Source organism: Paenibacillus sp. MZ04-78.2 (assembly GCF_024213375.1).
Classification (GTDB): domain Bacteria; phylum Bacillota; class Bacilli; order Paenibacillales; family NBRC-103111; genus Paenibacillus_G.
This window is the reverse complement of the sequence record NZ_JANAVJ010000025.1, coordinates 1-57,671: the sequence shown is the minus strand read 5'-3', so window position 1 is coordinate 57,671 and position 57,671 is coordinate 1. Positions and strand designations below refer to the sequence as shown.

General features: G+C 56.0%; 44 protein-coding genes, 1 rRNA gene and 3 pseudogenes (1 of these 48 running past the window's edge). 35 read left to right on the top strand and 13 right to left on the bottom strand.

Going from position 1 to position 57,671, the window contains the following annotated elements; translation table 11 throughout:
* The 6 genes from argJ to argH form a co-directional block, all read left to right on the top strand.
* On the top strand, positions 1 to 1,183 hold the 3' portion of the coding sequence (argJ, locus tag NLX71_RS17255) for a bifunctional glutamate N-acetyltransferase/amino-acid acetyltransferase ArgJ (protein WP_254365044.1). It extends 50 nt beyond the left edge of the window; only the last 1,183 of its 1,233 coding nucleotides appear in the window; its start codon lies off the left edge, out of view; it ends in the stop codon at positions 1,181 to 1,183.
* Positions 1,184 to 1,268: 85 nt separating this feature from the next.
* Positions 1,269 to 2,060 carry an acetylglutamate kinase gene (argB, locus tag NLX71_RS17250; protein WP_010496831.1) on the top strand — a complete coding sequence of 264 codons (792 nt, stop codon included), beginning with the start codon at positions 1,269 to 1,271 and terminating at the stop codon, positions 2,058 to 2,060.
* Between the two features lie 43 nt (positions 2,061 to 2,103).
* The gene (locus tag NLX71_RS17245; RefSeq protein WP_254365043.1) at positions 2,104 to 3,294 is read left to right on the top strand and encodes an acetylornithine transaminase; all 1,191 of its coding nucleotides are present in this window, start codon (positions 2,104 to 2,106) and stop codon (positions 3,292 to 3,294) included.
* A gap of 37 nt (positions 3,295 to 3,331) precedes the next feature.
* The gene (gene argF, locus NLX71_RS17240) at positions 3,332 to 4,288 is read left to right on the top strand and encodes an ornithine carbamoyltransferase (protein WP_090674326.1); all 957 of its coding nucleotides are present in this window, start codon (positions 3,332 to 3,334) and stop codon (positions 4,286 to 4,288) included.
* 39 nt (positions 4,289 to 4,327) lie between these two features.
* On the top strand, positions 4,328 to 5,566 hold the full coding sequence (locus NLX71_RS17235; protein ID WP_254365042.1) for an argininosuccinate synthase: 1,239 nt from the start codon (positions 4,328 to 4,330) through the stop codon (positions 5,564 to 5,566).
* A 142-nt stretch (positions 5,567 to 5,708) separates the two neighbouring features.
* Positions 5,709 to 7,124 carry an argininosuccinate lyase gene (gene argH / locus NLX71_RS17230; RefSeq protein ID WP_254365041.1) on the top strand — a complete coding sequence of 472 codons (1,416 nt, stop codon included), beginning with the start codon at positions 5,709 to 5,711 and terminating at the stop codon, positions 7,122 to 7,124.
* A gap of 91 nt (positions 7,125 to 7,215) precedes the next feature.
* On the opposite strand, the gene NLX71_RS17225 is transcribed toward argH, so the two are convergent.
* Positions 7,216 to 8,712, bottom strand: a complete 1,497-nt coding sequence (locus NLX71_RS17225) for a VanW family protein (RefSeq protein ID WP_254365040.1) — start codon at positions 8,710 to 8,712, stop codon at positions 7,216 to 7,218.
* 321 nt (positions 8,713 to 9,033) lie between these two features.
* On the opposite strand from NLX71_RS17225, the gene ftsE reads away from it, so the two are divergent.
* The 5 genes from ftsE (at position 9,034) to NLX71_RS17200 (ending at position 14,952) form a co-directional block, all read left to right on the top strand.
* Positions 9,034 to 9,720 carry a cell division ATP-binding protein FtsE gene (gene ftsE, locus NLX71_RS17220; protein ID WP_254365039.1) on the top strand — a complete coding sequence of 229 codons (687 nt, stop codon included), beginning with the start codon at positions 9,034 to 9,036 and terminating at the stop codon, positions 9,718 to 9,720.
* The gene (gene ftsX / locus NLX71_RS17215) at positions 9,710 to 10,624 is read left to right on the top strand and encodes a permease-like cell division protein FtsX (RefSeq protein ID WP_254365038.1); all 915 of its coding nucleotides are present in this window, start codon (positions 9,710 to 9,712) and stop codon (positions 10,622 to 10,624) included. Before ftsE ends, ftsX begins: the two co-directional genes overlap by 11 nt.
* 41 nt (positions 10,625 to 10,665) lie before the next feature.
* The gene (locus NLX71_RS17210; protein ID WP_254365037.1) at positions 10,666 to 11,892 is read left to right on the top strand and encodes a murein hydrolase activator EnvC family protein; all 1,227 of its coding nucleotides are present in this window, start codon (positions 10,666 to 10,668) and stop codon (positions 11,890 to 11,892) included.
* Between the two features lie 92 nt (positions 11,893 to 11,984).
* On the top strand, positions 11,985 to 13,436 hold the full coding sequence (locus tag NLX71_RS17205) for a S41 family peptidase (RefSeq protein ID WP_254365036.1): 1,452 nt from the start codon (positions 11,985 to 11,987) through the stop codon (positions 13,434 to 13,436).
* Positions 13,437 to 13,659: 223 nt separating this feature from the next.
* Positions 13,660 to 14,952, top strand: coding sequence for a PDZ domain-containing protein (locus NLX71_RS17200; protein ID WP_254365035.1), 1,293 nt, complete (start codon positions 13,660 to 13,662; stop codon positions 14,950 to 14,952).
* A 96-nt stretch (positions 14,953 to 15,048) separates the two neighbouring features.
* On the opposite strand, the gene NLX71_RS17195 is transcribed toward NLX71_RS17200, so the two are convergent.
* Together NLX71_RS17195 and NLX71_RS17190 are read right to left on the bottom strand one after the other, a co-directional pair.
* Complete coding sequence (locus tag NLX71_RS17195; protein WP_254365034.1) at positions 15,049 to 15,843, bottom strand: flagellar motor protein MotB; 795 nt, start codon at positions 15,841 to 15,843, stop codon at positions 15,049 to 15,051.
* Positions 15,827 to 16,618, bottom strand: coding sequence for a flagellar motor protein (locus NLX71_RS17190; RefSeq protein WP_254365033.1), 792 nt, complete (start codon positions 16,616 to 16,618; stop codon positions 15,827 to 15,829). The genes NLX71_RS17195 and NLX71_RS17190 overlap by 17 nt, the downstream gene beginning before the upstream one ends.
* Before the next feature lie 284 nt (positions 16,619 to 16,902).
* On the opposite strand from NLX71_RS17190, the gene uvrB reads away from it, so the two are divergent.
* The 3 genes from uvrB (at position 16,903) to NLX71_RS17175 (ending at position 22,484) form a co-directional block, all read left to right on the top strand.
* Positions 16,903 to 18,900: an excinuclease ABC subunit UvrB gene (uvrB, locus tag NLX71_RS17185; protein ID WP_254365052.1), complete on the top strand. Its 1,998-nt coding sequence runs from the start codon at positions 16,903 to 16,905 to the stop codon at positions 18,898 to 18,900.
* A gap of 20 nt (positions 18,901 to 18,920) precedes the next feature.
* A complete protein-coding gene (gene uvrA, locus NLX71_RS17180) occupies positions 18,921 to 21,803 on the top strand; it encodes an excinuclease ABC subunit UvrA (protein WP_254365032.1) in 2,883 nt (960 codons plus the stop codon).
* 465 nt (positions 21,804 to 22,268) lie between these two features.
* Complete coding sequence (locus NLX71_RS17175) at positions 22,269 to 22,484, top strand: hypothetical protein (protein ID WP_254365031.1); 216 nt, start codon at positions 22,269 to 22,271, stop codon at positions 22,482 to 22,484.
* A gap of 165 nt (positions 22,485 to 22,649) precedes the next feature.
* Here the strand turns inward: NLX71_RS17175 and NLX71_RS17170 are convergent, their stop codons facing one another.
* The 3 genes from NLX71_RS17170 to NLX71_RS17160 all read right to left on the bottom strand — a co-directional run bounded on the left by NLX71_RS17170 (position 22,650) and on the right by NLX71_RS17160 (position 24,309).
* Complete coding sequence (locus tag NLX71_RS17170) at positions 22,650 to 23,618, bottom strand: sugar phosphate isomerase/epimerase family protein (protein ID WP_254365030.1); 969 nt, start codon at positions 23,616 to 23,618, stop codon at positions 22,650 to 22,652.
* Between the two features lie 143 nt (positions 23,619 to 23,761).
* Positions 23,762 to 24,070 (bottom strand): hypothetical protein, encoded by a 309-nt coding sequence (locus NLX71_RS17165; RefSeq protein ID WP_254365029.1) that lies wholly within the window; start codon positions 24,068 to 24,070, stop codon positions 23,762 to 23,764.
* Positions 24,071 to 24,087: 17 nt separating this feature from the next.
* On the bottom strand, positions 24,088 to 24,309 hold the full coding sequence (locus NLX71_RS17160) for a hypothetical protein (RefSeq protein ID WP_254365028.1): 222 nt from the start codon (positions 24,307 to 24,309) through the stop codon (positions 24,088 to 24,090).
* A 222-nt stretch (positions 24,310 to 24,531) separates the two neighbouring features.
* Here NLX71_RS17160 and NLX71_RS17155 point away from each other — a divergent pair, with 222 nt between their 5' ends.
* Positions 24,532 to 24,822 carry a hypothetical protein gene (locus tag NLX71_RS17155; RefSeq protein ID WP_254365027.1) on the top strand — a complete coding sequence of 97 codons (291 nt, stop codon included), beginning with the start codon at positions 24,532 to 24,534 and terminating at the stop codon, positions 24,820 to 24,822.
* A gap of 66 nt (positions 24,823 to 24,888) precedes the next feature.
* On the opposite strand, the gene NLX71_RS17150 is transcribed toward NLX71_RS17155, so the two are convergent.
* The 5 genes from NLX71_RS17150 to NLX71_RS17130 form a co-directional block, all read right to left on the bottom strand.
* Entirely contained in the window at positions 24,889 to 26,040 is a 1,152-nt protein-coding gene (locus NLX71_RS17150) for an MBOAT family O-acyltransferase (protein WP_254365026.1), read from the bottom strand.
* Positions 26,041 to 26,215: 175 nt separating this feature from the next.
* Positions 26,216 to 27,184, bottom strand: coding sequence for an SGNH/GDSL hydrolase family protein (locus tag NLX71_RS17145; protein WP_254365025.1), 969 nt, complete (start codon positions 27,182 to 27,184; stop codon positions 26,216 to 26,218).
* A gap of 70 nt (positions 27,185 to 27,254) precedes the next feature.
* Entirely contained in the window at positions 27,255 to 28,451 is a 1,197-nt protein-coding gene (locus NLX71_RS17140) for a class-II aminoacyl-tRNA synthetase family protein (protein WP_254365024.1), read from the bottom strand.
* Positions 28,452 to 28,455: 4 nt separating this feature from the next.
* Positions 28,456 to 28,707 carry an acyl carrier protein gene (locus NLX71_RS17135; protein WP_025847831.1) on the bottom strand — a complete coding sequence of 84 codons (252 nt, stop codon included), beginning with the start codon at positions 28,705 to 28,707 and terminating at the stop codon, positions 28,456 to 28,458.
* Positions 28,708 to 28,844: 137 nt separating this feature from the next.
* On the bottom strand, positions 28,845 to 32,096 hold the full coding sequence (locus NLX71_RS17130) for an FG-GAP repeat domain-containing protein (protein ID WP_254365023.1): 3,252 nt from the start codon (positions 32,094 to 32,096) through the stop codon (positions 28,845 to 28,847).
* A 266-nt stretch (positions 32,097 to 32,362) separates the two neighbouring features.
* Here NLX71_RS17130 and NLX71_RS17125 point away from each other — a divergent pair, with 266 nt between their 5' ends.
* Genes NLX71_RS17125 through NLX71_RS26860 form a run of 3 tightly spaced genes read left to right on the top strand, consistent with a single transcriptional unit; the run spans position 32,363 to position 34,042 of the window.
* Positions 32,363 to 32,575 carry a hypothetical protein gene (locus NLX71_RS17125; RefSeq protein WP_254365022.1) on the top strand — a complete coding sequence of 71 codons (213 nt, stop codon included), beginning with the start codon at positions 32,363 to 32,365 and terminating at the stop codon, positions 32,573 to 32,575.
* Between the two features lie 31 nt (positions 32,576 to 32,606).
* On the top strand, positions 32,607 to 33,221 hold the full coding sequence (locus NLX71_RS26865; RefSeq protein ID WP_309248963.1) for a GntR family transcriptional regulator: 615 nt from the start codon (positions 32,607 to 32,609) through the stop codon (positions 33,219 to 33,221).
* Positions 33,176 to 34,042 (top strand): aminotransferase-like domain-containing protein, encoded by an 867-nt coding sequence (locus NLX71_RS26860; RefSeq protein ID WP_309248962.1) that lies wholly within the window; start codon positions 33,176 to 33,178, stop codon positions 34,040 to 34,042. The genes NLX71_RS26865 and NLX71_RS26860 overlap by 46 nt, the downstream gene beginning before the upstream one ends.
* 32 nt (positions 34,043 to 34,074) lie before the next feature.
* On the opposite strand, the gene NLX71_RS17115 is transcribed toward NLX71_RS26860, so the two are convergent.
* Complete coding sequence (locus NLX71_RS17115) at positions 34,075 to 35,586, bottom strand: GGDEF domain-containing protein (RefSeq protein ID WP_254365021.1); 1,512 nt, start codon at positions 35,584 to 35,586, stop codon at positions 34,075 to 34,077.
* 197 nt (positions 35,587 to 35,783) lie between these two features.
* On the opposite strand from NLX71_RS17115, the gene NLX71_RS17110 reads away from it, so the two are divergent.
* The 7 genes from NLX71_RS17110 to NLX71_RS17080 all read left to right on the top strand — a co-directional run bounded on the left by NLX71_RS17110 (position 35,784) and on the right by NLX71_RS17080 (position 44,239).
* Positions 35,784 to 38,288 carry a U32 family peptidase gene (locus NLX71_RS17110; RefSeq protein WP_254365020.1) on the top strand — a complete coding sequence of 835 codons (2,505 nt, stop codon included), beginning with the start codon at positions 35,784 to 35,786 and terminating at the stop codon, positions 38,286 to 38,288.
* 290 nt (positions 38,289 to 38,578) lie between these two features.
* On the top strand, positions 38,579 to 39,643 hold the full coding sequence (locus tag NLX71_RS17105) for an ABC transporter ATP-binding protein (protein WP_254365019.1): 1,065 nt from the start codon (positions 38,579 to 38,581) through the stop codon (positions 39,641 to 39,643).
* The gene (locus NLX71_RS17100; RefSeq protein ID WP_254365018.1) at positions 39,636 to 40,349 is read left to right on the top strand and encodes an ABC transporter permease subunit; all 714 of its coding nucleotides are present in this window, start codon (positions 39,636 to 39,638) and stop codon (positions 40,347 to 40,349) included. The genes NLX71_RS17105 and NLX71_RS17100 overlap by 8 nt, the downstream gene beginning before the upstream one ends.
* 60 nt (positions 40,350 to 40,409) lie before the next feature.
* Positions 40,410 to 41,801 (top strand): GldG family protein, encoded by a 1,392-nt coding sequence (locus tag NLX71_RS17095; protein ID WP_254365017.1) that lies wholly within the window; start codon positions 40,410 to 40,412, stop codon positions 41,799 to 41,801.
* Positions 41,798 to 42,787, top strand: a complete 990-nt coding sequence (locus NLX71_RS17090) for a DUF4340 domain-containing protein (RefSeq protein ID WP_254365016.1) — start codon at positions 41,798 to 41,800, stop codon at positions 42,785 to 42,787. The genes NLX71_RS17095 and NLX71_RS17090 overlap by 4 nt, the downstream gene beginning before the upstream one ends.
* 139 nt (positions 42,788 to 42,926) lie before the next feature.
* Positions 42,927 to 43,151 carry a hypothetical protein gene (locus tag NLX71_RS17085; protein WP_254365015.1) on the top strand — a complete coding sequence of 75 codons (225 nt, stop codon included), beginning with the start codon at positions 42,927 to 42,929 and terminating at the stop codon, positions 43,149 to 43,151.
* A gap of 26 nt (positions 43,152 to 43,177) precedes the next feature.
* Positions 43,178 to 44,239: a spore coat protein gene (locus tag NLX71_RS17080; protein ID WP_254365014.1), complete on the top strand. Its 1,062-nt coding sequence runs from the start codon at positions 43,178 to 43,180 to the stop codon at positions 44,237 to 44,239.
* Between the two features lie 93 nt (positions 44,240 to 44,332).
* Here the strand turns inward: NLX71_RS17080 and NLX71_RS17075 are convergent, their stop codons facing one another.
* The gene (locus tag NLX71_RS17075; protein ID WP_254365013.1) at positions 44,333 to 44,707 is read right to left on the bottom strand and encodes a VOC family protein; all 375 of its coding nucleotides are present in this window, start codon (positions 44,705 to 44,707) and stop codon (positions 44,333 to 44,335) included.
* Between the two features lie 180 nt (positions 44,708 to 44,887).
* On the opposite strand from NLX71_RS17075, the gene NLX71_RS17070 reads away from it, so the two are divergent.
* The 10 genes and pseudogenes from NLX71_RS17070 to NLX71_RS17025 form a co-directional block, all read left to right on the top strand.
* The gene (locus NLX71_RS17070) at positions 44,888 to 45,592 is read left to right on the top strand and encodes a response regulator transcription factor (RefSeq protein WP_254365012.1); all 705 of its coding nucleotides are present in this window, start codon (positions 44,888 to 44,890) and stop codon (positions 45,590 to 45,592) included.
* Complete coding sequence (locus NLX71_RS17065; RefSeq protein ID WP_254365011.1) at positions 45,589 to 46,704, top strand: sensor histidine kinase; 1,116 nt, start codon at positions 45,589 to 45,591, stop codon at positions 46,702 to 46,704. The genes NLX71_RS17070 and NLX71_RS17065 overlap by 4 nt, the downstream gene beginning before the upstream one ends.
* Positions 46,679 to 48,607, top strand: a complete 1,929-nt coding sequence (locus NLX71_RS17060) for an ABC transporter permease (protein ID WP_254365010.1) — start codon at positions 46,679 to 46,681, stop codon at positions 48,605 to 48,607. The genes NLX71_RS17065 and NLX71_RS17060 overlap by 26 nt, the downstream gene beginning before the upstream one ends.
* Positions 48,608 to 48,735: 128 nt before the next feature.
* Positions 48,736 to 49,320 (top strand): hypothetical protein, encoded by a 585-nt coding sequence (locus NLX71_RS17055; RefSeq protein WP_254365009.1) that lies wholly within the window; start codon positions 48,736 to 48,738, stop codon positions 49,318 to 49,320.
* A 305-nt stretch (positions 49,321 to 49,625) separates the two neighbouring features.
* Positions 49,626 to 50,309 (top strand): heptaprenylglyceryl phosphate synthase, encoded by a 684-nt coding sequence (pcrB, locus tag NLX71_RS17050; RefSeq protein ID WP_254365051.1) that lies wholly within the window; start codon positions 49,626 to 49,628, stop codon positions 50,307 to 50,309.
* Positions 50,310 to 50,325: 16 nt separating this feature from the next.
* A complete protein-coding gene (gene pcrA / locus NLX71_RS17045; protein ID WP_254365008.1) occupies positions 50,326 to 52,632 on the top strand; it encodes a DNA helicase PcrA in 2,307 nt (768 codons plus the stop codon).
* A 48-nt stretch (positions 52,633 to 52,680) separates the two neighbouring features.
* Positions 52,681 to 53,841 (top strand): annotated as a pseudogene (ligA, locus tag NLX71_RS17040) (NAD-dependent DNA ligase LigA); the annotation flags it as partial.
* 629 nt (positions 53,842 to 54,470) lie between these two features.
* Positions 54,471 to 56,267: pseudogene (locus NLX71_RS17035) on the top strand (reverse transcriptase domain-containing protein).
* A gap of 104 nt (positions 56,268 to 56,371) precedes the next feature.
* Positions 56,372 to 57,229 (top strand): annotated as a pseudogene (locus NLX71_RS17030) (helix-hairpin-helix domain-containing protein); the annotation flags it as partial.
* 370 nt (positions 57,230 to 57,599) lie between these two features.
* A 16S ribosomal RNA gene (locus NLX71_RS17025) occupies positions 57,600 to 57,671 on the top strand; the annotation flags it as partial.

Below are 57,671 nucleotides of genomic sequence, written 5' to 3'. Positions count from 1 at the left end.
GACGACGCCCAAAGGGTTTCGTGCGGGTGGGCTGCACTGCGGCTTGAAAAAAACGGAGCGCCACGATCTCGGCGCCATTGTGTGCGAGGTGCCCGCAGAAGCGGCAGGCGTCTATACGCTGAACCAGTTTCAGGCGGCTCCCCTGAAGGTGACGCAAGAGAGCATTGCGCAGGGCGGCAAGCTACAGGCGATGCTGGTGAACAGCGGCAACGCCAATGCCTGCACGGGTCAACAGGGCGAAGACGATGCGCGCGCGATGCGTGCGGCGGGCGCCAAAGCGTTCGGCGTAGCCGAGCATCTGGTCGGCGTGACGTCCACGGGCGTGATCGGCGAGCTGCTGCCGATGCCGAAGGTGCTGGGAGGCATCGAGAAGCTTCCGGCGGCGGTAAGCACGGACGGCGGGGACGACTTCTGCCAGGCGATTTTAACGACCGATCTGGTCAAAAAAGAAATTTGCGTTCGCGTGACGGTTGGCGGACGTACCGTGCACATTGCCGGGGCGGCGAAGGGGTCGGGCATGATCCATCCGAACATGGCGACGATGCTCGGGTTTATGACGACCGACGCAAACATCGAAAGCGCCGAGCTGCAAGAGCTGCTGAACGACGTCACCGATTCGACGTTCAACATGATTACCGTCGACGGCGACACGAGCACGAACGATATGGTTGTCGTCATGGCAAGCGGACTGGCAGAGAACGAGCGCTTGACCCCGGAGCATGCGGACTGGGCGGCGTTCAAGGCCGCGTTCAATCATGTGGGCGAGTACTTGGCCAAGGCGATTGCACGGGACGGCGAAGGGGCGACAAAGCTGATCGAGGTCACGGTGGTGAATGCAGATTCGCGTGAAGCGGCACGGGCGATTGCGAAGACGGTCATCGGCTCGAGCCTGGTGAAATCCGCTTGCTTCGGCGCCGATGCCAACTGGGGACGCATCATTGCGGCGGTCGGCCGCGCAGGGCATCCGGTGAAAACGGAAGCTGTCGACATCCGCCTCGGCGACATCGTCGTGCTGGAGCAATCGCGTCCGGTGAAGTTCGACGAGGAGCGGGCTGCGGAATACCTGAAGGGCGATTTCGTGCTCATCCATATCGACCTGCATATGGGCGAAGCGACGGCGACGGCTTGGGGCTGCGATTTGACCTATGATTACGTGCGAATCAACGCGGCGTACCGGACGTAGCCTGTAGCACGGCAAATAAGGCGAAAACAAACCACCCGCAACCCCGTGTTGCAGACCGGTGAAACGATAAAGGGGAACGGTTCGGATGAGCAATTGTTTTGTGATGAAATGCGGCGGCAGTACACTCGCGGCGCTGCCGAAGCTTTTTTTCGACGATTTGAAGCGGCTGCAAGCGGAAGGCATCATTCCCGTCATCGTGCACGGCGGCGGTCCGGCGATCTCGGACACGCTCGGCAAGCTGGGCATTGAGTCCGAATTCGTGAACGGCCTTCGCAAAACGAACGAAGCCGTACTTGATGTGGTCGAAATGGTACTGGCTGGACAAATTAACAAAGAAATCGTCCGCAAAATCCAGCTTTCCGGGGCGAAAGCGCTCGGCTTGTCCGGCGTTGACGGACATCTGATCGAGGCGGCACCGGTGGCGAACGCGCACGAGATCGGGCTTGTCGGCGACGTGACGCAGGTGAATGCGGAGCTTGTGCAGGGCATCGTGGCGATGGGCTACATCCCCGTCATCGCGCCGGTCGGCATCGGAGCCGACGGCGGTCAACGCTACAACATCAACGCCGATACGGCGGCTGGCGCTGTGGCATCGCACCTGGGCGTGGAGCGGATGATCGTTGTGACGGACGTACCCGGCATTATGAAGACCGTGGACGGCGAGAAGCGGGTTCTGCCCTCGGTCACCGTTCGTGAGATCGACGAAATGATCGCCAGCGGCGAAATTTACGGCGGCATGATTCCGAAAGTACGCGCAGCGGTACAGTGTATTCAAGGCAAGGTGCGCGAAGTCGTCATCGTTAACGGCGCAGAGCCGGAAGTGCTCAGCCGGGCGCTGAAGGACGGCGGAATCGGCACCCGCATTGTGAAGGAATAAATTGTATTCATTTTAAATGATCCGAGACAAAGGAGTGAACGACATGGGAGAGGCTCAAAGCGCATTGTTTCCGAACTACGCACGGTATCCTTTTACGTTTGTGAAGGGGGACGGCAGCCGTCTGTGGGATGAGCATGGCAAGGAGTATCTGGATTTGATGTGCGGGCTGGCGGTGACGAACCTCGGGCATGCGCCGAAGCAGGTGACTCAGCGGCTGAAGGAGCAGGTTGATACGCTCTGGCATACGAGCAACCTGTTCCACATTCCGAACCAGGAGAAGCTCGCTCAGCTTCTCGTGGACAACAGCTGCGCCGATGCGGTGTTTTTCTGCAACAGCGGAGCGGAGGCGAACGAAGCGGCGATCAAGCTGGCGCGGCGCTATTTCAACAAGGTGCTCGGCCAGCCGCAGCGCTACGAGATCATTACTTTCGATATGTCGTTCCACGGCCGTACGCTGGCTACGCTGACGGCAACGGGACAGGATAAAGTGAAAGAGGGCTTCGCGCCGCTGCCGGAAGGCTTCGTCTACGCGCCGTACAACGCCACGGACGCTTTGGAGAAGCTGATCGGCGATCAGACGTGCGCGATTATGCTTGAGCTGGTGCAGGGCGAAGGCGGCGTCAATCCGGCGGACCCTGCGTTTGTGAAGCGGGTAGCGGAGCTGTGCAAGCAGCACGGGCTGCTGCTCATTCTGGACGAGATTCAGACCGGTATGGGACGGACGGGCAAGTTGTTTGCCTATGAGCATTACGGCATTGAGCCGGATTTGTTCACGCTGGCCAAAGGGCTGGGCAGCGGCATGCCGATCGGCGCGCTGCTCGGCAAAGCGAAGCTGCGCGAAGCGTTCGCAGCCGGAAGCCACGGCACCACGTTCGGCGGGAACTACTTGTCTACCGCGGCGGGAATTGCAACTGTAGAGACGATGCTGGCGGAGAAGCTGCCGGAGCGCGCGGCGGAGCTGGGCGGTTACATTATGAGCGAGCTGCAAACGAAGCTGGCGGACAATCCGCTGGTAGGGCAGATCCGCGGGCTCGGGCTGCTGATCGGCATCGGTTTGACCGTGCCAGCGGCGGAGCTGATCGCGGAAATTCACGGGCAGGGCGTGCTCGTCGTAGCGGCAGGACCGAACGTGATCCGTTTGGCGCCGAGCTTGTTGATCTCGAAGGAAGATTTGGATCGCGGGCTGGAGACGATCTGCAGCGTACTGGCGAAGAAAGCCGCAGCTGCTGTCTAGGCTGACAAAGAAACGCATACCGAAAGGGGAGACATCCATGGCGGGAACGGCACAACAAGATTTGGCGGTTCAGCTCAGAGGGCGCGATTTTATCGGCTTGGTCGACTATGCGCCGGAAGAGATTCAATATTTGATCGAGCTCGCGGTCGAGCTCAAGAGAAAGCAGAAAGCAGGCGAAGCGTACCAGCCGCTCAAAGGTAAAACGCTTGGCATGATTTTCGAAAAATCGTCCACGCGGACGCGGGTATCGTTTGAGGTAGGGATGTATCAGCTTGGGGGGCATGCGCTGTTCCTCAGCAAGAACGATCTGCAAATCGGGCGCGGCGAATCGATTCACGATACGGCGCAGACGCTGTCGCGTTATTTGGACGGCATCATGATCCGCACCTTCGCGCACCGCACGGTCATCGAGCTGGCGCGGGCGGCAACGGTGCCGGTGATTAACGGGCTGACGGATTTGTCCCATCCGTGCCAGGCGCTGGCGGATTACCAGACGATTTATGAGAAAAAAGGCCGTCTGCAAGGGCTCAAAGTGGCCTATATCGGCGACGGAAATAATATGGTACACTCCTTATTGATGGGCGCGGCCAAGCTTGGCGTCAATTTCGCCGTTGCGACGCCGGAAGGCTACGAGCCGGACAGCGAAGTGCTGCGTCAGTGCAATGAAAGTGCTGCCAAAATGGGAGCAACCATTTACGTGGGAGCCGACCCGAAAGAAGCGGTGGCGGATGCGGATGTCATTTATACGGACGTATGGGCCAGCATGGGCTTCGAGGCGGAGCAGAAAGAACGGGAGATCGCGTTCAAAAACTACCAGGTCAACGACGAGCTCGTGAAATATGCAAAAAAAGATTTCTTGTTCATGCACTGTTTGCCGGCGCACCGCGGGGAAGAAGTGTCCGAAGGGGTCATCGACGGACCGAACTCCGTCATCTTCGATCAGGCTGAAAACCGGCTGCATGCGCAAAAGGCAGTCATGGCAGCGATCTTGTAATATTCGGAAAGCTTACAATTAAAGGAGAGCGGGAACTACATGGCAAAGCAAAAAATCGTATTGGCCTACTCCGGCGGCCTCGATACGTCAATCATTCTGAAATGGCTGAAAGATACGTACGATGCCGAGATCATCGCTTTTACCGCGGATATCGGACAAAAGGAAGAGCTGGACGGCTTGGAGGAGAAAGCGCTGAGCACCGGCGCCTCCAAAGTTTACATCGACGACCTGCGTGAAGAATTCGCCCGCGATTTCATTTATCCGATGTTCCAGTCGGGCGCGCTCTATGAAGGACAATACTTGCTCGGCACCAGCATCGCGCGGCCGCTGATCGCGAAGCGCATGGTCGAAATCGCGCGCGCGGAAGGCGCTACGGCGATCGCTCACGGCGCAACGGGCAAGGGCAATGACCAAATTCGCTTCGAGCTGACGGCTGCGGCGCTGACGCCGGAGATCGAGGTCATCGCGCCTTGGCGTCTGGAGCAGTTCCGCGAGCAGTTCCCGGGCCGGGCCGAGATGATTGCTTACGCCGAGAAGCACGGCATTCCGGTCACCGCTTCGGCGGCCAAGCCGTACTCGATGGACCGCAATCTGCTGCACATCAGCTATGAGAGCGGCGTACTCGAAGATCCGTGGTTCGACGCGAGCGCACCGGAAAACAAAGACATGTATCTGCTGAGCGTGGACCCGGAGGATGCCCCGGACCAGGCGGAATATGTCGAGCTGGAGTTCGAGCAGGGGAACTGCGTGGCCGTGAACGGCGAGCGTATGATTCCGTTGCAGGCGATGGAGAAGCTGAACGAGTTGGGCGGCAAGCACGGGATCGGCCGCGTCGACATGGTGGAGAACCGCTTCGTCGGCATGAAGAGCCGCGGCGTGTACGAAACCCCGGGCGGCGCCATTCTGTTCTCCGCTCACCGCAAGATGGAATCGCTCACGATGGACCGCGAAGTCATGCATCTGCGCGACTCGCTCATCTCGCGTTACAGCTCGCTTGTGTACAACGGCTTCTGGTTCGCTCCGGAGCGGCTTGCGCTGCAGGCGCTCGTATCCGAGAGCCAGAAGAACGTGAGCGGCACGGTGCGCCTCAAGCTGTACAAAGGCAATGTGATCGCCGCTGGCGTCAAGAGCCCGGTCAGCTTATATAACCCGCACATTGCGACGATGGAAGCCGATCCGACGCAAGCGTACAACCAAGGCGATGCGACAGGCTTCATCCGTTTGAACGCGCTGCGTTTGCGCGTCGCTTCCGGCGTCGAGCAGAACGCGGCGAAATAAATGGCGGCAGGCGAGAAGCTGGCCATCATCAGCCTGTACTACTACGAGCCTTAGGGTTTTCCGTCAGCGGGAAGCCCTAAGGCTGTGTATACCGGGCAGCACTCATTCGGAGCATAGGATATCGAAAAAGGGGGACGCTGATATGTCCAAGCTGTGGGGCGGACGGTTTACGAAAAAGACGGACCAACTGGTCGAAGAATATACGGCGTCGATCCTGTTCGACAAGGAGCTGGCCGAGGAGGACATTCAGGGCAGTTTGGCGCATGTGACCATGCTGGGCAAATGCGGCATCCTTCCGGCAGACGACGTGGAGAAAATTAAGGACGGTTTGCTGAAGGTGCAGAATGTGATTCGCCGGGGCGAAATGGAATTTTCCATTAGCGACGAAGACATTCATATGAACATCGAGAAGGCGCTGATCGACGAGGTGGGCCCGGTCGGAGGCAAGCTGCACACCGGCCGCAGCCGCAACGATCAGGTGGCTACGGATATGCATTTATGGCTTCGCAAACGGGTCGTGGAATTTGTCGGTCTGCTGAATAAGGTGCAGGAAGCGCTGATCGGACAAGCGAAAGCCAACCTCGATACGATCGTGCCGGGCTACACGCATTTACAGCGGGCGCAGCCGATATTGTTCGCCCATCATTTGATGGCGTACGTGTCGATGTTCCAGCGCGACATTGAGCGTCTGCAGGACAGCTACAAGCGCGTGAACGTACTGCCGCTGGGCGCCGGGGCGCTGGCCGGGACGACGTTCCCGATCGACCGTCACTTCGTGGCGGAGCAGCTCGGCTTCGACGGCGTGTATGAGAACTCGCTGGACGCGGTAAGCGACCGCGATTTCATTCTGGAGTTCCTGTCGAACGCGGCGACGATTATGATGCACCTGTCGCGCCTCAGCGAGGAGTTCGTGCTGTGGTCCAGCACGGAGTTCCGGTTCATCGAACTGGATGACGCTTTCTGTACTGGCAGCAGCATTATGCCGCAGAAGAAAAATCCCGACGTTGCCGAGCTTGTGCGCGGCAAAACGGGCCGTGTCTACGGCAATCTGTTCGGCCTCCTGACCGTGCTGAAATCGCTGCCGCTCGCTTACAACAAGGATATGCAGGAAGACAAAGAAGGGATGTTCGATACGGTTCGCACCCTGCAAGGCGCGCTGCAATTGTTCGCGCCGATGGTCAGCACCATGAAGGTGAACAAGGACCGGATGCGCCAAGCCGTCAACCAGGACTTCTCCAATGCGACGGATATTGCAGACTACTTGGTGAACAAGGGAATGCCGTTCCGCCAAGCGCACGAAGTCATCGGCAAAACCGTACTTTACTGCATCCAAAATCAAAAGTATTTGCTCGACCTGAAGCTGGAGGAATTCCACCAATTTTCCAAGCAGTTCGATCAGGACATCTACGACGTGCTGCAGCCGGAGAGCGTCGTCAACGCCCGCAACGTCTACGGCGGTACCGCCGCGGTGCAGGTTAGTCAAGCGATCGAACGGGCGGAAGCCGTTCTGGCTGGCTCGTCGGCTTGGTTCGAGGAATATTTCGCGAAAAGCAGGTAAGCAAGGCAAGTCAAAACCCCCACACGCAGAAAGGGCGGCTCCACCAGCCGCACTTTCAGACGGAGTGGGGGTTTCGCGCGTCTGCGCCGAGTCACCGGAAGGTCGGCCCTCGGACGCCGTCCTCGATCAGCGGCGCAGGCGACTCTCCGGGCGTAGGCGCCGTACGGTCAAGGATTCCCGAGCCGCCGCCGGAAGCGACCACGGTTGGCTGGGCGTGGTAGGTGTCACGCGAAACTTTTTCCTGTGAAATGACGACGCCGTTCTGCTTCTTATATCGGAACGTTTCGACGACATACCCGGGCTTTCCTTGCATGACGATCTCCTGTTTGCCGCTCGGCAGTGTCGGATTCAGCACGTACTTGACCGGCGGCGCCAACGTTTCGAGCGTCTTCGACTCGATTTCGTAGGTGATGTCCAGGGGCGTCTGGCCGAACAGCTTCACGGTGACGCTGCGCTCGTCCGAGGAAGTACGGATCAACAAATAATGGTTCGTCGAGTTGCGGAATTTGAAATTGATGTGGCCGGTGGCGAACGTGGCGTCCTGTCCCAGCGGGACATAGCTCACGGGGAGCGAATGATTCCGCCGCTCGACGACGGCCAGACCGGCCCGCAGGACGGCGTTGTACAGCGTCGACGACACCTGGCAGATGCCGCCGCCGATGCCGGGAACGAGCTTGCCGTTCACGATGACAGGCGCTTCCTTGAAGCCGAAGCGCTTCTCCGTCCGCTCGATGAACGGAGCATAGTCGAAAACCTCGCCCGGCTTCAGCAGCACATCTTGCAGGGAAGCGGCTGTCGAACGGACGTTGTGCATCCGTCCTTCGATGCTGACGGCAGCGGAAGGAGGCGGTGGCGAAACGGTCGTGAACTCGCCGATTTTGCGTATAATGCCCTGCGCGCGCAGCGCCTGCTCCGTAATGGCCGGCTCTTGCGTCCGCATTGGAACGTCCAGCCGGATGGCGGCCGGCTCTTGCCGGCGGCTTCCCCCCGCGGATTCGGGTGCTGCGGCCACGGCTCCCCAGTCCGGCAGCGCCGTTTGGAGTCGGCTGAGCAGCTGCGCTTCGTCGACTCGTTCGACACGGGCCTCGGGCTCGTAACGGATGGCATCGTTGGCGTCGATCAGCCGCTTCGCATCGGTCGGCTTACGGGCGTACACCTGCGGGAACGCCTCGCTCAGCGCGGCCCGCAGCTTGTCTGCGGACAGCGCGGGCGTCAGCGCAAGCGCGGCTCCCCGCAGCCGCCAGCGGGCCGCTGCCCGCCGGTACGGCGGTCCTTCCCGAACGGGCTGAAGCTGCGCCAGCAGCTCCTGGCCGTTGATTTCAAGTCCGAGCTGCCGGAGCGTTCGCTCGGCGCTGCCGCCTCCCGGCACGGCCAGCCGGACCTTTTGCTCCAGCAGCGCCGACGTTTTTGCAGCAAGATGACGTTCGAGCTCGGACCAGGACAGGCCCCCGATCGGCCAGCTAGCGACACGGACGCCTGCGGGAACGCGGGCGAGCGACCCGTAGGCGGTAACCGACAGGAGAATGGTCAGCATCAGCGCCAGCGTGCCGATCCAGATCCAGTGAAAACGCAGATTCCATCGTGGCATGACGGGCTCTCCTTTTGTTCCTCGATACAGTTGTTCCTCTCCATCTATATGCGGCCAAGCCCCTAAACTTTCCATTCGTTGTCCTTCGCCAATCGTCTGCGAAAGGCCGCACGAGCTGTGCGATCCTATCGAAGAATAGCGAAACGGCGAGCCTCGCTGCTCGCTAGTCCGACTCGAACCGGTGTTCCAAAATGTGAAGAACTGTAGAAATTCACTGTCGGATAAAGGATTTTGCGATTTTATGTCGAACATGTAAAGGCTGGCATCAAGTCCGCTTCTCGAAGCGGTCTCAGACTCGCAAATTTTTCAGGATGTGATATCGTGATCGAAATGCAGGACGTTTGGAAAACGTATCCTGACGGCAGCCATGCCTTGAAAGGCATCAACGTCAAGGTCGACCAAAGCGATTTCCTTTATGTCGTTGGCCCTTCCGGCGCCGGCAAATCGACCTTTATGAAATTGATTTACAGAGAAGAGCGACCGACCAAAGGTACGATATTCGTTAACGGCTTCAATCTGGAGAAGCTCAAACAACGCAAAATTCCGTTTGTACGGCGCAATATCGGGGTCATTTTCCAAGACTTCCGGCTGCTCCCGAAGCTTACCGTATATGAGAACGTCGCCTTCGCCATGGAAGTGATCGAGGCGCCGAAGAAGATCATCAAGAAGCGAACGCTCGAAGTGCTGGAGCTTGTGCGGCTCAAGGACAAAGTGAATTCCCTGCCAACCCAGCTCTCCGGGGGCGAGCAGCAGCGGGTCGCTATAGCGAGGGCGATCGTGAACAACCCATCCGTCATCGTCGCGGACGAGCCGACGGGGAACCTTGATCCCGATACGTCTTGGGGCATTATGAAGCTGATGGAAGAAATCAACTTCCGCGGCACAACCATCATTATGGCAACGCACAACAAAGAAATCGTCAACACGATGCGCAGGCGGGTACTGGCCATCGAATCGGGCAAGCTTGTCCGGGATGAGGTAAGGGGTGACTACGGCTATGAGGATTAGCACGGCCGTGCGGCATCTTCGCGAAGGCGGTAAAAACGTCGTTCGAAACGGCTGGATGTCCTTTGCCTCCATTAGTGCGATTGCGATTTCTTTGTTTATTTTGGGTGTCTTTTTGCTTCTGACACTGAATGTCAATTACTTGACCCAGCAGATCGAACAGCAGGTCGAGATCCGCGTGTATCTTGAGGTGAAAACGCCGCAGGATCAGGTAACTTCATTGCAAAACGAAATTTCGGCCATATCTAACGTTTCGAAGGTCAAGTTTGTCTCCAAAGAGGAAGGGCTTGAATTCTTGCGCGAAAAGCTGGGAGACGGGAAGCAGCTGCTCGAAGGGTTCGAGGGCGAGAACAATCCGCTGAACGATTCCTTCACCGTCGAAGTGACCGAGCCTCACGAGGTCGCAACGGTTGCGAAGCAGATTGAAGGCTTGAACAACGGCAAGCCGACGAAGCCGATTTACCGGGTCAGCTACGGACAAGGCACGGTTGAGACGATGTTCAAAGTGACGTCGATCGTCCGCAACGTCGGGCTGGCCATCGTGGCCGCTTTGGCACTGACCGCCATGTTCCTGATTTCTAATACGATTAAAATTACGATTGTGGCGCGCCGCCGCGAGATTTCGATCATGAAGCTCGTCGGGGCGACCAATTCGTTTATCCGCTGGCCGTTCTTTATCGAAGGGGCGCTCCTCGGCATTATCGGTTCGGTGATTCCCGTCGGCCTGCTGCTGTACGGGTATTGGGAAATGATGCGGGCGATCCAGCTCGACCTGAACCTGCTGCTCGTTCAATTGCTGCCCTTTGAAGCGATCAGCTTTAAGACGGCAGGGCTTCTGCTGGGCATCGGCATTATAATCGGCATTTGGGGAAGCACGCTGTCGGTCCGCAAATTTTTGAAAGTTTAATAACATCGAACAATCTCGGAGGATAGTCGGAGGAGGAACGGATGTTGAAGAAGTCTTGGGTGCCTCTTGTTGTCACGGCCGGTTTGGTAGGAACGCTCATTGCTCCGCAATACGGCTTTGCGCTGTCGGAGTCGCAGCGGATTCAGAAGGAAATCAATGAGCTTAAAAAAATGAAATCAGCAACGCAGCACAAAGTGAACGTGACGGAACAGCAAATCAATCAGGTACAGCAGGAAAAGCAGCAGACGGCGAACGATATTACCGCCATCCTCGGCCAAATCGACGCGACGAACAAGAAGCTCAACGTGCTAAACGAACAAGTGTCGAGCGTCACGACCTCTCTGAAGGAGAACGCTCAGCAGCTGGAGGAAGCGGAAGCGAGGATTGTCTCCCGCGACCAGATGCTTAGATCCAGGCTGCGTCTGATGTATATGAACGGCGTCGTGTCCTACACCGACGTGCTGCTCAGCTCCACGAGCTTCAGTGATTTTCTGGACAGGCTGCAGGCGCTCAAGTCGATTGTCGGGCAGGATAAAGAGATTTTGGAAGCGAACAAGCGGGACAAGGCCGTGATTGCCGATAAGCGCGTGGTGATTGAAAAGCAACTGGCGGAGGTCAAAAATCTATATGCCCAGGCGGCGGCCATCAAAGCCAATCTTGTTGTGAAAGAAAAAGAAAAAGAAGTTAAAATCGCAAGCCTTTCGCAAAAGGAAAAGGAATTGGAAGATATCAGCGAAGAAGTGCAGCAGCAGCTCGTTCAAGTGGCGAAGCAGGAAGCGGATAAACAGCGCGATCTTCGGCAAGCCAAAGCGGTGGAGAACGCCAAGAAGAGCAAGGCTGCTCCCGCTGCGCCTGCATATACTTATGGTGGCGGCAAGTTCGGTTATCCACTGCCGCGCGTTGTGCAGATGTCTTCAGACTTCGGCACCCGGACCGACCCGATTACCGGACGGAAAGCAGGGCACACCGGACTTGATCTGCCTTCCCCGAACGGAACGGACATTTTTGCGGCGGAGGACGGCGTGGTCATCGTCGCGTCCTGGTGGAGCGGGTACGGCAACTGCGTGGTTATCGATCACGGCAAAGGCGTGTGGACGCTGTACGGGCATATTCGCAACGACGGCATCGTCGTAGAGAAAGGGGACACCGTCAAGCGCGGTCAAAAGATTGCAGAAGTCGGTTCGACCGGCCGTTCGACCGGAAACCATCTGCATTTTGAAGTCCGCATCGACGGAGTTGCGGTTGATCCGAAGCCGTATTTGAGATAAGGCTGCTGTTCATATTTTTTCTTGGCTTGTCATAAACTAGAAAGACAAGTTAGTCAAGTAGCGGGAACAGCAAAGGCGGTGTGGGACCAGAAATGACATTTAAAGGACGTACCGTATTGGCGTTTGTCCTGTTGTCCATGTTTGCAAGCAGCATTATGACGTTGACGATCGTACATCCGTCGATTTTCGCCGCCGTCGGCTTGGAAGGCTCGGCATCAACGGACGTGAAATCGGGGCTGACCGGCAAGGACTACAAGAAATTGGCAACGACGTACCAATTGATCGAAGGCAAATTTTTGAACGATGTCGATCACGACAAGATCGTGAACGGCGCGATCAACGGAATGCTGTCCACACTAGACGATCCGTTTACGGTGTACATGGATCAGAAGGAGGCGCGGCAGTTCGACGAGAACATTTCTTCGTCGTTCCAAGGCATTGGCGCGGAGGTGACCTCCGAAGACGGCAAAGTGACCATCGTCGCTCCGATCAAAGGGTCGCCGGCAGAGAAGGCCGGACTTCACGCGCACGACATCATCGTCTCGATTAACGGAGACAAGCTGGAAGGGCTGTCGATCAACCAAGCGATTATGAAGATCCGCGGCCCCAAAGGAACGCAAGCGAAGATCGAAGTGCTGCGGGCCGGTACGCCGGAGCCGATCCAGATGATTATCGTCCGCGATGACATCGATGTCGAGACCGTATACAGCGAGATGCTGCCCGGACAGATCGGCAAGATCGAAATCCGGCAGTTCGCCGGCAACACCTCCAAGCGGTTCAAGGAAGAGCTGAAAGCGTTGGAGGACAAAGGGATGAAGGGACTCATCATCGACGTGCGCAACGATCCGGGCGGTCTGCTTACCGCCGTCGTGGAGATTGTCGAGCCGTTCATACCGAAAGGCAAGGGAATCGTTCAGATCGAGGATCGTAAAGGCAAGCGCGAGGAGACGGCGTCGCAGGGAACCGGCAAGCCTTACCCTGTGTCGGTGCTCATTAACAAGGGCAGCGCGAGCGCATCGGAGATACTGGCCGGCGCGCTGCACGACTCCGCTGGCAGCCAGCTCATCGGAGAGAACACGTTCGGCAAAGGAACAGTTCAGGTGGCGTTCGAGAAAGAGATGGGCGACGGCAGCAGCATCAAGATGACCGTTTACAAGTGGCTTACGCCGAACGGCACATGGGTTCATAAGAAAGGCATCGCGCCGACGATGCCCGTAGGGCAACCGGCTTACTTCAAAGTGGCGCCCCTGAGCAAAAAAGCAACGCTTAAGCCGGATACGAACAACGAGGACGTCAAAAATCTGCAGATCATGCTGCAGGGCTTGGGACTCGGTCCGGACCGGCAGGATGGCTACTTCAGCGAGAAAACGGCGCTGGCCGTTAAAGCGTTCCAGCGGCTGAACGGCCTGCCGATCACCGGCGAGGTCGATACCGAGACGGCGAACAAGCTGGAGAAGGCAATCCTGGCAGCCATCCGCGATCCGAAGAACGACATGCAGCTTAAGGCGGCTGTCGAGGACATGCAAGGTGCCGTTAAGAAGTAACGGCTTCCGACATTTAGGGAAATTCGGGCTTCGGCAGGAAAATGAAGCATCCGCGTCGAAATAACAACCTCTATCGGGGCCGCCCGACTTAACGGCCTCGGTAGAGGTTTTCTTTTTTACTTATAAATATTGAAGTCTGGTGAATAACGAGCGGAGCAGCCAAAAGCGTTCTGTAGAAACGAAGTGTTCGCCTTTGTTTTCGGACTTCTCAAAGGAGCCGGCCATGGACTTTGGTTTGGAACTGGCGTACCGGGGACTCCGGGCGCTGTTGCAGCTGTTGACGCATCCTTTTTACTATGTAGGCATTCTATTCATCGTGCTGCAGTACCGCCGGCAGATTGCGTTCGAACGGAAGCTGTTCGCGACTAAGCTGCATTCGCTGCTGTCGGAAACGTGGCGTACGGTGCTGTGGGGCTGGGTGGGCGGGCTTGCCGCTTCCGTCCTGATGGCGGGAATCGGGGCGTCCGTTCAACCGGAGGCGGTTGTTCTGCTGTGGCTCGTTTCTCTGCTGCTTATTTTCGCGCGGATGCGCTTTTTGTGCTGGGCTTATGCCGTAGGTGTCATCGGTTTGGTGCAAGTGGTCTTGAGGGCTTTTCCTGCCTTATATGACGGGGAGGCTGCGGCTTCCTGGGCTTGGGTGACGGGACCGCTGCTGTCGTTAAATATGCCGTCGATGCTGGCGCTTGTGGCGGTTTTACATCTGGCGGAAGCGCTGTTCGTACGCTTTCAAGGCACGCGGCTCGGCACGCCGATGTTTTACGAGAGCAAGCGGGGCAAAATTGTCGGCGGATATCTGCTGCAAGGCTACTGGCCGATGACGTTGTTTCTTCTGGTCCCGATGACCGGGGGAACGGCGCTGCCTTGGACGCCGCTGCTTGGCGGCGATTTGTGGCAGCACGGCTGGACGATCGTCGGCTTTCCTGCGATGATCGGCTTTACCGAGATGACGATGTCGCGGCTGCCTCAAGAGAAAGTGAAGCTCAGCTCGAGCCTGCTGCTGCTCTATGCCGCCGCCCTGCTGTTGTTTGCAGCCGTCGCCGCTTGGTGGTCGCCGTTCATTGCAGTGGCGTCCGTACTGTGCATCCTGATGCACGAAGCGATGATCGCCTATAGCCGGTGGGATGAAGCGAGGCGCAGTCCATTATATGTACACGGGAGTCGCGGGCTGAAAATTCTCGGCATTCTGCCCGGCAGTCCGGCGGACGAGCTTGGTCTTGCCGTCGGCGAGATCGTTCACAAAGTCAACGGCATCCCGGTCCGGACGAAGCAGGAGCTTCATCAGGCAATGCAGCAGAACTCGGCGTTTTGCAAGCTGGAAATTTTGAATTTGGCGGGCGAAAGCAAATTTTTGAAGCGCGGGATCTTTTTGGGAGAGCACCATCAGCTTGGCATCGTGCTTGCGCCCGATCAAGAGGCGCTTCACTACGCAGAGGTAAGGCAGCGGCCGATCTGGGCGTACTTCAGCCGCAAGCCGGTCGGACTGCTGAGCAATCGTTCGGGCTCCAAATCGGTATAAACACAAAAAACAAGCCGCTGGCGTGAGAGACAAGATCACGCCAAGCGGCCTGTTTCAAATAAGCGTAAAGTGCGGTAAATAAGCTATGAACGGGCTTTAATTGCCGGACGGTTGAAGAGCGGACGCGGGCTTCTCCCGCAGCACGACAATTTCGACACGGCGGTTTTTGGCGCGGTTCTCTGCGCTGTTGTTTTCCGCCACGGGCATCGTATCCGCGTAGGAAGTCGAAACGAACTTTTTCGGGTCCAGCTGTGTTTCGTAGAGGAAATACCGCAGCACCGAAAGCGAACGGGCCTGAGACAACCCCCAGTTGTCTTTGTAGAATGAGCCTGTTGCGAGCGGCAGATCATCCGTATGCCCTTCGATGCTGACCGTCGCATCGAGCGTCGGGAACAAGCTTGCCAGCTTGCTTAAGACCGGAACTGCGGGCGGCTTCAGATCCGCTTTGCCGAGATCGAACAGGAACAGATCGTTCAGCGTGACGGCTACTCCTCGCGGCGTATTGGCTGCAGACACTTGGGATTGCAAATTGTTTTCTTCGACATAAACCTGCACTTTTTGAAGCAGATCTTCGAGCTGGCGTTCCTTTTTCTCCCGCTCTTCCCTTTCTTTCATTTCCTTGAGCTGCTGCTCGGTTTTCGTGCTGTCATCTCCGCCCTTCGCCGGGTTGGCGGAGCCGGAGATGCCCATGCCCATCGGCATAATCGTATCGGCCTTCATGAATTCAAATTTCAGCGCTTGAGCCAGCACCTCATATTTTTGCACGTCCACCTTGCTCATCGCATACATGATGACAAAAAAGATGAGCAGCAGCGTAATCAGGTCCGCATAGGTTACCATCCATCGCTCATGGTTTTCGGGGGCTTCCTGTTTTTTATTCTTCCGCGCCACCGGCCTCACCTGCGCCTTCGACTTTTTTATGTTCCTGATGGAGGAACGAGTTCAGTTTCTTTTTGATGAGCTGCGGGTTTTCCCCGGCTTGAAGCGCGAGGATGCCTTCTAGCATCAATTCCATTTCGGAAATTTGCTCTTTGCTGCGGATTTTGATTTTGTTTGCGATCGGCAGGTAAAGAACGTTCGCGGACGATACGCCGTACAGCGTTGCAGTAAACGCAACGGCAATGGCCGGCCCCAGACTTCCCGGATCGGACAGGTTGCCCAGCACGTGGATCAGACCCATAACGGTACCGATGATCCCCATAGTCGGGGCATAGGCCCCGGCGGCATCGAACATTTTGGCGTAGCCTTCGTGATGGTGCTCAATGGCATCCATCTCCAGCTCCAGAATTTGCCGGGTCAGCTCCGGATCGGTTCCGTCGACAACCATCATGAGGCCGTCCCGCAGGAACGGGTTGCTATGCTCTTGCGCGCGCTGCTCCAAGGCAAGCACGCCTTCCCGCCTGGCGATCGTAGCCATGTCGACCAGCTCTTCGATAATTGCGTCTCGGTCGCGCTTCGGTTCCTTGAAAGCCATTCCTAACGCTTTGCCGATCTGCTTAAGCTGGGACATCGGGAAGCTGATCATGACCGCTCCGATTGTCCCGCCGAAAATAATGAGCATGGCGCTGGGAACCACCAGTGCGGAAAGGTGACCGCCGTCCATCAGATAGCCGCCTACCAGACCTCCAAGGCCTACGATAATACCTATTACTGTAATCAAGTCCACTATCGTTCCACCCCTAGATTTCTAATTTATGTTGTGCTGCATCCTTTTTCTTTTATTTTTGTTTTACGCAAGCGGCGTCCTTGGAAAAATAGGAAATGAGACTCGATTGCAACAGTAAGAGAAAAAAGGTATAATGTACGGGAACAAATATTCCTATCTCAGGAAATCGTCGAACGGAGTCGAATGCGCGTCAACCGACGCTTAGTTATTTATCGGAATATGGCAGATAAAAGTTTAGAAGGAAAACAAAGTCTTTTTAATGAACGGGTGATCAGATGAGCAAAATGAACGAAGTCGTCTACAGCGACCAGAAATTTCAGCTCGTAGCGGAGTTTCAACCGCAAGGGGATCAGCCGGCCGCAATCGAGCAGCTGGTGAACGGCATACGGGAAGGGAAAAGACATCAGACGCTGCTTGGCGCAACGGGAACGGGGAAGACGTTTACGGCGGCCCAGGTAATCGCCCGATTGAACCGGCCGACGCTACTGATCGCGCACAACAAGACGCTAGCCGCGCAGCTGTGCAGCGAGCTGCAGGAGTTTTTCCCGAACAACGCCGTCTCCTATTTCGTCAGCTATTACGATTACTATCAGCCGGAGGCGTATATTCCGTCGTCGGATACGTATATTGAGAAGGATTCCAGCATTAACGAAGAAATCGACAAGCTCCGGCACTCGGCGACCAGCTCGCTTTTCGAGCGCCGCGACGTTATTATCGTCGCGAGCGTATCGTGCATCTACGGCCTCGGTTCTCCGATGGAGTACCGGGATCTCGTGCTGTCGCTTCGGGTCGGTATGGAGCGTTCCCGCAACGACATTTTGCATCGGCTTATTGACATTCAGTACCAACGAAACGATATGAACTTCGTACGGGGCACGTTCCGCGTACGCGGCGACGTTATCGAGATTTTTCCGGCTTCACGCGGCGAGCAGGCGATCCGTGTGGAGCTGTTTGGTGATGAAATCGAGCGGATCACGGAGATTAACGTGCTCACCGGCGAGATTATCGGCGAGCGCGATCATATCGCCATCTTTCCGGCTTCTCACTTCGTGACGCACGAGGAGACGATGAAGCGGGCGCTCGTGAACATCGAGCGGGAGCTGGAGGAACGGCTGGAGCAGTTGCGCGCAGAGGGCAAGCTGCTGGAGGCGCAGCGGCTGGAGCAGCGGACGCGCTACGACATCGAGATGATGCAGGAGATGGGCTTCTGCTCCGGGATCGAGAACTATTCGGGGCCGCTGACATTCCGCGAGCGCGGGGCGACGCCGTACACGCTGTTTGATTATTTCCCGGACGACATGCTCGTAATCGTGGACGAATCGCACGTGACGCTGCCGCAGGTCCGCGCGATGTACAACGGCGACCGGGCGCGCAAGGAAGTGCTCGTCGATCACGGCTTCCGGCTGCCTTCGGCGCTGGATAACCGGCCGCTCCGTTTCGAGGAGTTTGAAGAGAAAGTGAATCAGATCATTTACGCCTCGGCGACGCCGGGACCGTACGAGCTGGAGCACTGTCCCGAGATGGTACAGCAGATTATTCGTCCGACCGGACTCGTCGATCCAGTGATCGAGGTGCGCCCGACCAAAGGTCAGATCGACGATCTGCTGGAAGAAATTCAAGACCGGATCAAAAAAGACGAACGGGTGCTCGTCACGACGCTAACGAAGAAGATGGCCGAAGATTTGACCGATTACTTCAAGGAAATCGGCATCAAGGTGCGGTATTTGCACTCGGACATCAAGACGCTTGAGCGGATGCAGATTTTGCGCGAATTGCGGCTCGGCACGTTCCACGTTCTCGTCGGCATCAACCTGCTGCGGGAAGGGCTGGACTTGCCGGAGGTATCGCTTGTGGCGATTCTCGACGCCGACAAGGAAGGCTTCCTGCGCGCGGAGCGCTCCTTGATCCAGACGATCGGGCGGGCGGCGCGCAACGCCAACGGGCATGTAATCATGTACGGGGATAAAGTGACCGATTCGATGGATAAGGCGATTCAGGAGACGAGCCGCCGCCGGACGATTCAGCTCGCTTATAATGAGAAACACGGCATTACGCCGCAAACGATACAGAAGAAAGTGCGCGATGTGATTGAAGCGACCAAGGTGGCCGAGCAGAAAGCCGACTATTTGTCGGAAGTGAAGCAGGCGAAGATGTCCAAGAAAGACCGCATCTCGCTGATCGAACGGTTGGAGCAGGAAATGAAGGAAGCAGCCAAAAACCTGCAGTTTGAGCGTGCCGCGGAGCTCCGCGATGCCGTGCTCGAATTGAAGGCCGAGCTGTAGTCAAGGGAGGCTTTCGAAACGTGGCCAGAGACAACATTGTAATTAAAGGCGCCAGGGCGCACAACCTGAAAAATATCGACGTCGTCATTCCGCGGGATAAATTTGTCGTCCTGACCGGCCTGAGCGGTTCCGGCAAGTCGTCTTTGGCGTTCGATACGATCTATGCCGAAGGGCAAAGAAGATATGTCGAGTCGCTGTCCGCCTACGCGCGGCAGTTTCTCGGCCAAATGGACAAACCGGACGTCGACTCGATCGACGGATTGTCTCCGGCCATCTCCATCGACCAGAAGACGACGAGCCGCAACCCGCGTTCCACCGTGGGTACGGTGACGGAAATTTACGACTACCTGCGTCTGCTGTTCGCCCGGATCGGGCGTCCGCACTGTCCTGAGCATAAAATCGAGATTACCTCGCAAACCGTCGAGCAGATGGTTGACCGGATCATGGAGTATCCGGAGCGCACCAAGCTGCAAATTTTGGCGCCGATCGTCTCGGGACGCAAGGGCGAGCATTCGAAGCTGCTGGCGGATATCCAGAAGCAAGGCTTCGTCCGCGTGCGCGTCAACGGCGAGCTTCGCGAGCTGTCGGAAACGATCGAGCTGGAGAAAAACAAAAAGCATACGATCGAAGTGGTCGTGGACCGGATCGTCGTGAAGGACGATGTCCAGACGCGTCTGGCTGACTCGCTGGAGACGGCTTTGAAGCTGGCAGAGGGGCGCGTCATCGTGGACGTGATCGATCAGGAAGAGCTGCTGTTCAGCCAAAATCTGGCTTGCCCCGAGTGCGGCTTCAGTATCGAAGAGCTGGCGCCGCGAATGTTCTCGTTCAACAGTCCGTTCGGCGCTTGTCCCGAATGTGACGGTTTGGGTCAAAGGATGATCGTGGACCCGGAACTGCTCGTTCCGAATTCGAAGCTTTCTATCGAAGAGGGAGCGTTCGAGGCATGGGCCGGCAGCACATCGAACTACTATCCGCAGTTTCTTGCGGCGGTGTGCGAGCACTACGGTATCCCGAAAAATGTGCCCGTCAGCGAGCTGCCGAAAGAGCAAATGCAGAAGCTGCTGAACGGTACCGGCGGGGAGAAGGTGCGCTTCCGCTACGAGAACGACTTTGGACATAAGAAGGAAGCGATGGTTCCTTTTGAAGGCATCGTGAACAATCTGGAACGCCGTTACCGCGATACGTTTTCCGAAGGCATCCGTGAGCATATCGAGTCGTACATGAGCGCCAAACCTTGCGGCAAGTGCAAGGGCGCCCGCTTGAAGCCGGAAACGCTGGCGGTAACCGTAGCGGATAATAATATTGCGCATGTCACCTCGCTGTCCATCGGGGAAGCGCAGCAATGGTTCGACTCGCTGAAGCTGACCGACCGCGAGACGCAGATCGCGCATCTGATCCTGAAGGAGATCAAAGCGCGTCTGGGGTTCCTGGTCAATGTCGGGCTCGACTACTTGACGATGCATCGCGCGGCAGGCACGCTCTCCGGCGGCGAGGCGCAGCGGATTCGTCTGGCGACGCAAATCGGATCGAGTCTGATGGGCGTTCTATACATCTTGGACGAGCCGAGCATCGGCCTGCACCAGCGGGATAACGACCGGCTGATCCAGACGCTGGAGCATATGCGGGATCTGGGCAATACGCTGATTGTGGTCGAGCACGATGAAGATACGATGCTGGCAGCCGACTACATCATCGATATCGGCCCGGGCGCGGGCATTCACGGTGGCAAGGTAATTGCCCAAGGCACGCCCGAGGAGATTAAGCAGGACGAGCAATCGTTGACCGGGCAATATCTCAGCGGCCGCAAGTTTATTCCTGTCCCTGCCGAGCGGCGGAAGCCGAACGGCAAGTGGCTGGAAATCCGCGGGGCAAAAGAAAACAACCTGCGCGGCGTCAATGTGAAGTTTCCGCTCGGAGTATTCGGCTGTGTGACCGGAGTTTCCGGCTCCGGCAAGAGTACGTTGATTAACGAAATTTTGTACAAAACGTTGGCGAAAGAGCTGAACCGCGCCAAGGTTCGCCCGGGCGAGTACAAGGAGTTCAAAGGACTGGAGCATGTCGACAAAGTAATCGACATCGATCAATCGCCGATCGGGCGGACGCCTCGTTCGAACCCGGCGACGTATACCGGTGTATTCGACGACATCCGCGACGTCTTCTCGGCGACCAACGAAGCGAAGGTGCGCGGCTACAAGAAAGGCCGTTTCAGCTTTAACGTGAAGGGCGGACGTTGCGAGGCGTGCAAGGGCGACGGCATCATCAAGATCGAGATGCACTTCCTGCCGGACGTTTACGTGCCTTGTGAGGTATGCAAAGGCAAACGGTACAACCGCGAAACGCTGGAAGTAAAATATAAAGGCAAAAACATTTCCGAGGTATTGGAAATGACGATCGAGGATTCGTGCGAGTTTTTCAAAAACATTCCGCGTATTCACCGGAAATTGCAGACCTTGATGGACGTCGGGCTTGGGTACATGAATTTGGGTCAGCCGGCGACGACGCTCTCCGGGGGAGAGGCGCAGCGCGTGAAGCTCGCGGCCGAGCTCTATCGCCGCAGCACGGGCAAGACGATCTATATTCTGGACGAGCCGACGACCGGGTTGCATATTCACGATATCGACCGGCTGCTTAAGGTGCTGCACCGCTTGGTCGAGAACGGCGATTCTGTCCTCGTCATTGAGCACAACCTTGATGTGATCAAGACAGCCGATTATATCATCGATCTCGGACCGGAAGGCGGCAACCGGGGCGGTACGATCGTCGCTTCCGGAACGCCGGAGGAAGTCGTGAAGGTAAGCAGCTCGTACACGGGCAAATACTTGAAACCGATCCTCGAACGCGACAAATTACGCTCCGAAGATTATTATAAACGACTGAAAGAAATGGAAGATGCGGTCGTCTAACATCGATGACCCATAGGGATAGAAAAAAACGCTGCTCCAAGCCGGAAACTCGCTTGAGTGCGGCGTTTTTTATAAGGCATTGTATGTGTTACGAGGCGGTCAGGACCGAATTTCCGCTGGTCGGAGTTATAAATAGCAGAAGAAATGGACATTTTATATTTGCGCGGAAGAATCGAGAAATCGCGGTTCATCTGGAAGATGTCGTTCACCTGATTGACCAGCGCGGTCGACGATTGATTATAAACGAGGGGAATCGAGTTTCAGATGAAAAGGCTGCCAATTAAGCCTTTTCACGTCTCGAGTGAAGTGCTTTACAAAGGGGGCAATGGCGAAGGGGTTAAGCCCTGCCGCTTTCAAGTGCAAATGTTGACAAACTTGTTACACTTGGATAAATCGCTTGCACTTCCAAGCTAGTCAAGATAAGATAGAAATTAAGTATCTTCGCATATTGAAGGAGGTCCCTCCATGTTTTTGGCTGAAGAAGCGGCAAAAGCCACGAGCACCTTTTCCGGTTTCGATATCTTCGTGGTCTTGTTCACGGTAGTTATTGCGATCGGCCTTTTCCGGTTGCTCGGCGCTAAAAAGAAAAATCCGTTCGCCATTGGCTTCGGTCTGGTTAGTTTGGCCGTATTCGTAACCTTGAGCTCAGTTATGGTTATGGGCTGGATGGGCAAGCTGTAAGCTGCTGCTGCAGAGACGCGAATAAGATCATACATGCACGGACAAGGACAGGTCTCAGGACGCTGTCCTATTGGTGTTTCAAGAGGATGACTCCAAAAAATATAAAAGGAGCGGCTCCCCAGAGTAGAGGGAGCACTCCATCGTTTTTCATAACTTTGAAAGGCTTTACACCCACCACATTTCGCCAAGCGGCTCTTTGATGAGGATTTGCTGCAGGTTTTGCACCGCTTTCGTAAAGCCTTCGTCCACCGACATCAAGCCGTCTTCGTGCTCGATGCTGACGACATAGTCGTAACCGACTAAGCGAAGCGCGCTAATGATGTCCGCCCACGTCTTGAGATCGTGCCCGTAGCCGACAGTACGGAACTGCCAGGCGCGGTCCAGCATGTTCGCGTAGGACTGCATATCCGTCACCCCGTAACGGTTGACGTTGATCGGATCGATCGACGTATCTTTGGCATGGAAGTGGTGAATGGCGCCTGCGCGGCCAAGAATGTTCACCGCCTGCACCGGATCGATGCCCTGCCACCACATATGGCTCGGGTCCAGGTTCGCGCCAATGGCGTCGCCGGCCGCTTCGCGCAGACGCAGCAGCGTAGCCGGAGTATGGACGGAGAAGCCGCCGTGCAGCTCAAGACCGAATTTCACGCCGCGGTCGGAAGCGTATTTGCCGGTTTCCGTCCAGTACGGAATGACTTTGTTGGCCCACTGCCAGTCGAGAATCTCTTGAAAATCAGGCGGCCAAGGAGCCACCGGCCAGTTCGGATATTTCGCATTGTCGGAGTCTCCCGGACAGCCGGAGAATGCATTGACGACAGGCACCTCGAGCTTCTGGGCAAGGTCGACCGTTTTAAGCAGCGCTTCGTGATCGGCTTGGGCGAGCGCTTTTTGCGGATGAAGCGGGTTGCCGTGGCAGCTGAGTGCGCTGATCGTCAGTCCGCGGGATTCGATCGCTTGCTTGAATGCTTTCAGCTTGCCGTTATCGCTGAGCAGCACGTCCGGGTCGCAGTGCGCTTTGCCCGGGTAGCCGCCGGTGCCGATTTCAACAGCGTCTAGTCCTTTGGATGCAATGTAGTCAAGCGCTTCTTCGAAGGGCTGTTGCTGGAATAATACCGTGAAAACGCCTAATTTCATGGGGACACCTCCGAAAATAATCAAAATGAACGCGCGTACAACATAACGCTCATCCAAATTATATCATTAATTGCTTACAGCTCAAAGTAGGAGTTTCGGACATAATGCGTCGAGGTGTCGCTTTTTCGTAAAAAGTTCACGACTCAGTCTAAAACGTTTATCGTTTGAATATGCTTTTTTGTTTCATGGGTACCCAAACCGTACAACGTTTGATAGATGTTTTTCAAATTGAGGTCATACGCATCGTTTGCCTCGTCGTGATGATAGGGGATACCGGGAAAAAGAGCTCTGGAGTAGGTTTGTTCCTCCGTATACTCCAGGTCTTCGAACAATTCTTTCAGTTTAATCATTTCCTCCGGCGTGGCTTCGATCTCCAACTCGTAAGCCGCGTCGCCTTGGTGCTGCATGATTGTTTTAGACTGTACGGAAACATAATAGGTTGTTTTATCCATTGAAGTGCCCTCCGACTTTATTTGGAATGGTAAGACCAGATAACTGCGCCGGCAACCAGAACGATGGGAAAAAGAATATAAACGATGAGCATCGGATTCGCCATGACGGGATGCTTGACTGTTGTTGGGTCTGTGTTTTTGTCAAACTCCTTATTTTGCTGCCTTCGAGCCAGTACAAATGACGCGACGGCAGAGATCACGCATACGATGGCCGCAAGTGCGATAAGAGTGTTCAGCATTCGGAATCACGTTCTCCTTCCAAAGGGATATCCTTATTTTCCGGCAAATTGCTTAAAATATACGGTTCGGCGAATGCTTGTTCGATGGGCAAGTTTTGCTTTCAATAAAAACGCTCGACAATGTTCCCGTTTCTTTTTCTTTTGATTGGTTTACAATGGAAATAATTCTTTTCGGATAGGGGAGGGAAGGGGTAACTTTTTAAAGAAAGGGCGGATCGTAAGATGAGCAAAGATACACAAATTGTTGAAACCGTGTCAGGCACTTGGCTGCGTTTCCCAAACAACTTCAAAAGGTTTCATTGCTTGGTGGAGCTGCCCGATCAGCTCTCGCTCAACATTAATACAAAATCGGGCTGTGTGCATGTACATAAGAAGGACAGCGATGATGTGTTTCAATATGTGGGGGAATTGCACATAACAGCGAACGCCAACCAGTTGCAATGCAACGTTCAAGCTGTCCCGGCCAAAGAAGAAGTGATGGAGACAACAGGGAAGCAATCCGATGCCAGTTGAGGTATTTTCGCGATTTCGTGTAAAAAAAGAAGCAGCGCCTGTTAAGGGACGCTGCTTTTATCATGTTTAGAACGGCCAGTTCAGGAGACCGCGATAAATATGGAGTACCGTTTCGCTTTTGCCGCTGTAGACGATAACGGCCGCGGTAACGATCAGCTGGGTTAACGCGCAGCGGGCGTAGAAGTACGTCCGGGATACTTTTTTCTTGTTGACCGTCGTTTTCCCGAACAGATTCTCCAGTGCGATCGCCACGCCGTGGTAGACGCCCCACAGCAGATAGAGCCAGCTAAAGCCGTGCCATAGCCCGATCAGCACCATGATGAGGATGGACAGGCCCGCAGCGGTCCATTTGGTCGGCGTTTGGCGCGAGAAGAAGATAAAAATATGATCGCGGAACCAGTCGCCGAGCGTGGCATGCCAATTGCGCCAGTACTGCGTCAGCGTTGGAGACTGGAACGGTTTTTTGAAGTTTTCCGGAATGTTGTAGCCCATCAGCCGTCCGAAGCCGATCGCAATATCGGAATAGCCGGAGAAATCGAAATAGATCAGGGCATAAAACCAGACCATCAAAAATAGCGATTGATGCGTGTAAAGCTCTTGCCCGGACATGGTATTGAATACGTCGGTCATCCAGGTGACGAGCACGATCTTCTTGAACATGCCGAGAATGATGCGTTTGATGCTGCTCTCCGTCTGTGCGGCATCCATCCGATACGGCTGCTTCGTATCCGCCATAAAATCGCGGAATTTGAGAATCGGGCCGGACGTGAACGTCGGGATGAACAAAATATAGTTAAAGTAATCGACGACCTTCGCGCGGGCGTCTTTGCCGAAGAAGTAAGCAAAATACAGGGCGTCAATCACCTTGAGCACGTTGTAGATCAAGCCGAGTACAATGACAACGTCGAACAGCGGGTGAGTGAATACCTCCATGCCGAACAGCCGCAGCGAGCAGACAGCGGCCACATTGGCGGCGATCAGCAGAATGAACCAGCCCTTGCGAAAGCGCGACGTGTGGCTCAGAAATAAAAAGGCCAAATAGTTCAGCGCTGTGTAAGCCAAGTAAAAGGCGAGGAGCTTTTTACTGAACAGCAGCAAAAAGCATAGGTTGAACGCGAGCAGCAGCAGCCGCTTGTTATCCGCCCACCGCCGGGTTAAGGCAAGAACGAGCACCATGCCGGTCATTGCCATAACCGCGTTCATATTTAAATACCACATCGAAGATTCCTCCAACATATGCATCCGCCGTGCGGGTCGGAAACCGGCCCGGAGCGGGACGGAAGGACCGATCGGGGCCCGCGCCGATCAAGACAAGATCAGAACCCTTCGTAGATGAACAATCCTTTGCCGGTAAAATAGATCAGCACCATGATGAGCATGGCGAGATAAACGATCACTTCGACGATTTTGCGAGCGAAGCGAGCCATGCGTCCACCTCCTTCGTAAACACCGGAGCGCCTTCCTGACGGCTCAGATGGACGAGATCGTGAAAATATTTCGGATCGTAGGCCGTAAGCTGATCCAGCACCGGAACGCCGGCCGCCTGCAGGCGCCGGTTGACTTCTTCCTGCAAAGCGGGCATGTAGCTTGGCAGTTTGTAGCCGCGGTTCCAAGGCATCCAGACGACGCGCAGCGGTAAGCCTTGCTGTTTGCTGTAAGCGATGATGAAGTCCAAGGCATCCAAATTGTTCTTGAAATCGCGGTTAGTCATCCAGCCGAAGCGTCGCTCGTACTCGTCCCATTTTTTGCGGAGATCTCCATCGGATTTTTGGCCGAAATAAAGCTCCTTGTCGATCCAGCGCGGCTGGTAGGCCAGCGGATCGGACGCGCTTAGCTTTAGCGTCTCCGGGAAGCGGGCACATGCTTCGAACCGGGCGGCGTTCCGCTTCAACAGCCCTTGGTACAAACCGCAGGCGAGCTCCGTCCCGGTATCGCGGAAATAGTCGCGGTACGTGTAGACGTAAGGCTGGTACCAAGGCTTGAACCATTGATAGGTCGGGTCCGTTTCCAGGCTGTCGACCATCGTATGTACGTCGATACCGACGACAAGCTGTCCCTCCACCTGGAAACGCTGCTGCTCCAAAATCCCTTTCAGATCAGTCAGCTTGCCATAGGAAAGCCCGAGCTCCACCAGCTTGGAGGTCGAGTCCGCCTCGATATACGCCCCCGTCACCGCGGAGTTGCCGTAGAAGGCCGGTCCCCGATTCTGCCAATCGTGATGGAAGAGCGTCTTCGTAAAATCGTTCTTATAAAAACGCCGCGACGTCACCATCGGGTCCCACCAGGAGATGAGGACGTCCGACAGCACGAAAGCGGCCAACAGCAGCAGCATGAAGCTGTTTTTGCGAAGAAAAGCGATCATAACGGGAAAACCCACACTTTCCAATGAAGGCGATCATTAGTTATTAATCACAGAATGACGGATTATGGTGCTAGAGCGATTTTTGCTGCCACGCGTGGTACTGCTCGCGGAACGCCGCAGGCCAGTTCGCTTCGTCCAATCCGTATTGCGCGAAGAAGGCGAACGCCCAGCGCTCGATGCCGAACCCGACGCAGCCGGTAACCGCATTGCGCTTGCCCATTTTAATATTGAATGCATTGCCGAACGTGTTGCTGTGGAAGTTGATGGAGCTGCAGGCGATCGACTTGTTGATGTTCGGAATCGTCAGCCGCAGCTCGTACTTCATTTCTTGATTCCGCTGGAAGGACGCTTTGACTTGGAAGTCGTTCGTGAAAAATGGATCGTTCGCGATTTCCAGCACGCTATCCACGTTCCATTCGACGGCCAGCTCCTTCAAATATTCGATGGCCTGCAGCCGGTTCTCCTTCACGTAATCCGGCTTGCCGACGAAAATGATCTCCCGCATGCTGAAATCGAGCAGGCGTCCGAAGTCCGTATGATTGCGCGATTCGAAGCGGTGGCACTTGGAGATGGCCGTTACGGTCACGCCATCGCCTTCGAGCGTCTCGTTCTGCAGCCCCTCGTAGCAGTGGTAGCAGGTCGAAGGGTTCATCGTGAATTTCGGCTTCGCCAGGTTGGCGTTCAGATCGAGCGGCTGCTCTTGCTTCCAGCCTCCGGCGTCGCGGATCGATTGGGAGAACGCTTCGATGATATCGAGGTCCTCGCGCAGGTGCGACAGGAAGTGAATGTGCTCCGGAAACGAAGTAAAGTGATTCGTCTTGTTCAGCGTATCGCAATGAATGACGGCCGGGTATTGCTCCTCCGTAATTCCTGCAAAACGATTCGCGATTTTCGTGACGAAGCTGTAGTCGAGAAAACGCATCAGACTGGAGAACGGCTCGCGGAAAATGAACAAGCCCGGTTCCAGCACTTTGATGATTTTGCGCTCGACGAGCTCGGCGATGATATCGCCTTCGTACGGGGTGTCGGCCTTATGCTCGAACAGAATGTTCTCTTTGAAGCCGAAATCTCCTTGCGAGAAACGGTCGATCAGCTTGCGTACTTGCTCTTCGATGGCGGCGTTGCCTTTCGGGGAGTCGTGAACGATATGAATGTGCCCGGACTCAAGCCGGATGTCGCGGATGGTCTCGTCAATAAACGCCGCGGCGTATTTGAGCTGCCCGTGCTGGCTGGAGGCGAGCCCCTCCAAAGATACGACGCATTCCATGGGCTTACCTCTCTTTCTTGTTGTGGATGAACGTCGCGATTTCGCGGACGGTGTTGAGCGGGTACAGCATTAAATCCTGATTCGTCACTTGGATGCCGTACGTTTTCTCGATATGCGCGATCAGCGCCGTCGCTCCGATAGAATCAATGTATCCATAGTCGAACAAGTGTACGTCTACGGAAAAGTCGTCGTCATCGTCTTCGATTTCGTAACGGCTTTTGATGTGCGCCTCAAGCTGTTCCAGCAATTCCTGCATGGGGAAGCCTCCTCCGAAAAATTAAGATCAAGCGATATGTGCCGGGCTCGTAGCGAGTGCCGGCATAAAAGCGGGACGGCGATTGCGGGACCCCAGGGCCCCGCTGCAACAACCGTCTGCGTGAAGAGTGATGCAAGCTAACGGGCCGCTTTGGCGACGGTTAGTGTCACCGGATCGCCGTAATGCGTGACCGTATAAGTCGCTTTCGCTTCGTCCCGGTCGACGGTCAGCCCGGCTCCTTCGATGGTCAGCGGCTCAGCGCTGTAAATTTGCACCTGCTGCATGCCGGGCGCGTTCAGCTTCAACGTCCAACGGTCCGCTGATTTTTGCAGCTCGTACGGCACGTTCGAGCGCATCAGATGCGGCTCGCTGCCGAGCGCCTTCGCCCGTTCGGGCTCGGCGAACCGGATGGCGGCCGTCTGCGGAACGCCGAGGTATAGTTTGCCGCCGCGCGTATCGCGCACTTCGGCATCGGTGACGGCCTCCTTGGCCGCGTAAGACTGCCCGCGGTCGACGACGAGGCCGAGCGTGCCGCGGTATTCGGCAGCTTGCGCAGGAACGTCGTCAGTGATCGCCTTGACGCGGAAGCTGGGCTCGACGGTCATGCCGAGCATTTTCTTGACGCGATCCGTGACGACCTCATGCCATGGCCGGTACAGCTCGACGCGGGTCGTCATCGCATTCAGGAGCGAACGCGCCATTTGGGACTCGGTCATAAAGTTGTAGCTGTAGTCGTTCCGAAGCTTGTCCAAATACCGGACGAATTCCAGCAGCTCCGGCACGCGGTTCGGAAAGTGGTACTCGATATGCTCGAAATAATCGATCGGCAAGTCGAGTGCCGCGTAGGCTTCGAAAATATCTTTCGTCGAATAATGCAAGTCCGTACTCAGCACCGGCGCTGGGGTATTCAGCATCATCGGCTTGCTCAGGTCGGGCTCGCCCGACGCATCGGTCATAAGAAACGGCAGGCCCCAGTTATACTCGACGCCGAGGCGCGGATCGGCTTTGATATGCGACGGCTTGAAGCCGAAGTTGAACCAAATGCCGGACTCTCGCTCGTTGCGCAGCGTCTGGCTGCGGTCGGGATTGTTGATCCGCCACGTATGCTGGTTCGTGCCGGTCATCCCCCACGGAATGCCGAGCTTCTCGAACGCTTTCTGATGCAGCGCGATTTCCTGCTTCTCCTGCGCGTCGCTCGTAAAGTTATGGACAAAAATGTGCGGGTACAGCTCGAGACCATTGTCCTTCGTGTACCGGATAAATTTGCTCAGCTGGTCCGCATACGGGAACTTCGGATCGTCGATGGTCGACGGGATGCCGAATTCGAGCTGCCCGACGATCAGATCGTCCTTGCCGTCCCCGTTCAGGTCGTACCAGAGCGGGACGGCGTTGTGCCCGCCAACGAGCGTGCGATTGCCGATCTGGTTGACGGTCGCTGCTTCGATGACGCCTTTGTCCACCCAAGTCGTACGTCCGTCGCCCGAGTTCTCCTGAACGAAAACGCGCAGGGAGCCTTCTCCGTTGCCTACGACGAGGTCGGCTTTGCCGTCTCCGTTCATGTCACGGACGGACGGCGCCGCAAACCGCGCGGACAGCTTGAACAGCGCTTCGCCCGCGTGCCCGGCGACCGCGCCGTTCGCCCCGCGCGTGCCGCGGTACAGCGTCACCTGCCCGTCGGCATCCCCGATCACGAGATCGGGGATGCCGTCTCCGGTGACGTCGCCCACGGCCGGCGCGATCGGCGCCGCGCCGCGGATCGGCTTCCCGTCCGCCAGCAGCGGGGCGGACGCCTTGAACGCGCCGCCGGCTTCGCCATAGGCGACCGCGAGCGTGCCGTCCGGCTGGCCGATCAGCAGATCCGGCCGGCCGTCGCCGTTCAGATCATACGCCGCCACGCTGGCGTACGATCCGGTCTTCAGCGGCTCCCCGTTCGGGAGCCGCAAGGGCTCGCGCCGCGCGAACGCCGCGGGCGCTTTCAGTTCCGCCGGGAGCTGCTGCCCGGCGTAAGCTCCTTCCGTTTCACCGGCGTTCCGGTAAACGTACAATCCGCCGTCGGCCGATCCGACGATCAGGTCGGGCCGGCCGTCGCCGGTAAGGTCGGCCAGCGCGGGGTATGCGCGGTAGGGCAGCGTGATCGGATCGCCGAGCGAGCGGTAATCCGGATAATTGGCCAGCCGGATCGCCTCACCGTCGGCGGACAAGCGCGTGCCGCTCGAATAGAACGAATTCGGCGTCTCGCCGGCGAAGGCGGGCTTGCCGTTCGTTCCGGTGTTCAAGTGGACGACGACCGACTCCTGCCAATGCCCCCACGTGAACGACGAGCGGACCAGCGAGAACGACGGGATCTGCTTGTACTTCTTGAGCAGCTCCGCCCACTGGATGCCTTCGCCGTCGCGGATCGCTTCCAGCGCTTCAAAATGGTTCTGATACGCCATCGCCGGACGGCCGTAAGGCCCGTACGACTTTTTGACGCTGTAGCCAAGCTTCGTCTTGGAGACGAACGCGGCGTATTCGCTGCGCAGCAAGGCGTTCCCGGCTGCGAACGTAAAATGGAAGTACGGCGCCAGCGGCAGTTTGTTGCGGTCGAAATACAGCGCGTCGGGAGTCGGCTTCATGGCCGCGTTCGTGTCCGCCGCCAGCTTCTCGAAGCCGAGCTTCGGGTCCATGCCGCTGTTTAGATCGTAGCCCGTCACAAAATACCGGTTCGGCAGCAGCGTGCCGCTAAAAAACACCGTGCCTTCCCCATACCGGTTTAATGTATAAAGCGAGATGCCGTTCATGGAAGCGAGCGTCTGTGCCGTGGAAGGGACGAGCCCTTTTCCCCAGGAGAACCGGCTCAAGCTGCCTTCGGTGTCGTGCCGGAAGAAGCTGTCTGCGAACGACCGAAGCAGCTGCTGGACGCTCTGCAGGTTGGCATCGACATCCGGGTAAGACCAGAGGGACGGACTTCCGTGTCCGGCTCCAAGTGCGCCGCGGGCCGGCGCGGGGACGTCGACGACTTGTCCCGCTCCGAGAAAGCCGGGGTCAAAATCGTCCGCAAACGGGTTCTCAAGAAATAAATGCCCGCCTTCCCGGACGTAAGCTTGAAGCAACTCCCGCTGGGAGTCTGTCATGCTCCCGTGCAGCGACGGGTCCAAATAAACCGAATCGTAAGACCGGAGCTGGCGAGCGCTCAGACGGCTCAGCTCCTGCCGCTCCAGCTCCAGACCGACGACCAGCGATTGCCGCAGCTGCGAGTAGGCGGTCGAATCGGAAGCGCCGCTTGCGGTGGCGTACAGCAGGCGCACCTTCAACTCTTTGTTCGCTGTCAGCAGGTAGACGAGAACGACGGCTGCAATTGCAACAATCGCAATCGCCGCCGCCTTGCGATAAGGTCGTATTCGAATCAAAAAAATCTCTCCATTGTTCGTTAGGCTAGATTACCTTGCCATTATAGCATGGATGGCGGGCTTTGTTAACTTTTGCGCGGTCCGGCGGGGACTGGCGTGCCCCTGTAACCCGACCCATCCAATAGCCGCGAGAATAACAAATTGGATGGGTGGAAAAGTGGCCGATTGGGGGGTTACGCCGCATTCGTTCTCATGTAAAGTAAGGGTAGGATACGTACGTTTCGAGAAGATGATCCTTTATTATAGAAGAAAGGACGGAAGCTCTTATGAACGAATGGATGCTGTATCTGCTTATTTTCGTTATCGTCCTGTTTGCGCTGATCGCTACCATTGTGGTGGGCGTATCGGCCAAAAATAAAGAAGGCAATCCGACCTACGACCAGAGAACGGGAAAAAATCTGCTGCGACTGACATGGATTTATGCCGTCGTTCTATTCGGCGGTTATCTCGTCTTCGCATTATACATGTACTATCTGTAATTCAGACCGCGGCGAAAGAAAGGGACCGATCATGTGGAAACCGGACCGCTTGGGCCCCGTGCCCATGTACCGACAAATCGCCGATTATTTCGAGCGGCGCATCGTTCTCGGGGAGCTGCTGCCGGGCTCGATCTTGCCGCCGGAGCGCAAGCTGGCCGGACAGTGGCAGCTTAACCGCAGCACGATTATTCAAGCCTACGAAGAGCTGCGTTCCCGGGGGCTGATCGACCGCAGAAAAGGGAGCGGGACCCGGGTCAGCCTGCGAAAGTGGGAGGAATCGCCGAAGCCGGCCGTCGATTGGCAAGCCTACACCGAGCAAAGTCCCCCGCCGGGCTCTCCTCTGCTTCGCAAAGTTCGGGAGGAAGCCAGGAAAGGCGCAGAGGTCATCGATATGGCTGGCAGCGAGCTGTCGGAGGACCTGATCCCGATGGAGGCGTTCCGCCAACTGATGCGGGAGCAGCCGCTTACGGAGCCGCTGGGGTACACGGACCCGCAAGGGTTTTACCCGCTTCGGGAAGCGCTCGCCGTCTACTTGCGCGCCTACCGTCAAGTGGATGCGACCGCCTCGTCGACTTCGTCACGTCGGGCATTCAGCAGGCGTTGTATCTCATTGCGCGCTGTCTGCTGCGTCCGGGGGATGCGGTAGGCATCGAGGTTCCGTCGTATCATTATTCGTCCCATGTCTTGCAGAGCGCTGGGCTGCGTTCAGTCGCGCTGCCGGCGGATGAGGCGGGAATATGGCCCGACGAGCTGGCTGCGCGCATCCGTAAGGACAAGCTGCGCATGCTCATTTTGAATCCCGCGTTTCAAAATCCGACGGGCCGCACCCTTCGTCCGGATCGCCGAAAACGGCTGCTTGAAGTCGCAGCGGATTTAGGCGTTCCGATTGTCGAAGACGACCCGTACGGCCTAGCCGCGTTTCGGGACGAACCCCCGGTGCCGCTGAAAGCGATGGACACGAGAGGCGTCGTGCTGTATGTCGGTTCGCTGTCCAAAATTGCGGCGCCCGGACTAAGAACCGGGTGGCTGGTCGGCCCCGATACCGTCATTCGTCAGCTCTCGGCAGCCAGACAACAGATGGATATGGGACCGAGTGTTCTTCCGGAATGGCTGTCCGCGAGGTTTTTGGCTTCCGACTTTTTTCACCGGCACCTGCTTCGGGTCCGGCGCGCGCTGAAGCTGAAGAGCGAGCTTCTGATGAAGGAGCTGAACCAGCATTTACAAGGGGACATGACGTTTGAGCGGCCGGACGGCGGACTGTACTTGTGGGGAAAGCTGGCAGGGGGAGTTTCCGCGGCTAGGCTTCTGGACGAGGGAATCAAACGCGGCGTGCTGTTCGTGCCGGGAAGCGTATTCGGGCCGGATAGCGGCCATGTGCGGTTTACGTTCGCGCGCCCTTCCAAGAAGGACATCGCTGTCGGGGCAGCGCGTTTTGCCGAGGCTTTCCGGGCGGCTTCCAAGCGATAACGCATTTACAGGGCGAACGCCCTGTTTTTTTCTTAACCGGCCGCCTCGTCGGCGCTGCCATAGCATACCGTCCGGTTGCGGCCTTCGGCCTTGGCTTGATACAGCGCCTTATCCGCCAGATCGATCAATTGCTCAGGGGGAGCGGATGCGTCAGGCACGAGAGAAGCAAGCCCCAGGCTGACCGTAACATATTGGTTTTCATCCGACGGTTTGCACGGCAGGGCGAGCCGTTCTACGGCTATCCGGATCGCCTCCGCCGATTCGTAAGCTCCCGTCGCCCCGACCTCGGCTAGAATACAGGCAAATTCCTCGCCCCCGTACCTCGCGATGAAATGAGATTTTTGCAGCAGCACGGCGTTCGCCGCCAAGGCAATCGTGCGCAGCACCTCATCCCCGCCCAAATGGCCATACGAATCATTGTAGGCCTTAAAATGATCCACGTCGAACATAATGACGGATAACGGGGAACGGTTCGCCGCACAGTGCGACCAGGCTTTGGCCAAATGCTCGTCCAGCTTTCGGCGGTTGGCGATGCCCGTCAGACCGTCGAGATCGGACAGCTTTTGCAGAAGGCTTAACGCTTCCTGTAGCTGGCGCTCGGTTGTTTTGCGGCCCGTGATGTCTCTTAGCGTGACGAGCAGGGCGGCGTTACCTTTATATACCGTAGGCGATACGGACAGCTCCACGATGATTTCGGTATCGTCAAGGCATACGAGCTTGTGCTCGATCAGCTCGGGCTGCGCTTTGCCGGACCGGATGTCCTGACAGTACGTCCAGGCCGTATTGCGATTATCGGGATGAAAGAAGTCGTAGATCGACCGGCCGAGCAGTTCTTTTCTTGCGGCGGCCCGGAGCATCCGGACCCCTTTTTCGTTAATAAAAACGATAAGATCCTGGCTCAGCACAAAGGTGGCGTCCGGCGAAGCCGTAATGAGCCGTTTGTAGCGCGCTTCGCTTTCCTGCAATCTCCTGGTCGATTCGTGGGCCCGGACAATGTAAAGAAAAGCATAGACGGACAGCAGCCCGACAACGGTGGATATGACCCAATGACAAGCGAGAACGCTCGCGATCTGCTGCAGATCATGAAAATGGAGGTTCATGGAAACTGCGACGGACACGTAGAGCATCGCCACGGTATTGAGCAGCAGGAACCGCCGCAAGGACATGCCTTTGCGCCCCGCCAATATGCCGCAGGTGATGCCGATCAGCAGCATGAGGATCGCTGCGACTATGGAAGAATGGGACGGACCGAACAGGCCGATTCTTCCGGAAGTGATGATGAACGCGCTGACGACCGCGGAAACTGGCCCGCCCTGCATCGCGGCGACGACCGTCGGGATATGCCGCAGATCGACGATGACGGACTCGTTCAAGCGCACGCTGTAGATCATAAGCAGGATGCCCTGCAGCCCGAAGCAAACCCCTAACGCCGCCTTCATTTTCCATGAAGAAGACGGCCTCAGCCGGTAGTCTTTAAATAGCTGGCCGATGATAAAAAATGAGGTCACCAGCATCGCCGCATTCGTTATGAAATCTTTGAACATCGCGTCCTCCGAATCGGATCGTTTCGAACAAGTAAAGTACCTTCAATAATTCGTCATAATCTGACAAATTTCCTCTTTATTCGTCATTTCCATTTGTCGAGTTTTCGCGTTTTCTGGCAAGGGCTTGCCATGGTTTGTCGCCCCTGTTTCTGGTACACTAGGAGGAAAAGTGTTTTTTTCGGAGGAATGAATTCATCATGCGCGAACTTCGCAAATCAGATATCGAGCTGCTGGCGCCTGCGGGAGATTGGGATTGCCTGCGGGCTGCTGTGGCGAACGGGGCGGACGCCGTCTTTTTCGGGGTCGAAAAATTCAATGCGCGGGCCCGGGCCAACAATTTTCATACGGACGAGCTGCCGGATATTATGTCGTTCCTGCACCGCTACGGGGTGAAGGGCTTTTTGACGTTTAATATTTTAGTATTTGAAGAAGAGCTGAAGGATGCGAAATCCTTGATCGAGGCCTGTATTGATGCGGGCGTCGACGCGGTGATCGTGCAGGACCTGGGTCTGGTGAAAATGATCCGCGAGCTTTCGCCGGATTTCCCGATTCACGGCTCCACGCAGATGACGATTACGTCGCCGGAGGCCGTCGAGTTCACGAAGCCGTTCGATATCGAGCGGGTTGTACTCGGGCGGGAGAACAACCTGAAGCAAATCAAGCAGATCGGAGACCAGGCGAAGCTGCCGATGGAAGTGTTCGTGCACGGAGCGCTGTGCGTTTCGTATTCCGGGCAGTGTCTGACCTCGGAGATGTGGGGCGGCCGTTCGGCGAACCGCGGCGAGTGCGCGCAGGCGTGCCGGCTGCCGTACGATCTGATGGTCGACGGAGAGCAGAAGCCGATGGGCGACGTGGCCTACCTGCTGTCGCCCAAAGATTTGGCGGCGCTGGAGCTTGTCCCGGAGCTGATCGAAGCGGGCGTCACCTCCTTCAAGATCGAAGGCCGGCTGAAGAGCCCGGAGTACGTGGCGAACGTTGTGGCGAAGTACCGGCGCGCGATCGACCGTTATTTTGACGGCGACAATCCGAAGCCGACGAAGGAAGAGCTGCGGGAGCTGGAGCAGAGCTTCTCACGGGGGTTTACGCACGGATTTCTGAAGGGTACGAACAACAAACAGCTTGTGGAAGGCACGTATCCCAAGAGCCGCGGCGTATATGTAGGGCGTGTGAAGCAGGTGTTGCGCGACGGCGTGCTGTGCGAGCTTGAGGCGCCGCTGAAGCGTGGGGACGGCATTTGCTTCGATGCGGGCGACCCGACGAAGAAGGAAGAAGGAGGCCGCGTCTACGATCTGCGCCGCAAAGGCATGAAGCTAGAAGGCGAAGCGCCGGGCGGGCTGATCGAGATCGTGCCGGGACGCAGCGACGTCGATTTAAGCCGGGTGCATGTCGGCGACCGAATCTGGAAAACGAACGATCCGCACCTCGACAAGCGGCTGCGCCAGACGTTCGAGACGGACAAGCCATACCGCGTCTTTCCGGTAAAGGTTAAGGTGACGGGAGCAGCCGGTCAGCCGCTGAAGAGCGTCTGGACCGACGTGGCGGCCGGGCATACCGTGACCGTCGAATCGGAGCTGCCGCTGGTGCCTGCCGAGAAACGGCCGATGGATGCGGCGCTGTTCGAGGAGCAGTTCGGGCGGCTCGGCGGGACGATTTTTGCGCTGGAGGCTGTCGACGTGCATTTGAGCGGCGATTTGATCGTGCCGATGCGCGAGCTGAATCAAATGCGCCGTCAGGCGGCGGAGCTGCTGCTTGCGGAGCGGGAGCGCCCGCGCGCTTATATCAAGCGGCGCGCGGACGTCTACGGCGACGCGCCTGCGGCGCCCGCAGCCGCTTCGAAGGCGCGGCCGTCGCTGACCGCGCTGTGCCGGAGCCTCGAGCAGGTGCAGGAAGCCTGTAAGCTGAACGTCGATCTCGTCTATGCTGATTTCGAATTCATCAAGCAGTTTCCAGCCGCCGTGGAAGCCGCCCGCGCCGCAGGGAAGCGCATTGCGCTGGCGACGCCGCGCATCCACATGCCCGGTGAAACGGGGTATTTCAAAAACATTTTGAACCTTGGCCCCGATGCCGTGCTTGTCCGCAATACGGGCGCTGTTTACTGGTTCATGCGGTACTTCGCGGAGCATCCGGCAGAAGCGCGCCCCGAGCTGATCGGCGATTTCTCGCTGAATATTGCCAATCACAAGGCGGCGGCGCTGTTCCTGGAATCGGGGCTCCGGCGCGTGACGCCGTCCTACGACCTGAACATTCAGCAAATGATCGATCTGCTGCGCCGGGCCGATACGTCGAAGCTGGAGATCGTCATCCATCAGCATCTGCCGATGTTCCACACCGAGCACTGCGTCTACTGTACGTTCATGAGTCCGGGTACGGATTACACGAACTGCGGCCGCCCGTGCGAGGAGCAGCGGGCGTCGCTGCGCGACCGCGTCGGCTTCTCGCATCCGGTAAGGGTTGACGAAGGCTGCCGCAACACGGTGTACAACGCCATTGATCAATCGGGCGCGGAATATCTCGCCAACTTTATGGAGCTTGGCGTATCTTCGTACCGCGTCGAATTTCTGGAGGAAACGGCGGAGAAGGTGCGCGAGGTGCTCGGCCTCTATGACCGCGCTTTGCGCGGGGAGATCGGCGGCACGCAGGTGTGGAAAACGCTGAAAGCGACGAATCAGCTTGGCGTTACCCGCGGTCAGCTCGTAAAGTAAGCTTTTCGTTTATGAGTTTATGGATATAGCATCGAAATAAATAAGCCTCGTCGCGTTATCTCGGGAACTCGGTCGTCTTGGGATTACGGCGAGGCTTTTTTGTTTGATGGATGGGTGCAGAGGGGTGTTCATAATTTAGACACAAATTTTTAATCCAATTTTCAGCTTCGGTTAAGCTCCTATTATTGTTTCGTTTGTATATTGTTGTTGGTCTGTAAGCAGGTTAAGCGGCACGCAAGATGGAAATGGATGTTAGTAAGGAAACCAGTTGTCAGATGGGAGGGTATGACGTGCTTGAGGTGAAACAAGTCAGTAAATTATACGAGAACCAAAGAGGGGTCCGGCACATCGACTTTTCGATGAACCGCGGAGAAATCGTCGGTTTCCTCGGACCGAACGGCGCCGGGAAAACGACGACGATGCGGATGATCACGGGCTACTTGAACCCGACGCACGGCACGATTACGATTGACGGAATGTCCATGGCTGACCATCCGAAGAAGGCGCGGCAGAAAATCGGGTATTTGCCCGAGACGCCGCCGCTGTACCCCGAAATGAGCGTTAGGGCGTACTTGCAGTTTATCGCGGATCTGCGCGGCATTCCGGTGAGGGAGCAGAAGCAGCGCATCGGCGGAGTGATCGAGCGGCTTGGTCTGGAGGGGCGGGAGCGGCAAATTATCCGCAGCCTGTCCAAAGGCTACAAGCAGCGGATCGGTCTCGCCCAGGCGATTCTGCACAACCCGGACCTGCTCGTGCTGGACGAGCCGACGTCCGGCCTCGACCCGAAGCAGATTATCGAGATTCGCCAGCTCATTCGCGAGCTGGGCGAGAATCATACCGTGCTGCTCAGCACGCACATTTTGCCGGAGATCAACACGCTGTGCAACCGGGTGCTGATCATCAACCAAGGCAGCATCGTGCTGGACGGCCAGCCCGATCAGCTTGCGAATACGATGGGTGAGACGTTCGAGGTCTCGCTTGAAGTCATGGGCCCGCGCGAAGCGGTGCTGGCTGAGCTGCGGGGCACCCCTGGCGTCGGCAGCGTTCGGGAGCTTGCGGGCGAACCGACCGCGCCGGCCGACGCCGAAGCAGCGGCGCCGGCGGTTCCAGTCACCGCCGTCACCGCCGAAGGCGAAACGGTTAAAGTCGTTGTCGCCTCGGTGGACAAGACGGACATTCGTGAAACGTTGTTTTACCGGATGGCCGATAAACGCTATCCGATTGTGTCGATGAAGAAGGAGAGCCTCAGTCTGGAGGACATCTTCCTGAAGCTGACGACCAACGAGTCGCTGGATTCAGCGGCCGCGGACGGCGGCCCAACACTGGAAGCAGAGGAGGCGGTTCCTCATGCGTAGAACGTTGGCTATAGCCAAGAAAGAGCTGCAGATGTATTTTTACTCGCCGATTGCTTATGCGGCGTTTGCATTCTTTTTCGTCATTGCCGGGTACTTCTTCAGCGTGAACTTTTTGTACCCGCCTTATATTGTCGACGTCCGGCCGATTTTCGGCACCGTTGCGTTCATTTTCCTGTTCATTATTCCGCTGCTTACGATGCGTCTCGTATCCGACGAGCTGCGGATGGGCACGGACGAACTGCTGTTAACGTCGCCTGCAAGCATTTCGGAGATCGTGATCGGCAAATATTTGGCGGCGCTCGTCGTCCAGCTGACGCTGGTCGTCGGCAGCCTGGTCTATCCGCTGATTCTGAGCGCTTACGGCACCTTGGACCAGCCTGTGCTGTGGATGTCTTATCTCGCGATGTTTCTGCTTGGAGCGGCCATGATGTCCGTCGGCCTGTTCGCTTCTTCGCTGTCCGCGCACCAGATGGTTTCGGGGATCGCGTGCTTTGCGCTTCTGTTCGTGTTCTGGACGATCGAATGGCTGGGCGATACCATCGGCGGCAAAGTCAAGGACTACCTCGGCACCTTTTCGATCATCGGGCGGACCGTGGATTTTCAGAAAGGCGTGCTTGATTTTGCCGATGTCCTATTCTATGTGACGTTCATTGCGGTGTTCGTCGTGCTCAGCATTCAAGTGCTTGAAAGAAAACGGTGGAGATAAGCGCAAGTCCGAGATTCCGCGCACCTGCGGAAGAAGTCCAAGCAGAAGGGGGAAAGCAAAGTGAACAAGTGGATTCGCGGCACGAACGCGACCGTGCTGTCGCTGGCGGTCATCGGCATTTTCATCGTGCTGACCATTTTTCTGAATTCGGTCAAGGGCCTTCAGGTCGACCTTACGCAAAATAAAAAATTTACGCTGTCCGATCAGACGACCCAGACGCTTCAGGCGCTGGATAAAGATGTGCGCATCATATCGCTGACAAGCGATCAAACTGATCCGTACATCAAGCGACAAGTTGTCGATCTGGTGCGGGAGTACAAGAAACGAAACGGTAAAATTACGCTCGACGAATACGATATGATCAAACAGCCGGCAATCGCCAAGCAGTACGAGGTGGACCCGTCGGGGACGCTCGTGGTGGAAAGCGGCGCCCAGAAGAAAACGATCTATTATTTCGATATGTTTTTGCCCGGGCAGCAGCCGGGCCAGTACAGTTTCAGCGGCGAGGAGAAGCTGACGCAGGCGCTGGTCAATCTGAACAGCAAGGAGAAGAGCAAGGTCTACTTCCTTTCCGGGCATAACGAAATTCCACTCAACCGAATGAACTTGTGGCGGAGCAGTCTTGAAGGCGAGAACTATGAGGTGAAGGACCTTAACCTTCTGCGCGAGGGCAAAATCCCGGATGACGCCAGCATGCTGTTCATCATCGGACCGGAAAACGATGTCAGCGACAAGGAAGCTGAGCTGATCAAGACGTATTTGAACGGCAAGGGCAAGCTGTATATGGCGCTCGGCTTCAATAAAGATATGGCAAGGAATTGGAAAAATATTGACGGGATCATGGCGGCTTACGGCATTAAAGACCAGCATGCCGTCGCGATCGAACCGAAGCAGAGCATGCTGTACGATCCGCTCACGATCATTCCGGAATACGGCAGCCATCCCATTACGAGCAAGCTGCAGCAGTACAATCTGCTGACGATGATGACTTTGGCCGTCTCGCTGAATGCGGATCAGCCTGTAGCGGATTTCCCGGCAACGTCGATTCTTAAGACGACGAATCAAGCCTACGGCGAGACCGACCTGGAGACGCTCGCCAACAGCAGCCGCAGCACCATGGAAGCCAATGACGTGAAGGGCCCGCTCAACCTCGGTTACGTCGTCGAGGATAAAGACAAGAAGCCGAAGGCCGTCGTACTCGGCGGTTCGACGTTGTTCGAGGATCGCGTCATCGCGCAGCAGGGCAACCGCGACTTTGCGCTGAATACGGTCGGTTGGCTGCAGGAGCAGCAAAATCAAGTCACGATTCGTCCGCGCGAAGGCGACGCCATCCAGACGGCGATGCTAACCGCAGGGCAGGGGAATATGATTTTCTACGGCACGGTGCTGGTCTTCCCATTCCTCTTCCTGATCGCGGGCGGCGTGATTTGGTGGAGGAGGAGAAAAGGATGAAGCGGTTCATTCCGACACTCGTTCTGGTGCTTATCTGCATCGGAGGCTTCTGGTACGCATCGAGTCAGGACTTCTTCAAAGAGAAGAAGCCGGAAGCGCCGGCGCTTGTCACGGTGAAGAAGGAAGATGTGGCAAGCTACACGATCAAAAACTGCGATACCGTCATCGAAATGCAGCAAAAGGACGGCAAATGGGCGATGACCAAGCCGTCCCCGCTTCCGCTGAACGACTATGCTCCCGGAGCCTGGGTCGATTCGTTCAACGGGGCCAAGAAAGAAAAAACCGTCGATGCGAACCCGACTGATCTGGCTCAATTCGGACTCGACAAGCCGAAGCAGGAGTTTACGGTGAATCTCGCCGGCGGCTCGGCGAATACGCTGTCCGTGGGCGACAAGACGGCCGTTCAAGGATTTTATTACGCGAAGTTCAATTCTTCGCCGGAAGTGTTCCAGCTTAGCGAGTCTACGGTGAGTGCACTCGCTAAGCAGCAGACCGATTTTATGGAAAACAGTCCGGTCAAGCTGAATTACGAGCAGGTTCGCTCGCTGACAGTCGATTGGAAAGGCCAGGCTTGGACGATCACCAAGACGGAGCCGGACAAGAAGTCGTACGAGGCGGCCTGGAAGCTCGGCGACAAGGAGTTCAAGGGTGCCGATGCGAGCCAGTTTTTGGATAAAACGGCGTTTTTGACTTCGGAGCAGTCGGCCAAGCGGACCACCGAGATCAAGGGGCTGGATAAGCCGGAGCTGCGGATGGAGATTAAGGAAGCCGATGCGTCCGCCGGAGGCAAGGAAGGTTCCTCCGTCTACGTCGGAGCCGTCGAGGGCGATATCGTCTGGATCGCGAAGCAGGGCGGAGAATGGGCCTTCGCCATTCCGTCCGCAAGCATTCAGGAGCTGGCCGACATGAGCAAGAAAGAGCCGGCCAAGCCGGAGGCTCCCCAAGGAGAGGCGCCGAAGCAAGAAGCGCCGAAGGAGCAGAAATAAAGCAATAGGACGCCTGTCGGATTCAACAGTCCCGGTATGGCGTCCTTTTTGTTTGCAGAGGACGAAAAATAAATTGGAGCGTCATACATATTTTCCCACAGTTCGGGAAATCTAATGCCAACAAGGAAGGAGGATTTGGATGGTTACAGGTCAACAGCAAGGAACGGTCAGCACGAAGGAGCTCGCCTATATTACGGACAGCCTCAAAAACGAGGGACTGCTCGCCAAAATTGCAGCTCAAGGCGTAGCCGAAAGCCAGAATCCGCAGCTGAAGCAGAAGCTGGCGCAAATCGCGCAGGACCGTCTGCAAAATACGGACCAACTGCTCCGTACGCTGCAGCAGCAAACGCAAACCACCCACTAGGGCAACCATAAGGAGGTGCGGTAAACATGTATCAACAAAACTTCTCTAATCTTCAGCCGGCACAGACCCAGCCGATTCACTCTCATTTGAACGAACAGGATGTCGCCAACCTCGTCTTGTCCGAGCTTAAGCGCACGGCCCGCGAGTATACGACCGCCGCATTGGAGGCGACGCATCCGGCGGTTCGCCAAACCTTTGTATCGTTGACGCAAAAGACACTGCAGGATCAGGCCGAGCTGTACAACGTGTTGTCTCAATCGGGCGGATACGGCTCCATAAGCATGGCTTCCCAGCAAGAAGTACAGCAGGAGCTCCAGCAGCAGCTTCGCAAGACCGAGCAGCTCCATTCGGTCGTTCAACAGGCGGTGCAGGCCGCCTATGCAGGCGGCAGCCTGTACGCGCAAAGCGCCCATCAGCAGACGCAGGCTTACACGCAAGCCCAGCAGCCGGTTTACCAAGCGCCGGTGTATCCGACGGGCTATCCGTCCGGCAGCGCGACTGCGACTTCCTCGACCGCATCGCCTTACGGCAGCAGCTTTACTGCATTCCCGAGCGGCACTTACGGCCAGACGTCCGGCTCTGGCTTCAGTCATACGACGTCCGGTTCGGGCTCTTACGGTTCAAGCACCGGCACAACGGCCGGTTCAAGTTTAACCGGCACGGGGGCGGGTCAAACGAGCGGAGCAAGCGCCCATAATCCGGCCCTCACTCAAGCAGTCGGTTCGAGCTTCGGGAGCTCGCTTTCCTCCTCCACCGGGGCGCATAGCAACGAATATGGCGTGAAATCCTCCGTCGCCGGGACGGACAACCAAGACTATTTCTCAGCCGGTTCGGTTCAAGATTACAACAATAATAAATACAGCAGCGGGCAGGAGACTTACAGCGCCGGGACTACGTCCTCGCAAGAGACAAGCTATGCCCCGTCGTCTTCCGTCCGCCCTGCCGGCGGCAGCTCCAGCTTTGGCAGCGTCTCCTCGGGAGTCGAAGCGCCAACGTCAAGTCAAGCTTCCATATCCGGCTCGTACCACAATAAAACGCAGTCGCATTCCCAGCAAGGCACGACCCATAGCAGCAAATATATGATGTAGGGCGCACTGGCCCGGCCCGGACCTTCCAGGTTCCGCCGGGCTTTTTTTTCTGCGTACGGTTTTATTCCCGGCAATGGCCGCCCGGGCAGCATTTCACGTCAGCCGCTGAACGAACTCAAGACGGTTGCCGAACGGGTCCAGGCAGTGAAAGCGGAGAACGCCTTCCAGCGGCACGTCCTCCTGGATGACGATTCCTTTTTCCGATAACGCTTGCTTAAGCTTTCCGATATCTTTGACCTGAAAAGCCGGATGCGCTTTCGACGCAGGAGCGAAGTCGGTCTGCACGCCGATATGCACCTCATGGGGGCCGCAGCTGAACCATACGCCGCCGCGCGCCTGAAGCGGTTCGGGCTTCGGAATTTCCCGCATTCCCAGCAGTTCTCTGTAAAAAGCCCGAGCTTCTTTTTCACATCCGGCCGGCGCGGCCAACTGAACATGATCGATTCCTATATATTCGTTAGCTTCCATGATTGATGACTCCTTTATTGAAGTTTCGTATAATGAAACTTGATTTCATTCAATGGTACTAATTTATCTTATATGATTTTGATTTTCATGTAAATAGAGCCGCAACGAGCGCTGTTAACCGAGCCTTGCCAAAAAAGGGTATAATATTTCCGTAGCGACTTGGAGAGGGGGCTTGGGATAATGTATCGTATCCTGATCGTGGAGGATGACGATAAGATTGCTGGTATCCTTCAGGAATACTTGGAAAAATACGAGTACGAAGCGGTTCGCACGACCGACTATAAACATATCAAGGACGCGTTCCTTCAGCATAAGCCCGAGCTTGTGCTGCTCGATATCAACTTGCCTAGTTACGACGGGTTTTATTGGTGCCGTCAGATTCGCACCGTCTCCAGCGTGCCGATTTTGTTCATGTCCGCACGGGTCGGGGAAATGGACCAGATCATGGCCATTGAGAACGGCGGCGACGATTACATAACGAAGCCGTTTCATTCGGAAGTCGTCATGGCGAAGGTCAAAAGCGCTCTGCGCCGCGCCTATGGGGAATATGCGCAAGTGCAGGCCGGACGAGAACTGACAGAGCTGAACGGCCTGTTCGTCGACCGGACCCGGAGCTCGGCCGAATGGCAGGGGCGCAAAGTGGACCTCAGCCGCAACGAGCTGCTGCTGCTGGATCTCCTGCTGAAGCAGGCGGGGGAAGTCGTGTCCCGCGAACGGCTGCTTGAGGCGCTGTGGGACGATATCGATTTCGTTGACGACAATACGCTGACGGTGAATGTTACGAGGGTGCGCAAAAAATTGGAAGAGCTCGGCATCACGCGCGTCATCGAAACGGTCCGCGGCCAAGGCTACCGGCTTCAGACTTCCTGGGAGGGCGAAGGATGAGCTTCCGCGACTTTTTGGCCGACCGCATCGGATTTATCGTCATGTATTGGATCAATGTAATCTTGATCGCGGCAGTCGTGCAGCTGGACCTGCTGGGCAAAAACGTTTCGCTCGACCAAAGCAATATCGCCTACATGGCGCTATTATCGGCAGCAGGACTCGCCGCTTTCTTGATCTTGGACTATATCCGGCAGCGCGGGTATTTCCAAGGCCTTCGGAGTCTGAAGCAAAGCGGGCTGAACGGCCGCAGGCCCAAGGCTATGGAAGGCGTTATAAGCCTGCCTACGGGCGTTACCCGGGAACAGCGGATGGCCGTAGAGCTGCTGTTGGAATTATACGGCGCTTATACCGACCGGCTTGAGAAGCACCGGATTTCCCAAGATCAGCACCAAACGTTCGTTCGATTATGGGTGCATCAAATGAAAACGCCGGTGTCCGTCATCGGACTGCTGACCGAGCAGCCGCACGCCGCGCCGAAGGAAGCGTCCCAGCGACCATTTGGGGCAGTGCTGGAGAGCATCCAGGAAGAAAACGAGAAGCTGCGTCAAGGCCTCGACATGATGCTGCACACGGCACGGCTTGAGAAGTTCGAAGCGGATCTTCGCATGCAGAAGATCGACCTGCTGCAAGCGGTCCGCCATGTCATTAACGAGCATAAGAAGGCATGCATCCGCTACCGGATATATCCGAAGCTGATTGCCAGCCACGAAGCGTGCTACATCGATACGGATGACAAGTGGCTCGGCATCATTTTGCATCAAATCGTCTCGAATGCGATTAAATATTCCAAGAGCAAGCACGACAGCGGCAAATCGCTGATCATGACAGTCACGAAGGACGGCAGCGGCTGCCATGCTGTATTTCAGGACGAAGGGATCGGCATCGCCGAGCAGGATCTTCCGCGGGTGTTCGATCCTTTTTTTACCGGCGAGAACGGCAGGCTTGTCGCCGAATCGACCGGCATGGGGCTGTTTATCGCCAAGGAAGCGTGCAGGAGGCTCGGACACCGGCTCGAGATCGAATCGAAGCTCGGGGAAGGAACGACCGTCCGCCTTCATTTCTCTCGCAGCCTGGGAGGGAACTTCGATGAACTTCCGACAGCTCGCCCTTAAAAATATTCAAGGCAATTGGCATCGGTACATCGCATTTTTTCTAAGCAGCACTTTTTCCGTTATGGTCTTCTATATGTTCGGTGCTTTCATCTATCATCCCGAAGTCGCCAACGGGCAAATCAGAGCGGCAAATATGGTGAAAGAAGTGCTCTTCGCCTGCCAAATTCTGATCGTCGTCTTCTCGTTTTTTTTCGTGCTGTACGCCAGCTTTGCTTTTCTCAAGACGCGCAAGAAAGAATTCGGATTGCTCACCTTGTTCGGAATGACCCGTTCGCAGATCAGCCGGCTGATGTTTTACGAGCAGATGATGATCGGCCTGCTGTCGATCGGCGTGGGGATCGGCACGGGCATGCTGTTCTCGAAGCTATTCTTTTTGGCTATTGCGCGTTTGCTCCAAACGAAGAGTCCGCTCAGCTTCGTCGTACCGCCCCAGGCGCTGCTTCAGACGGTCGTCGGATTTCTGGCCTTGTTTCTCGCGATGACCCTGTTTGCGATGTTCAGCGTAAGCCGCAGTCAGATCATCACGCTATTGCGGGCGGCCAAGCAGCCGAAGAAGCTTCCCGTTGCTTCACCGTGGTTGACCGTTTTGGCCGTGAGCTGTCTCGGAAGCGGATATTACTTGGCGTTTACGACTTCGCTGCAGCTCATTTTGCAGCTTATGATGCCGATCATTTTTTTAACCGTGCTCGGCACCTATTTCTTGTTCACGCAGGCGAGCGTGGCGATTATTCGCAGACTGCAGCGCATGACGGGCCTATACTACAACAGGACGAATTTAATTGCCATCTCGCAGCTTGCGTTCAAAATGAAAGACAACGCGCGCACGCTGTTCGTCGTTTCGGTTTTAAGCGCGGTCATTTTGACGGCATCAGGCACGATTTACGTGTTTTATAAGAACAGCGACAAGCAGGTGATGGAGCAGTTTCCGAATACGATAAGCTTTACTCAACAAGGGCTCAATACTCCTAAAGGGATCGACCCCGAGAAGATCAAGGCCGTATTGGCCGCCGAAGGAGCGAGCTTAGCTAAAGAATTGAAAATCGTAGGCGTTCAAGTCCCGCTTACGCTGTACGGCTCCCGCGCATTGGATACGACGGCGTTGCTGATATCGGAATCCGATTACAATCGGGCGGCGGAAGGAATCGAGTATGCAGCCCCGCTTCAGATTGCGCCGGGGCATGCCGTATTCAGTTATCCATACAGGAATTCCGACGTTAAGCTAATGGACAAGAGTTCGCAGCGGACCGTTCAATGGGACGGACAATCCTGGGCGTTGGAGATGGACGGGCAGGTCATGGGAGGCGTTATCAATCTGATGGGAGAAGCGAGCGGGCTGCTCGTGGTCAATGACGGGGAATATGCCCAGATGATGGGCAAGGTGCCTGATGAACGGAAGCTCGTCTATTACGGCTTTGATTTGAACCGCTGGCAGGAGCATATCGCCACAGTGGAGAAAGTAAAGCAGTCCGTGCCCGAAGAGCAGCGGAAAAAGTTGTTCAGTCCCGCCTCCATCTACGCCGCGAACAAACAAAGCTCGGCATTAACGCTGCTTATCGGTTTGTTCGTCAGCTTCCTGTTTTTTGTCGCCTCGGCGAGCATGCTGTATTTCAAGCTGTTCACCGAGCTGCAGGACGATGACAACCAATATCGCGCGCTTATGCGGATCGGAATGTCCGTACCTGAAGTCCGGCGGATCATCAACGTGCAGATCGGCCTGTTGTTCCTGCTCCCGGTTGTCGTAGGCGCGGCTCACGCGGCTTTCGCTTACAAGACGCTGGCGAATTTGCTCTCGATGAACGTATGGTCTTACGGGGCGCTGGTCATTTCCATTTTTGCCGTGCTGCAGTTTGGATATTTCCTGCTAACCCGCCGCGCTTACATGGCCCAGATGAAGAGCTTGTAAGCGATGGGGCAAGACGCGTAACCCTCATAAGCAGAGCATTGCCCGGCCCTCTCCGCAAGCTTGGTATATTTTTTCGTTTTTGAACCATAATACGAAAAAAAAGCCAACACGGAAGGGGCATCATCCGGGTGAAAATCATTGTCGCACTGCTTCTGGCCGCCGCGCTTCTGTGCGGCTGTACAAAGGAGCCCGATCGCCACGCCACCGATATGAAGACGCTGCAAAAAACGGTCGGCCGCGAGCGGCTGCTTCAGACGTTCAGCCAAATCGAGCCGCCGCCGATGGGAAAAGAAATCATGAACAAGTCCGATCAAGAGATCATCGCTTGGATTAAGCAAGTGGACGACTGGACGCATAAAGTGCTGTCTTCGCCGGTTACCGGGGAGATGGACGAGCACGCCATGCGCGAGATGCAGACGCAGCTGGGGAAAGTATATACGCCCGACATGGCGCGGCGGATGATCGATTACTTTTACCGCCGGGACCCCCGGATCGGAACGTACCAAGCGAACAGCACCAAGGCCATGCTGGGCCTGCGCAGCGAATGGGGGCAGTACGAGCTGCATAAAGCGCAGCCGGCCGAGGGACAGTACAAACTCAGCTTGACCGGCAGGTCGAAGCAGGATTACAGCGAATCCGTCATGCATCATGAGTCAGCCTACAGCGTGCAAGGCGACCGACTGATCGTCAGCGAATTCAAGACCCGCTCTTGAGCCGCCCAAACAGCTTTATTTTCAGCAGACTGGTGTCTATTACAAGCCGGTCTGTTTTTTGTATGCCGACTATGGAAAAAGGTTCCGGCCAAGCGTCCGAAGCAGACGAACAAGCATTCCTATTCCTTGCTTGTTTTATGGTATAATAGGAAGAAGAGCCGTTCCCCGCAGGCTTCATTGACACCGGGCGCGGGCTCGCATAGACTTGACTTGAGACAGGATGAACCAGCTCCGTACGTTCCTTTTCCGGGGGCGGCGGGCTTGCCGTGTTTAACCGACAGGAGGCAATTTCCTTGCATTTGCGTATGGAAGAATGGAAGCATGTGTTTAAACTTGATCCGGATCGGGAGATCGGCGACGAAGCGCTTGAGCGCATTTGCCTCTCCGGCACCGATGCGTTGATGGTCGGCGGCTCGTCCGGCGTCACCTTCGACAACACCGTCGACCTGCTGGCGCGCATCCGCCGGTATGAAGTGCCGTGCGTCTTGGAAGTGTCGGACACGGAAGCGATCGTACCGGGGTTTGACTTGTTTATGATCCCGATCGTGCTGAACGCCGGAGACACGCAGTGGATCGTCGGGCGTCATCAGCAGGCGCTGAAGGAATACGGCGCGATTCTGGATTGGGACGAGCTCGTTCCCGAAGGCTACATTATATTGAACGGCGATTCCACGGCGGCCAAGCTGACCGAAGCCGACGTGCAGCTCGACGTGAAGGATGTAGAGGCCTATGCCCGAATCGCCGACCGTTTGTTCCGCTGTCCGATCGTTTATTTAGAGTACAGCGGCGTGTTCGGCGATATGGAGCTGGTCGGTCGGGTGAAGCGGCTGCTTTCCCAGTCGCGGCTGTTTTACGGCGGAGGCATCGACAGCCCGGAGAAAGCCCGCGAGGCGGCGAAGGCGGCGCACACCGTCGTCGTAGGCAACGCGGTATACGATGATCTCGATCGGGCGCTCGCTACGGTCCCGGCGGTCATGGAAATGCGGTAGAAAGGAAATAAGAATCATGATTAACGAACCTATCGATATACACAAAGCGATTCAAAAGCTCAACCCGCAGCAAAGACGCGCTGTTGAAGCTACGGACGGACCTCTGCTGATCATGGCCGGGGCGGGCAGCGGCAAAACCCGCGTGCTCACGCACCGGATCGCTTATTTGATCGCGACGCGCAAAGCGGCGCCGTGGAGCATTCTTGCCATTACGTTCACGAACAAAGCGGCGAGGGAGATGCAGGAGCGCGTCAGCGCCCTCGTCGGCCCCCAGGGGCAGGATATTTGGGTATCCACCTTCCACTCGATGTGCGTGCGTATTTTGCGCCGGGACATTTCGCGGATCGGCTTCACGTCGAATTTTACGATTCTCGATTCGGGCGACCAGTTGTCCGTGGTCAAAAATTGCATGAAAGAGCTGAACATCGACTCGAAAAAATTCGAGCCCAAAGCGGTCCAGGCCGCCATCAGCAACGCCAAGAACGAGCTGCTGACGCCGGAGAAATTCGAGCGCAAGATCGGTGATTACTTCGACGGCATCGTCGCCAAAGTATACTCGTCCTACCAGAGGAAGCTGAAGGCCAACAACTCGCTTGATTTCGACGATCTGATCATGACTACGATCGAGCTGTTCCAGCAAGTGCCCGAGGTGCTCGATTTTTACCAAAACAAGTTTCAGTACATTCACGTCGACGAATACCAGGATACGAACCGCGCCCAGTATATGCTGTGCCGGATGCTGGCCGACAAATACAAGCGCATTTGCGTCGTCGGCGACAGCGACCAGTCGATTTACCGCTGGCGCGGGGCCGATATCAGCAACATTCTCGATTTTGAAAAAGATTACCCGAACGCCACCACCATTATGCTCGAGCAAAATTACCGCTCGACCTCGAACATCTTGAACGCCGCGAACAAAGTGATCGCCAACAACACCGGACGCAAGCCGAAGAACCTGTGGACCGACAAGGGTGAAGGGCAGAAAATCCGGCTTTACCAAGCCGATTCCGAGCATGAGGAAGGCTATTTTATCACCGGCGAAATCCGCAAAAACGTGGACAAAGGCCGCCGGTTCAGAGACCATGCCATATTGTACCGCACGAACGCGCAGTCCCGGGTCGTCGAGGAAATTTTGATCAAATCGGATATTCCTTATCAGATCGTGGGCGGCATCAAGTTCTACGACCGCAAAGAGATCAAGGACATTCTCGCCTACCTGCGGCTCATCTCGAACCCGGACGACGATATCAGCTTTGCGCGGATCGTCAATGTGCCGAAGCGGGGCATCGGGGATACGACGGTCGAGCGGCTGGGGGCAGCGGCGGGACAATTCGGCGTATCGATGTTTGCGATGCTGGAGAACGTGGACAGCATGGAAATCGGCGCCAAAGCCCGCAACGCGCTGGCCGATTTCCGTGACATGATCGAGAACCTGTACCGGATGGTCGATTATTTGTCGGTCACCGAGCTGACGGAGAAAATGCTCGAAATGAGCGGCTACCGCGAGGAACTGAAGCGGGAAAACACGATCGAATCGCAGGCGCGGCTGGAGAACATCGACGAGTTCCTGTCCGTAACGATGGAGTTCGAGAAGCGCAACGAGGATAAATCCCTCGTATCCTTCCTGACCGATCTGGCGCTGATCGCCGACATTGACTCCATGAATCAGGACCCGGAAGCGGGAAAACAAGGCGTCGTGCTCATGACGATGCACAGCGCCAAAGGACTCGAGTTCCCCGTCGTTTTCGTCGTGGGCCTGGAGGAAGGCGTATTCCCGCACAGCCGGGCCCTGATGGACAACGAGGAGCTGGAGGAGGAGCGGCGCCTCGCTTACGTCGGCATTACCCGCGCCGAGGAGGAGTTGTTCCTCACGTGCGCCCGGATGCGCACGCTGTTCGGACGGACGACGGCGAACGCGCCGTCCCGGTTCCTTCAGGAGCTGCCGCAGGAGCTCCTGGAGACCGTGCGCGCCGGCGGCGGCTTCGGCCGCGGCGGAGCGGCAACCCCGGCGTGGGCCGGCGGCGAACGCCGCTTCGGCAGCGCCGGAGGCTTCGGCGGCGTGCCCGAACAGGCGGGCCGCACGCCCGTGAGCTTCCGCAGCGGCCCCGCCGCGGGAGGCGCAGCGCCCAAAGCCGCAGCTCCCGCGGCTCAGGCGACCGACTATGCCATGGGCGACAAAGTGTCGCATGGCAAGTGGGGCACCGGCGTCGTCGTCGCCATCAAGGGCTCGGGCGACGACACCGAGCTGCAGATCGCTTTCCCGGCCCCTGTGGGCGTCAAGCGGCTGCTGGCCAAATTTGCGCCGATCACCAAGCAGAGCTAAATCGCCAGGCAACTTTATATCCCGTAGCCATGAGAGGATGAATTTCCGATGCCGGACGCTTTGGAAACGATGAAGACGCTTATCGAAGAGATCAATAAACACAATTACGCTTACTACACGCTGGATCAGCCTTCTCTCACGGATGCCGAATACGACGCGCTCTATGATAAGCTGGTTCAACTGGAAGCGGAAACCGGCACCGTACTGCCTTACTCACCCACGCAGCGGGTAGGCGGCGAACTGCTCAAAGGGTTTGAACCGCACCGGCATCAGGCCCGGCTCTGGAGTCTGGACAAGGCGCAAAATCACGACGATCTGATGGCGTGGCATACGCGCGTCCAGAAGCTGGTGAATGACTACAACACCCAGCATCCGGACGATCCGCTGCCGCCTTTATCCTTTGTCGTGGAATTGAAATTTGACGGCCTGACGCTGAATCTGACCTACGACCGCGGCGAGCTCGTGCAGGCGGCCACCCGCGGCAACGGCGTCGTCGGCGAAGGGATTGTCGCCAATGTCAAGACGATCCGTTCCGTGCCGCTGCGCATTCCATATACCGATGGGATTATCGAAGTGCAGGGCGAGGGAATAATGAACCTGTCCGTGCTCGAAGCCTATAACGCGACCGCGGCGGAGCCGCTCAAAAACGCGCGCAACGCCGCCGCAGGCGCCCTCCGCAACCTGAATCCGAAAGTGACGGCGGAGCGCAAGCTCAACGCTTATTTTTACAACATCGGCTATGCCGACTCTTTGCAATTTCAGGATCATCAGGAAATGGTCGACTTTTTGCGCGACAACCAGTTCAAAGTCAGCCCGTTCGTCAAATTCGTCGACAGCATCGACGCGGTGGAAGATGAGCTGGAGAAGTTGGTCGCCATGCGCAATACGCTTGATTTTCTGATTGACGGACTGGTCGTAAAAATAACGGATATGCGCACCCGCGAAGTGCTCGGATATACCGACAAATTCCCGCGCTGGGCGGTAGCCTATAAGTTCGAAGCCGAAGAAGCCGTGACGACGCTGCTCGACGTGAGCTGGAACGTGGGCCGGACCGGCAAAGTGACGCCGCTCGCTCGGGTAGAAGCCGTCGATATCGGCGGTGTGACCGTGCAGAACTGTACGCTTAACAACATGGACGACATCGAACGTAAAAATTTAAAATACGGCCTAGGCAGTCTCGTTTACATCCGGCGTTCTAACGACGTCATCGTGCGCCCATAAAGGCGTTTCAGCAGAATCTGCTTCGCAAGCAGCAGGCCAGCCATCATAGCCTGTCACCAGCCAACTTATCTTGGAGGGAAACCGAAGAGGGAGTGTAGCATGTTGGTCAAAGCACTAAGTCGCCTAACTACCATGGCGCTACTGAAGTGCAAGGTGAAAAGTTACAGACGAGGATGAAGGTTGAATTACTTGAATGCCAGTCCAAGCAGGGTTAACGTTCCCTTCGACCAGGTAGGCGCGAAAGTCGGACAGCTGAGATACGCCGATTGGGATGACATTGGTGTATAACGGATTAACTAATGGGATTACTTAGTTAATCAGATGGTCAAAAGCTGGGCAAGCTCAATCAGAGTTAAAGGACGAACGGCACATCCGACACTGTAACGCGCGTGTCTCTGAAGCGTAAATGGGGATTACCTAAGTCGGGAGTAACTGTTAGCCCGATATGGTAACAGAGTCCTCGTAGTAGTCCGAGGTGGTAAGGTGGGTCGTCAGAGCATATGGTGACATATGTTCTCCACCTGAACGAGGGTAGCGCCTCTAGGGAGAGCCCACTACATGGCGAAGGAGGACAGCTTTGTCCAGTTTAATACGAAAGGGAAAGGGGCGAGAGGCTCTTGAGAATTCCTGAAGTAGTGTTAAACAGTCTATCTTCCAAAGCAAAGGATAAGGAATACAAATACCGTGACTTGTACAGGAATCTGTACAATCCCGAGTTTTACCTGAGAGCGTACCAGAAGGTTGCCCCTAAAGAAGGCAACATGACGGCGGGGACCGATGGACAAACCATCGACGGCATGAATGTAGGCAGAATCAACAGCCTCATCGCTAAGATCAGAGATGAATCATATCAGCCGAACCCCGCACGGAGGAAATACATCCCCAAGAAGAACGGTGGCAAAAGATCGCTTGGGATACCATCCGTGAACGACAAACTCGTTCAGGAAGTCGTTAGAATGGTTCTGGAGGCTATCTACGAAGGTAGTTTTAAGGACTCCTCACATGGATTCAGACCGAACAGAAGCTGTCACACAGCGCTTAAACAAGTTAAGAATCTGTTCACTGGAGTAAGATGGTTTGTAGAAGGAGACATTAAAGGATTCTTCGACAACATCGACCATGCTAAGCTAATCGAAATTCTTAGAAAGCGAATCGAAGATGAGAAGTTTATCCGATTAATTTGGAAATTCCTTAGAGCAGGTTACATGGAGGACTGGCAATATCACGGCACCTACAGTGGAACACCGCAAGGAGGTATCGTGAGTCCGCTCTTGGCGAACATATACCTGAATGAGTTTGACAGGTACATGAGTAAATACCAGAAGGAATTTAATGCTGGTAAGGAGCGGAAGAGGAGTCCAGAATATCGGCTTATCGAAAGCAGACGAAGATCATATCAACGGACGCTTAAGAAAAACAAGGACATTTGGGACGAAGCCAAAAAAGCGGAGTACACCGAAGAAATCAATCGGATAAACGAAAGAATCAAGGTCATTCCAGCTTTAGACCCAATGGACGAAGAATTTAAAAGATTTATCTACATTAGATACGCAGATGACTTCTTGATCGGCATTATTGGTTCTAAGGAAGAGGCAGAAAAGGTTAAAGCAGATGCGGCACTGTTCCTAAGGGAAAACCTTAAACTCGAACTCTCAATGGAAAAGACCCTTATCACTCACTCATCGAAATTCGCAAAATTCCTAGGATATGGAATCTCGATTCAACGAGACGAAACGCTTAGTAAATTCGGGAGATCAAGAAACTATAAACCTTACCTTCATCTTCCCAAGGCGGCTTGGGAAGGAAAGCTGAGAAGCTTGGGAGCACTAGCAATCAAAGATGACGGGTCATGGAAATCCATCCATAGACAGCATCTAATCGATAACGACGACCTTGAGATCGTAAGCATCTACAACTCAGAAATAAGAGGGTTGTACAACTACTACCGTCTTGCCAACAATGTCAGTGTCCTTAACCAATTCCATTACATTATGGAATACAGCATGTACAAAACATTCGCGAGGAAGTACCAAATTTCGGTGCGCCAAGTTATCGACAAATACAGGGTGAACGGGAAGTTCGCGGTGAGATACATGACAAAGAAGGGCGAAAAGATTAGATTCTTTTTCAACGAAAGCTTCTCAAAGCACGAGAACCCGCTTGCAGCTCCAGACGTTGACAAAGAACCTAATACACTGATCTATTCAGGCAGATCGAGCTTAGTTGACCGGTTGCTAGCGAACAAATGCGAATGGTGCGAAGCAGAAACCGAGATCGAGATGCACCACGTAAAAAAGCTCAAGGACTTGAAAGGTAAAGCGAAATGGGAATAATTCATGATAGCGAGAAGGAGAAAGACTCTCGCTCTCTGTAGAAAGTGTCACGATGACCTACACGCTGGAAGATTAGATTGACAAAGTGGCGAGCCGTATACTCTGAGAGGAGTACGTACGGTTCTGGAGGGAGTCTTTGGAAACCTGCCGCGCATACGCGGTAAGGCGCCGGAGGCTTACCTCATCCGGAGATTCTAGGCAAAGTGACCGAGGAAGCCGACGGAAGCGAAATCGTGCCTCCGGCGGTATGTCCTTCGTGCGGACACGATTTGGAGAAAAAGGGTCCGCATCTGTTCTGTACGAATAAGGTGGACTGCCGTCCGCAGCTTGTCGGGCGTATTGCTCATTTTGCCTCCCGCGATGCGATGGACATCGAGACATTCAGCGAGAAGACGGCCGAGCAGCTCTACGATTCGCTTGACGTGCGCGACCCGTCCGATCTGTACTATTTGACGTTTGACGATTTGATCAAGCTGGAACGCTTCGGGACCAAGAAGGCCGAGAATTTGATCGCCGCCTTCGAGAAAAGCAAGCAGCCCGATTTGGCATCGTTCCTATATGCCCTCGGCATTCCGAATACGGGCAAGACGACGACCAAGGAGCTTGCGGAGCATTACCGCAGTCTCGAGAAGCTGATGCAGGCGGAGCCGGAGGAGCTGATCACGCTGCCGGATATCGGCGGCATCGTAGCGGAGAGCATCGTCGGCTTTTTCCGCGATCCGGCGATGCAGCGAAGCATTGAGCGATTGCTTGCCGCCGGTATACAGCCGGTCAGCGAAGAAGCGCCTGCGGTCGTCGACGAAAGCAGTCCGTTTTTCGGCAAAACGGTCGTCTTAACGGGTACGCTCACCACCATGGGGCGGGACGAAGCCGCCAAGAAGCTGGAGAAGCTGGGTGCCAAGGTGACCGGCAGCGTGTCGAAGAAGACCGATATCGTCATCGCCGGAGAGAACGCTGGCAGCAAGCTAACCAAAGCCCAAGAGCTGGGTATCCGCATTATTGATAATGAAGAGGAGCTGCGGCAGCTGTTAGATGACGTCTAATCACTTTTCACGCTGTGCAGCACGAAACCGCCGGTTCCGGAAAAGGAGCACGGCGGTTTTTCGTCGATAATACTATGTAATGCCCGCTAAAAAGTGCGCCGCTTGCCGAGGAGTGGACCCAATTTACAATTGCCAAAATTTATGGTTGCATTCGACCTGGCATCTGTGATACATTATTGCTTGTCGCCGCAAGAGGCAGTAAGCCTTGAGCGAGCGGATGATAAAAAAAGTAGTTGCAAAGCTCGTCCTGATGTGATAAGATTAGATCTTGTCACGGCAGAACAGAATAGTGACGAAAGCTCTTTGAAAACTGAACAAATGAGAACGAAATGCCAAGCGTAACAAGCATTTTGAGCTATATCAGCTTTCTTTAATGGAGAGTTTGATCCTGGCTCAGGACGAACGCTGGCGGCGTGCCTAATACATGCAAGTCGAGCGGGCT

Excerpts from the sequence above, each read along its gene's own strand:
- NLX71_RS17170 (WP_254365030.1), bottom strand. The coding sequence starts at position 23,618 with ATGAAATTAGGCGTTTTCACGGTATTATTCCAGCAACAGCCCTTCGAA.
- NLX71_RS26865 (WP_309248963.1), top strand. The coding sequence starts at position 32,607 with ATGTGGAAACCGGACCGCTTGGGCCCCGTGCCCATGTACCGACAAATC.
- NLX71_RS17225 (WP_254365040.1), bottom strand. The coding sequence starts at position 8,712 with ATGCCACGATGGAATCTGCGTTTTCACTGGATCTGGATCGGCACGCTG.
- NLX71_RS17245 (WP_254365043.1), top strand. The coding sequence starts at position 2,104 with ATGGGAGAGGCTCAAAGCGCATTGTTTCCGAACTACGCACGGTATCCT.
- NLX71_RS17135 (WP_025847831.1), bottom strand. The coding sequence starts at position 28,707 with ATGCAGGAATTGCTGGAACAGCTTGAGGCGCACATCAAAAGCCGTTAC.
- NLX71_RS17100 (WP_254365018.1), top strand. The coding sequence starts at position 39,636 with ATGCGTAGAACGTTGGCTATAGCCAAGAAAGAGCTGCAGATGTATTTT.
- NLX71_RS17090 (WP_254365016.1), top strand. The coding sequence starts at position 41,798 with ATGAAGCGGTTCATTCCGACACTCGTTCTGGTGCTTATCTGCATCGGA.
- pcrB (WP_254365051.1), top strand. The coding sequence starts at position 49,626 with ATGGAAGAATGGAAGCATGTGTTTAAACTTGATCCGGATCGGGAGATC.
- NLX71_RS17115 (WP_254365021.1), bottom strand. The coding sequence starts at position 35,586 with ATGTTCAAAGATTTCATAACGAATGCGGCGATGCTGGTGACCTCATTT.
- ftsX (WP_254365038.1), top strand. The coding sequence starts at position 9,710 with ATGAGGATTAGCACGGCCGTGCGGCATCTTCGCGAAGGCGGTAAAAAC.
- NLX71_RS17125 (WP_254365022.1), top strand. The coding sequence starts at position 32,363 with ATGAACGAATGGATGCTGTATCTGCTTATTTTCGTTATCGTCCTGTTT.
- NLX71_RS17205 (WP_254365036.1), top strand. The coding sequence starts at position 11,985 with ATGACATTTAAAGGACGTACCGTATTGGCGTTTGTCCTGTTGTCCATG.
- argF (WP_090674326.1), top strand. The coding sequence starts at position 3,332 with ATGGCGGGAACGGCACAACAAGATTTGGCGGTTCAGCTCAGAGGGCGC.
- NLX71_RS17155 (WP_254365027.1), top strand. The coding sequence starts at position 24,532 with ATGAGCAAAGATACACAAATTGTTGAAACCGTGTCAGGCACTTGGCTG.
- NLX71_RS17075 (WP_254365013.1), bottom strand. The coding sequence starts at position 44,707 with ATGGAAGCTAACGAATATATAGGAATCGATCATGTTCAGTTGGCCGCG.
- NLX71_RS17070 (WP_254365012.1), top strand. The coding sequence starts at position 44,888 with ATGTATCGTATCCTGATCGTGGAGGATGACGATAAGATTGCTGGTATC.
- NLX71_RS17175 (WP_254365031.1), top strand. The coding sequence starts at position 22,269 with ATGTTTTTGGCTGAAGAAGCGGCAAAAGCCACGAGCACCTTTTCCGGT.
- NLX71_RS17210 (WP_254365037.1), top strand. The coding sequence starts at position 10,666 with ATGTTGAAGAAGTCTTGGGTGCCTCTTGTTGTCACGGCCGGTTTGGTA.
- NLX71_RS17085 (WP_254365015.1), top strand. The coding sequence starts at position 42,927 with ATGGTTACAGGTCAACAGCAAGGAACGGTCAGCACGAAGGAGCTCGCC.
- NLX71_RS17150 (WP_254365026.1), bottom strand. The coding sequence starts at position 26,040 with ATGTGGTATTTAAATATGAACGCGGTTATGGCAATGACCGGCATGGTG.
- argH (WP_254365041.1), top strand. The coding sequence starts at position 5,709 with ATGTCCAAGCTGTGGGGCGGACGGTTTACGAAAAAGACGGACCAACTG.
- NLX71_RS17080 (WP_254365014.1), top strand. The coding sequence starts at position 43,178 with ATGTATCAACAAAACTTCTCTAATCTTCAGCCGGCACAGACCCAGCCG.
- NLX71_RS17145 (WP_254365025.1), bottom strand. The coding sequence starts at position 27,184 with ATGATCGCTTTTCTTCGCAAAAACAGCTTCATGCTGCTGCTGTTGGCC.
- NLX71_RS17200 (WP_254365035.1), top strand. The coding sequence starts at position 13,660 with ATGGACTTTGGTTTGGAACTGGCGTACCGGGGACTCCGGGCGCTGTTG.
- NLX71_RS17165 (WP_254365029.1), bottom strand. The coding sequence starts at position 24,070 with ATGGATAAAACAACCTATTATGTTTCCGTACAGTCTAAAACAATCATG.
- uvrB (WP_254365052.1), top strand. The coding sequence starts at position 16,903 with ATGAACGAAGTCGTCTACAGCGACCAGAAATTTCAGCTCGTAGCGGAG.
- NLX71_RS17110 (WP_254365020.1), top strand. The coding sequence starts at position 35,784 with ATGCGCGAACTTCGCAAATCAGATATCGAGCTGCTGGCGCCTGCGGGA.
- NLX71_RS17235 (WP_254365042.1), top strand. The coding sequence starts at position 4,328 with ATGGCAAAGCAAAAAATCGTATTGGCCTACTCCGGCGGCCTCGATACG.
- pcrA (WP_254365008.1), top strand. The coding sequence starts at position 50,326 with ATGATTAACGAACCTATCGATATACACAAAGCGATTCAAAAGCTCAAC.
- NLX71_RS17060 (WP_254365010.1), top strand. The coding sequence starts at position 46,679 with ATGAACTTCCGACAGCTCGCCCTTAAAAATATTCAAGGCAATTGGCAT.
- NLX71_RS17065 (WP_254365011.1), top strand. The coding sequence starts at position 45,589 with ATGAGCTTCCGCGACTTTTTGGCCGACCGCATCGGATTTATCGTCATG.
- NLX71_RS17160 (WP_254365028.1), bottom strand. The coding sequence starts at position 24,309 with ATGCTGAACACTCTTATCGCACTTGCGGCCATCGTATGCGTGATCTCT.
- argB (WP_010496831.1), top strand. The coding sequence starts at position 1,269 with ATGAGCAATTGTTTTGTGATGAAATGCGGCGGCAGTACACTCGCGGCG.
- NLX71_RS17140 (WP_254365024.1), bottom strand. The coding sequence starts at position 28,451 with ATGGAATGCGTCGTATCTTTGGAGGGGCTCGCCTCCAGCCAGCACGGG.